The sequence below is a fragment of the Clavibacter sp. VKM Ac-2873 genome (genome assembly GCF_015351075.1).
Taxonomy (GTDB): domain Bacteria; phylum Actinomycetota; class Actinomycetes; order Actinomycetales; family Microbacteriaceae; genus Clavibacter.
The window spans coordinates 167,399-224,068 of sequence record NZ_JADKRS010000003.1; the positions used below are offsets into that span (position 1 = coordinate 167,399).

A 56,670-nucleotide genomic window follows, 5' to 3' on the forward strand; every position below is an offset into this window, starting at 1 on the left:
ATCCGCCTGGTCGCGCACCACGGCATGCTGCGCGCCGAGGTCCACTCCGACGGCTCGCAGCGCGTCCTCGCCGACCCCGGCCCCGTGACGGTGCCGGTCGACGACCTCCGCGGCCTCGGCCCGGCCTCGATCGGGCACCGGCTCGACGCCGTGCGCGCGGACCTCGCGCAGGGCACGGGCGGCGACGCGGGCTGGCCGCGCGTGCGCGCCGTCGTGACCCGCGCGGACGACGCCGTCCGGATGCACCTGGCGGTCGACCTGCTCGTGCTCGACCACGCGAGCCTGCAGCTCGTGCTCGACCAGCTGCGCGCGCTCGTCGCGGATCCCGCGGCCGAGCTGCCCGACGCGGCCGACGGACCCGGCTTCCGCGACTGCGTGCTGGCCCGCCGCGCCCTCACGGCGTCGGCCGCGTACGAGCGCGACCGCTCCTACTGGTGGCGGCGCCTCGACGACCTGCCGCCCGCGCCGGAGCTGCCGCTCGCGGAGCACGACCCGATGGCCGCCCCCGCGCGGTTCCGCCGCCTGTCCGCCGTGCTGGATCCCGCCGCCGCCGCGCGCCTCGACCGGGCATCGGCCGACGCCGGCGTGACCCCGACGAGCGCCCTCCTCGCCGCCTACGCCGAGACCGTGGGCCGGTGGAGCCGGAGCCCGCGCTTCATCCTCAACGTGCCGGTCTCGGATCGCGGCGGCCTGCCCGCGGGCGCCGACCACGTGGTCGGCGACTTCACGTCCGTGGAGCTGCTCGAGGTCGACCTCACCGCGGATGTGCCTGCCGTGGAGCGGATGCGGGCGCTCTCCGGCCGCCTGCTCGAGGACCTCGCGCACCCGCTCTGCGGCGGCACCGAGCTGCTCGCCGAGCTCACCCGGCGGCGCGGCGGCGACGCGCGCGACGTGGCGCTCGCCCCCGTGGTCTTCACGAGCGCGCTCGCCGGCGACGCCGCGGGCGCGCCGACGGGCGACGGCGGGCGGATCACCGCGGCCGTCACGCGCACCCCGCAGGTGTGGATCGACTGCCAGGCCCTCCGCGTGCCCGACGGCCTCCAGCTCAGCTGGGACGTCCGCGAGGGCGTGCTCGCCGACGGCGTGGCCGACGCCGCGTTCGACGCCTTCCTCCGCGCGGTGCGCGCCCTCGTCGACGACCCGGGCGCCTGGCACCGGCCGTGCGCGGTCGACCTGCCCGCCGACCAGCGCGAGCGGCGGATCCGGGTGGGCGACACCGGGGAACCGGTCGCGCCCGCGCTGGTCCACGAGCCGCTCCTCGCGGCAGCGCACGCGACGCCCGACGCGCCCGCCGTCATCGCCCCCGACCGCACGCTCACCCACGACGAGCTCGTGCGCCGCGCGGCCGCCGTCGCCGCGCGCCTCCGCTCCACGGGGCACCGCCGGGGCGACCGGGTCGCGATCGTCGCCGCGCGCGGCTGGGAGCAGGTCGTCGCCGTCGTCGGCGTGCTCCTCGCGGGCGGCGCCTACGTGCCCGTGGACGTGTCCCAGCCGCGGATCCGCCGCGACACCGTGCTGGCCGACGCCGGGATCCGGCAGGTGCTCACGCAGGAGGCCCTCGTCGGCGCGCCGGAGGACTGGCCGACGGGCATCGAGCGGATCGCGGTCGACGCGCTCGAGCCCGCCGCCGCCCGGCCGGCACCCGACGCCGGGCGCGACGGCGTGGATCCGGCCGACCCCGCCTACGTCATCTACACGTCCGGGTCCACGGGCACCCCCAAGGGCGCGATCCTCTCCCACCACGCCGCGCACAACACGCTCCTCGACATCCGCGAGCGCTTCGGCGTCGGCCCCGACGACCGCGTGCTCGCGCTCGCCGGCCTCGGCTTCGACCTGTCGGTCTTCGACGTGCTCGGCGTGCTCGGCGCGGGCGGCGCGATGGTGCTGCCCGACCCCCGCCGGCGCGACGACCCCTCGCACTGGGCCGCGCTCATCGCCCGCCACCGCGTCACCCTCTGGAACTCCGTGCCCGCGCAGGCGCGCATGCTGCAGGACTACCGCGACGCGGTCGCGGCCACGGGCGGCGCGGCGGACGGCGACGCCCCGAGCACGCTGCGGCTCGCGCTGCTCTCGGGCGACTGGATCCCCGTGACCCTGCCCGACGCCATGCGCGCCGGCCACCCGGAGCTCACCGTGGTGAGCCTCGGCGGCGCGACCGAGGCGGCCATCTGGTCGGTGCACCACGTCATCGGCGAGGTCGACCGGCTGCGGCCGAGCATCCCGTACGGCACGCCCCTGCGCGGCCAGCGGCTGGCGGTCGTCGACCACCTCGGGCGCGACCGGCCCGAGGGCGTGCCCGGCGAGATCCTCATCCGCGGCGCGGGCGTCGCGCTCGGGTACCTCGGCGACGCCGAGCGCACGCGCGCGCGCTTCGGGGTGGATCCCGCCACGGGCGACCGCGAGTACCGCACGGGCGACATCGGCCTGTACCTGCCCGACGGGAGCATCGAGCTCCTCGGGCGCGAGGACGCGCAGGTCAAGATCCGCGGCTACCGCATCGAGCTGGCGGAGATCCAGGCCGCGGTGCTCGCCCACCCCGGCGTCGCCGACTGCGCCGTGCAGGTGGCCGAGGGGACCGCGGGCCGGCACCTCGTCGGGATCGTGCAGCCCGAGCGGATCGCGCCCGTCGAGACGCCGGAGGACGGCGCCCCCGGCGACGCCGCGCGCGCCGCGCTCGCGGTCGCCGCGGCGGACGTGGACACGGACGCCCTCGGCGCGTTCCTCGCCGGATTCGACGAGCACGCGCTCCGCGTGATCGAGCGGACCCTCGCCGCCGCGGGGGCGCTCGTCGACGACGCCGTGCCCGTCACCGCCGACGAGGTCGCCGGCCGCCTCGGCGCGAGCGACGCCCACCGCGTCGTCGTGCGCCGGTGGCTCGGCGCGCTCGCGCGACGCGGGCGCATCGCGCGTGACGCCGACGGGCGCTTCCGGGGCGCGCTCTCCGCGGATCCGGAGCGGGTCGCCCGCGCCTGGGCCCGCGTGGAGCAGGCCGAGCGGGAGATCGGCTGGAGCGCCGAGCTGCTCCGCCACGTGCAGGCGACGAGCATCGCGCTCCCGGACCTCGTGAGCGGCGACCTCGACATCGCGGAGCTGCTGTACCCGGGCGCCCCGAGCGACGCGATCGGCGCGGCCTACCGCGACAACCTCGGCGTGCGCCTGCTCACCGCGGCGCTCACGGCGGCGGTCGTCGCGCTCGCCGACCGGCACGAGGCCCGCGGGCACGGCGCGGACGAGCCGCTGCGGATCCTCGAGGTGCGCGGCGGCGTGGGCGGCGCGGCCGACCAGCTGATCCCCGCGCTCGCGGGCCGCGCCGTCGAGTACGTGTTCACCGACCCCTCGATGTTCCACGTCGGCGAGGCGCGCGAGCGCCACCCCGACCGGCCCGGCGTGCGGTTCCAGGCCTTCGACCCCGCCGCCGACCCGCTCCCGCAGGGGCAGCGCCCGAACTCCTACGACGTCGTGATCTGCTCCAACGGCCTGCACGGCGTGCCCGACGTGCCCGCGGCGCTCCGGCGGCTGCAGGGGCTCCTCGCCCCGCACGGCCACCTCGCCGTGATCGAGAGCACGCGCGAGGACAACCCGCCGCTCATGATCGCCACCGACTTCATGGAGGTGCGCGCGGGCGGTCCCGCGGACGCGCGGCTCGCCCAGGACGCCCTGCTCTTCGAGGCCGCCGAGTGGCGCGCGATGCTCGACGACCTCGGCGGGCAGGGGATCCAGCAGGTGCCGGCCGACGCGGATCCGCTCTCCGGCCTCGGCCAGCACCTCCTGCTCGCGCGGGTGAAGACCGACCGCGCGCCGCTCCGGGCCGCGTCCCTCCGCCGCCACACCGCCGACCGCCTGCCGGAGTACATGGTGCCGCGCCGCTGGCAGGTGCTCGACGCGATGCCGGTGACCGCGAACGGCAAGGTCGACCGCGCCGCGCTCGCCCGGCTCGCGGAGGACCGGGCGCCCCAGGCCACGGCGGCCGCCGGATCCGACGCGCCCCGCGACGACGTCGAACGCCGCCTCCAGGAGCTGTGGGCGGAGCTGCTGGGCCGCCCCGGGATCGGCCGCGACGACGACTTCTTCGCGCTCGGCGGAGACTCGCTCCTCGTGGCGCGCCTCGTCGGGCGGATGCGCGAGCAGCTCCCCGAGGTCGTCGACCTCGAGTGGGACGTCGTGCTGCGCCACATGCTCCGCCGGCCCACGATCGCCGGGCTCGCCGGCTACGTGCGCCAGGCCGGGCAGGGCGCCGCGGGCGAGCGGGACGCGCCCGCGACGCCGGCCGTGAGCCTGCTCTCGGGATCCGGCCGGGGGCCCGCGACCGTGCTCGTCCACGCCGGGATCGGCACGATCATGCCGTACCGCGCGCTCATGACGGAGATCCGCCGACGGTCCCGCGGCACCGGCTCGCTGTACGGCGTGGAGGTCCCCGACCTCGACGCGTTCCTCGACGCCGACCCGCACGGGCTCATCGACCGGATCGCCGCGGAGTACGCCCGCGAGCTCCTCGCCACGGGGATCCGCACCTTCCACGTCGTCGGCTACTGCCTCGGCGGCCTGGTCGCCACCGAGGTGGCGCGCGCGCTCACCGAGGCGGGCGCGGACGTCGCGTCCTTCACCGCGATCAGCAGCCACAGCCCCGCGTTCCGGCTCGACGACGAGATGGTGTCCGAGTACTCCTTCGCGATGATGATCGGCATCGACCCCGTCGACCTCGGCTTCCCCGCCGACCCGTGGCGCATCGCCGCGGCGGGCGCGCGCATCCTCGAGGAGACCCCCGGGGTGATGCCCGTCGACGGCTACGCGTCGCTCGACGGCGAGTTCGCCGACATCGGGCAGGCATTCCTCGACCTGTCCCGCATCCCGCGCCGGGCCCGCATCGCCCGGATGTGCGAGGTCGTGCCGCCGGCGTCCGGCAGCTACACGCCGGCGCAGATGACCCGGTTCTTCCGCACCTTCCGGCAGAGCGTGTTCGCGATCACGCGCTACCGGCCGGATCCGTACGCGGGCGACATCACGTTCCTCCGGCACAGCGGCGCGTACCCGTTCCCGGGCAGCAGGGAGGCGGTCACCGACTACTGGGAGGAGCTCGCGCTCGGCGAGCTCGACATCGTCGACATCCCGGGCGACCACTACGACTGCCTGTCGGTGGAGCACGCGCCGCGCGTGCTGTCGATCCTCACCCGCGTCACGGGCGGGGCGGTGATCGCGTGATCGCGGTGCCATCGATCCTCCCGCGCGTCACGCGCCGGGCGGTGATCTCGTGATCGCGGTCCCATCGATCCTCCCGCGCGTCACGCGCCAGGCGGTGATCTCGTGATCGCGGTCATCGGCGCGTCCGGCGCCGTCGGGCGGCCCGCGGTGCTCGCCCTCCGCGCCCTGTCCGACGAGCCGCTGCGCCTCGGCGGGCGTCGCGAGGCGCCGCTCCGCGAGCTCGCCGAGGAGGCGGGCGGCGAGGTCGAGACCGTGACCGTCGACCTGATGGACGACGACGCCCTCGCCCGCTTCTGCCGCGGCGCCGACGTGGTGGTGCACTGCGCCGCCCCGGCGTTCGCGTTCGGCGACCGGATCGCGGCCGCCGCCCTCGAGGCGGGCGCCGACTACGTGGACGTCTGCGGCGAGGAGCCGGTGCGCGCGGGCCTCGTCGCGCGCGGGCTCGCCGACGCCGCCGGCCGCGACGGCCGCCGCGCGGTCGTGTCGACGGGCGTGGTCCCGGGCCTCTCGGGCCTCCTGCCGCGGCTCGCCGCCGAGGGCCTGCGCGGGCCGCTGCGCCTGCGCGGCTGGGTGGGCGGGGTGGAGGCGTGCTCGCCCGGGGTCGCGCTCGACGTGCCGCTGTCGCTCGCGGCCGGCGGCCCCGGATCCACCGCGTACGGCACGCCGCTCGCCGCCTGGTCCGGCGGCCGGCGCGTCGAGCGGGCGCTCCGCGCGGAGGAGGACGCGACCGCGCCGTTCTTCGCGGGCCGGGTGGCCCTGCAGCCGTACCTGTCGGCGGAGACCGAGCGGATCGCCCGCAGCGCGGGCTTCGCGGAGGCCGCGTGGTGGAACGTGCACCCGGGTCCGGCCGTGCGCGACGCCCTCAACCGCCTGCCCGCGCTGCTCGCGGGCGAGGACGGCGCGTCGGCGGCGGCCGACGCGCTCATCCGCGCGGGCGACCTCGACCTCGTCGGCACGCGGCCGTTCCACGTGCTGGCCGTCTCCGTGAGCGGCACCGGGGTCGACGGCGCGCCCGTCGAGCGCGCCGTCGTGCTGCACAGCGACGACAGCTACGTGCTCGCGGGACGGCTCGCGGCCATCACCGTTCAGGAGATCCGCGCGGGCGCCGTGGCACCCGGGGTCGGCTTCGCGCACGACGTGCTGGATCCCGGGCGCGTCCTCGACCTCGTGGCCGCGTCGGGCGCGAGCACCGTCACGCGCATCGACGACGCGGGCGACGCGGGCGAGATGGTGGAGGAGGACCTGTGACCGGCGACGCCGGAGGCCGCCCGCTGCGCGTCGTCGTCTGCGGCACCGGCTTCGGCCGCATCCACCTCCGGGCCGTCGGGGCCGTGCCCGGGCTCCGGCTCGCCGGGATCCTCGCGCGCGGCGGCGACGCATCCCGCGCCCTCGCGGCCGAGCACGGCGTGCCGCTCTGGACCGACGTCGCCGAGCTGCCCGCCGACGTCGACGTGGCGTCGGTGGCCGTCGGCTCCGCGGTGCAGGGCGGGCCCGGGACCGACCTCGTGCTGGCGCTGCTCGCCCGCGGGATCCACGTGCTGCAGGAGCACCCGGCGCACCCCGACGAGATCACCGCGGCCGCCCGCGCGGCGCGGAGGGCCGGCGTGCGCTACCGCCTCTCGACCCACTACCGGCACGTGCGGGCGACGCGCGGCTTCCTCGCGTCGGCGGAGCGGCTGCGGGCCAGGAGCCCGCTCGTGCACGTGGACGCCGCGGGTCCCGTGCACCTGCTGCAGCCGCTCGTCGACGTCCTCGGACTCGCGGTCGGCGGGCTCCGGCCGTGGGCGTTCGCGGATCCCGTGCCCCGCCCGCGCGAGCTGACCGCGCTGGAGGCCCGGCCGTCGCCGCTCACGGCGATCGAGGGCGTGGTCGGCGGCATCCCCCTCTCGCTGCGGATCCACGACGAGCTGCACCCCGCGGACCGCGACAACCACGCGCTGCTCTGGCCGCGCATCGCGCTCGCGTCGGAGGCCGGCGTGCTCACGCTCGCCGACGTGCACGGGCCCGTCACCTGGAGCCCGGCCCTGTTCACCCGGCGCGACGCGGCCGGCCGGCTCGACCTCGACGGGGATCCCGCCCGGCGCGCCCTGCCGCGCCTCTCCTCCTGGCCGGACGCGCCCGCCCCGACCGCGGGCGACCTCTTCGACGAGGTGTGGCCGGATGCGGTCGCGCACGCGCTCGGGCTGCTCGTGGCGGAGATCCGCGCGGGTGACGGCGACGCCCTCCGCGCCGCGCAGGCCGACATCACGATGGCGCGCGCGTGGGTGGACCTCACGCGACGCCTCGGCCCGCCGCGGAGCATCCGGCCGGGCGAGCCGCCGCGGGTGACGGCCGCGGCGATCCTGCCCGCTGCGGAACCGGCGCCCGCGCGCGGGGCGGGCGCGCTCGCGTCCCCCGACCCTGCGCCGGCCGATCCCTACGGACCCGCGGCCGAGCTCTTCGACCTCGCCGCCGCCGCGCACGCCGAGCTCACGGCCGCCGCCGTCTGCCGCCTCCTCGACGGCCGCGACCTGTCGCGGGCGCCCGTGCTCGACATCGGCGCGGGGACGGGCGTCGTGATCCGGGCCGTCGCGCGCGCCCATCCCGAGGCGCGCGTGGTGGCGGCCGAGCCGTCGGAGCCGCTGCGGGCGGTGCTCACCGCGCGGATCCTCGACGCCCCCGGCCTGCAGGAGCGCGTGACAGTGACCGCGGGATCCGCGCCGGACCTCGAGCTGCCCGACCGCCTCTCCGCCGTGCTCCTCTGCGGCGTGCTCGGCCATCTCGATCCGGGGCAGCGCGCCCGCCTCTGGGCGCGCATCGCCGAGCGGCTGCTGCCGGACGGGGTCGTCGTCGTCGAGACGATGGGCCTCGAGCCCGGGGCGCGCGTGCCCGAGTCGCGGCTCGCGCGCACGCAGGTGGGCGATGACGAGGTCGAGTGGTGGTTCCGCGCGGATCCCGCGCCCGACGGCCTCCTCGCCCTCCGCACGCGCTGGCGCATGCGCGAGCCCGACGGCCGCGAGCGCGAGGTGCACGACGCGTACTCGTGGGATCCGGTGGGACTGGAGGCGCTCGCCCGGGAGGCCGGCATGGACCTCGTGCGCGTGCCCGCCGCCGCGGGCGCGTCGCTGCCGCTCGGTGCGCTCGTGCCGCGGGAGGCGGATCCGCCCGCCGGCTGAGGCGCCCCTCCACACCACGGTGGACCCTTATCGCGCATCATTCTCAACAAGGGCTACGCTTCACCCCGACCACCACCGCTGCAAGGAGCCGCACCATGATCGAGACCCCGCGCGCCGAGGACGGCTGGCTGCGGCGCATCGCCGCGGCACCCGACGCCCGCATCCGCCTGGTCTGCCTGCCGCACGCCGGCGGCGCGGCCTCCGCCTACCGCGGCTGGGCCCCCTTCGTGCCGCGGGGCGTCGAGGTCGTCGCGGTGCAGTACCCGGGCCGTGGCGACCGCTACGGGGATCCGCTCTGCCCCGACCTCGACGCGCTCGCCGCCGACGTCGCGACAGCCGTCGACGCGATGCCCGGCCGCCTGCCCGTCGTGCTCTTCGGGCACAGCATGGGCGCCCTCGTCGCCTACGAGACCGCGCGCGTCCTCGCCGCGCGCGGCCGCCCCGCCGTCCGGCTCGTCGTGTCGGGACGCCGCGCGCCGACCGTGCGGTGGGGCGGCACCCTGCACCGGCAGGACGACGCCGCGCTCCTCGCCGACCTCGAGCGGCACGGCGGGACCGCGCCCGAGCTCCTCGCCGACGACGACATGCGGCGCACCGTGCTCGACTGCCTGCGCGACGACTACCGGCTCGTGGAGACGCACCGCACCGCACCGGGACCCGGGCCCGGCTGCCCGGTGAGCGTGTTCAGCGGCGACGCGGATCCCGAGCTGCACCCGGCGGAGGCCGAGGCGTGGCACCGGCTCGGCGACGCCGACGGCGACGCCGACGACGACGGCCGCACCGCGGGCGCGGGGACCGACGACGGCCTCCGCGTGTTCCGCGGCGGCCACTTCTACCTGGCCGAGCGGCCGGCAGAGGTGGTGGAGGCGATCGTGTCCCTGCTGGATCCCGCGCTCGCGTTCCCCGCCGCCGCGGAGGCGATGTTCCCGTGACGCTCGAGCTCCAGGACTACTCCCCGGGCGCGGAGTTCTACGACCTCGTGGCGCGGCGCCACACGGAGGCGCTCGCGGGCGTGCTCGCCGAGGCGCTGGCGGGCGCCCCGGCGGGCGCGGCCGCCGACGCCTCCGCCGACGCCGGGACCGGGACCGTCGTCGAGCTCGGCGCGGGCACCGGTCGCGTCACGCGCCTGCTCGCCGAGCTCGTCCCCGGATCGCCGATCCTCGCCGCGGAGCCCTCCCCTGTGATGCGCGCCGTGCTGCGCAGCCGCGTGCACGAGGATCCCGCGCTCCGCCGCCGGGTCACCGTCCGCCCCGAGACGGCCCAGGAGCTCCCGCTGCCCGACCGGATCCGCGCGGTCGTGCTCATCGGCGTCGCCGGCCACATCGGGAGCGACGACCGCGCCGACCTCTGGCGCCGCTGCCTCGCGCGCCTGGTCCCCGGCGGCGTGGTCGTCGTCGACCTCATGGGGACGAGCGCGCGCACCCTCCCGCCGACCCGCCTCCTGCGCGAGCGCATCGGCACCCAGACCTACGAGTGGTGGACCACGGCCGAGCCCGGCCGCGACGGCGCCACCCGATTCACCACCCGGTGGCTCGTGCTCGACGGCGAGCGGACGGTGCGCGAGGTCCGAGGAGGATACGAATGGCACAGCCTGGACCCGGCGACGCTCGCACGGGAGGCGGGCCGGTCGTGGACCGTGCTCCGCGGCGGGGCCGCGGACGCGGCGACCGAGGTCGCGGTGCTCCGCGCATGACGGACGCGGGAGACGCCGCCGCCGCGACCGAGCCGCCCGCGACGGTGGCGGGTTCCGTCCGGGCGGTCCGCGGCCGGCTGGCGGCGGCCGTCCTGGTGCAGGCGGTCGCCTCCGCGAGCGGGCTCGCGGCCGTCGTGGCGGTCGCCGAGATCGGCCGGTCCGCCGTCGCCGACCCCGGCGGTCCGCCGCCATGGGGCGCGGTGGTCCTCGCCGCCGTCGCCGGCATCGCGGGCCTGCTGCTCGCCGCGGTCGCCGACACGCTGACGCACCTCGCGGACGCCGACCTGCAGCTCGACCTGCGGCGCCGGATCGTAGCCCGGCTCGGCCGCGTCCCGCTCTCCTGGTTCGACGACCACGACGCCGGCCGGGTGCGCCAGGCCGTGCAGCAGGACGTGGCCGCGCTGCACGCCCTCGTCGCGCACACGCTGCTCGACGTCACGCGGCTCGTCGTCGTCACCGTCGCGTCGCTCGTCTACCTCCTCGCGCTCGACGTGCCGCTCGCGCTCGTGTGCCTCCTCCCGCTCGTCGCGGGCGTCGTCCTCTTCGCGCGGGCGATGGCGGGCGCGATGTCGTCCATGGCGGAGTACGGGCGCGCGTCGGCCGAGATCGCGGGCAGCGTGGTGGAGTTCGCCGACGGGATCCAGGTGGTGCGCTCCTTCGGCCGGCCGGGCCGCGCGCACGCCCGCTACCTGCACGCGGTCGACGCGTTCGCCGCGTTCTTCGGCGCCTGGGTCGCGCGCACGACCGCGGCCACGACCGCGTCCTGGCTGACCGCCTCGCCGATCGGCGTGCTCGCCCTCGTCGTCCCCGTCGGCGGCGCGATGGTCGCGGCCGGCGCGCTGCCCGCCGCGGACCTCGCGCCGTTCCTCCTGCTGGCCCCCGCGATGGCGGCGCCCGTGGGCGCCATCGGCCCGCGCGCGCAGGCCATCCGCGGCGCCGTCGACGCGGCGGCCTCCGTCGACGAGGTGCTGCGCGCGCCCGTCGAGCCCGCGGTCGCCGACCCGCGCGAGCCCGACGCCCGGAGCGGCGCGGGCCTCGTGCTCCGCGGCGTCTGCTTCTCCTACGACGGCGAGCGCGACGCGCTCCGGGACGTCGACCTCGACCTGGAGCCTGGATCCGTGACGGCCGTCGTCGGCCCCTCCGGCTCCGGCAAGTCCACGCTCGCGGCCCTCGTCTCCCGCCTGCGCCTGCCCACCCGCGGCACGCTCGAGCTCGGCGGCGTCGACGTGCGCGACGCGACCCCGGCGGCCTGGCACGCCCAGGTCGGCTGCGTGCTGCAGGACACGGTGCTGCTGCGCGACACCGCCCTCGAGAACCTGCGGCTGGGGCGCCCCGACGCGCCGCTCGACGAGGTGCGCGCCGCCGCCCGGATCGCGCAGGTCGACGACGTCGTCGCGGCGCTCCCGGACGGCTACGCGACCGTGCTGGATCCGCGCGGCGGCCTCTCCGGCGGCGAGGCCCAGCGCATCGCCCTCGCCCGCGCGCTCGTCGCCGACTGCCCGGTGCTGGTGCTCGACGAGCCGATGGCGCACGCCGACCCGAGCACGGCCCGGCGCATGCAGCGCGCCCTCACCCTCGCGACCCGCGACCGGACCGTGCTGGTCGTCGCGCACCGGCTGGAGACGGTGGAGCACGCCGACCGCATCGTCGTGATGGACCAGGGCGGCGTCGCGGAGCAGGGCACGCACGCGGAGCTCCTGGCCCGCGACGGCCTGTACGCGCGGCTCCTCCGCGCGAGCGCGCCCGCGACGACCAGCACGAGCACGACGAGCACGACGAGCACGAGCACGAGCGCCGACACCCCCGGGGAGGACCGCTGATGCGCGCGATCGACGACGTCCGGCGGACCCTGGGACCGGACGGGGAACGGGAGCTGCGCCCGGTCGTGGCGCGCATGGTCGCCGCGTCCGTCCTGCACGGCGCGGCGGTCGTGGCCCTCGTGCCGGTGCTGGAGCGCCTCTTCGGGCCGGATCCGGCGTCCGCGTGGCCGTGGATCGCCCTGTTCCTCGTCCTCGCCGCCGCCCACCTCGCCGTGCAGGCGCGGGCGCAGGCGGCCGCGTTCGGCGCGGGCGTCCGGGCGGCGAACGCGCTGCACCACCGCATCGGCGACCACGTGGTGCGGCTCCCGCTGGCCTGGTTCGACGCCACCCACCGGGCGGAGCTCACGGCCGCCGCGGGCGGCAGCGTGCTCGCGTCGATGGGGGTGCCCGCCTACCTGCTGCGGCCGCTCATCACCGCGACCGTGGTGCCCGCCGTCATCGCGGTCGCGCTCCTGGTCCTGGATCCCCCGCTCGGCCTGGCGCTCGTCGTGCTCGCCCCCGTCCTCGTGCTGGCGCTCCGGGTCGGCGGCCGTATCGCGGCGCGCGCCGACGCCGCCCGCGCGGCCGCGGACACGGGGATCGGCGAGCGCGTCGTGGAGTTCGCGCAGGCGCAGCACGTGCTGCGGGCGCACGGGCGCACCGGGCGCGACGCGGGCCTCGTCGACGCGATCCTCGTGCGGCACCGCGCCGCATCCCGCGCGCTCATCGGCCGCACCGTCGCGGGGCTGGTGGCGTTCGGCGGCGTCCTGCGCGGCGTGCTCGTCGTGGCCCTGGTCCTCGCGGTCGACCGCGTCGGCGGCGGCCCCGTCGACGCGGGGCGCACGGTCGCGACGCTCGTGCTCGTCTTCCACGCCGCCGATCTCGTGGGGCAGGGCGCGGAGCTCGCGGTCGGCGTGCGCGCGGCGCGGCGCGACCTCGGGGCCGTGGCCGGGATCCTCGACGCCGCCCCCATCCCCGAGCGGCCGCCCGGCACCACGCTCCGGCCCGTCGGCGCCGACGTGCAGCTCGACGTCGTGTCCTTCTCCTACCCGGGATCCCGCGCGGCGGCGGTCTCGGGCCTCGACGTCGCGCTGCCCGCCGGCCGCATGACCGCGCTCGTCGGCCCCTCCGGATCCGGCAAGACGACGGTCGCCCGGCTCCTCGCCCGCGACGCCGACGTGACCGGCGGGGCCGTGCGCATCGGCGGGGTCGACGTGCGCGACATGGCGCTGGCCGACGTGGCGGCCTCCGTGTCGACCGTGTTCCAGGACGTCCACCTGCTCGCGGGCACGCTCGGCGACAACGTGCGCCTCGCGGATCCGGACGCGGACGACGCCGCCGTGGCGGAGGCGCTCCGCCTCGCCGGCCTGCCGCTCGGCGACGGCCTCGACCTCGACACGCACGTGGGCGAGGGCGGCCGCCAGCTGTCGGGCGGACAGCGGCAGCGCGTGTCCATCGCCCGCGTGCTGCTCGCGGACACGCCCGTCGTGGTCCTCGACGAGGCCACGGCGGCGCTCGACGCGGAGAGCGCCGCGGCCGTGGCGGAGGCGATCCGGCTCCTCCGCGGACGCCGCACCCTGCTCGTGATCGCGCACCGGCTCGACACCGTGCGGAGCGCCGACGAGATCCTCGTGCTCGACGGCGGTCGTCTCGTGCAGCGCGGCACGCACGACGCGCTCGCCGCGGAGCCGGGCGTCTACGCCGGGTTCCTCGACGACCTCGTCGCGTCCGACGGCTGGCGGGTGCGGGCCCGGTACTCGTAGCGCGACGCGGGCGCGAACCCGAGCCCGTCGTAGAGCGCCCGGGCGCCGTCGTTCTCGGCCACGACCTGCAGCCAGAGCGCGGTGATCCCCCGGTCGCGGCCGGCGTCCACCGCCGCCCCCAAGGCCGCGCGCGACAGGCCGCGGCGTCGGGCCTCGGGGCGCGTCGCGACGGCGAAGAGCCCGCCCCAGCTCCCGACGAGCGCGAGGCGCGCGGTGGCGAGCACGCGGTCGCCGTCGCCGTCACGCACGGCCGCGTAGACGGACGGGCCGCGCTCGAGGATCCGGCGCGCGACGTCGAGCTCCGCGGGTCCGCCGCGCCCGTCGACGCTCCACCACGCGTCGAGCCAGGCCTCGTCGGGCGCGTCCGCGACCGTGATCCGGAGCGCGGGATCCGCGGGCGTCGCGTCCGCGAGGCGCCCCGCCACGGCGGCCGCGTCGGCCACCTGCACGAGCGTGCGCGCCTCGGCGGCGTAGCCGCGGGCCGCCAGCCGGGAGACCAGGTCGGCGGGCTCCGACGCGGGCGACACCTGCACGCAGGGGGCGATCCCGTGGGCGCGCGCGAACGCCTCGACCGCGTCCAGCGCGGCCTCCGGGTCGTCGACGGGGCCGACCGGGAGCGCCGAGTTCGCGCGCTTCGTCACGCCCCCGGCGGCGCGGAGGATCCAGCCCCCGTGCCGCTCGCGGTGCTCGGCCGGCCAGCCCCGGTCGGCGAGGTCGTCGAGCAGGGCCGCCGCGGCGCGCGGCTCCATCCCGAGCACCGCGGCGGCGGATGCGGCAGCGGATGCGGGAGCGCTCACGCCAGCGCCCCCGCGTCCGCCGCCCCGCGGGACACGTCGTCGTCCGCGTCCGCCGCCCGCAGCACCCGCAGCGCGTTGCCGCCCGCGAGCGCGCGGAGGTCGTCGTCCGACCAGCCGCGCTCGGCGAGCGCCGCGATGAGCGCCGGGTACCGCGACACGTCCTCGAGCCCGTCCGGCGTGCGGTCGATGCCGTCGTAGTCGCCGCCGAGGCCCACGTGCCGGGGCCCGGCGACCTCGCGGATCCGCTCCACGTGCCGCACGACGTCGGCGAGCGTCGCGCGCGGCCGCTCCCCCGGTCGACGGGCGGCGACGGCCTGCACGCCCTCGTGGTCGCGCGGATCCACGCCATCCGCCACGGCCAGCGCGAGCGTCTCCTCGTGCCAGGCCGCCACCGCGGGCGACACGAACTGCGGCACGAAGGTGGCCATGCAGACGCCGCCGTTCGCGGGCAGCGACGCGAGCACGTCGTCGGGCACGTTGCGCGGCACGTCGCACGCGGCGCGCGCCCCCGAGTGGCTGAACAGCACCGGCCGCCGGGCGATCCGCAGCGCGTGCCGCATCACGTCGGCCGACACGTGCGAGAGGTCGACGAGCATGCCGATCCGCTCCATCTCGGCGACGACGCGCTCGCCCGCCGGGCTCAGCCCGTGGTGCACGGGCGCGTCGGTGGCGGAGTCGGCCCACGCCACGTTCGCGTTGTGCGTGAGCGTCATGTAGCGCACGCCGAGCGCGCGCATGGTCCGGAGCGCGCCGAGGGATCCGCCGATCGAGTGGCCGCCCTCCATGCCGAGGAGCGACGCGACGCGGCCGGAGGCGACGACGCGGTCGACGTCGTCGGCCGTCACGGCGAGCGCGAGCCGGTCCGGATGCGCGGCGACGAGGCGGCGCACCACGTCGATCTGCTCGAGGGTGGAGCGCACGGGGTCGATGCCCGGGAGGTCCGGCACCCACACCGACCAGAACTGGGCCGCCATCCGGCCGCGGGCCAGGCGCGGCAGGTCGGTGTGCAGCCCCGGCACGGCATCCTCGACGGCGAGGCGCGCGATCACGTCGTCGCCGACGGAGGCGCTCGGCCCGCCCTCCCGCACCGCGCGCTCGCGGAGCGCCCAGGCGAGGTCGTCGTGGCCGTCGACGATCCCCTGCGCGTCGAGCAGGCGACCCACGCGGTCGGCGAGGGCGTCGGGTGCGGAAGGGGCGGGCGCGTCCGTCATCCGCGGATCAGCGCCCGGTGCCGTCGACCGCGAACGGCTCGATGCCGGCCAGCTCGTCGTCCGTGAGCGCCGGGGCGCCGGCCGCGGCCACGTTCTGCTCCAGCTGCTCCACGCTCGACGCGCCGATGAGCGCGCTCGTGATCCCCGGGTGCCGCAGCACCCACGTGAGCGCCAGCTGCGCGAGCGTCTGCCCGCGCCCCTCGGCGACCGCCTGCAGGCCGCGCGCCCGCTCGAGGTAGACGGACGAGACCGCGGACTCGTCGAGGAACCCGCTGGTGGCGGCGCGCGAGTCGGCGGGGATGGATCCCGACAGGTACCGGTCGGTGAGCAGCCCCTGCGCGAGCGGCGAGAACACGATGCAGCCGGATCCCGCCTCCTCCAGCACGGGCAGCAGCCCGCCCTCGACGTGCCGGTTGAACATCGAGTAGCTCGGCTGGTGGATGGTCAGCGGCACCTTGTGCTCCGCCAGCGCCGCCACCGCGCGCGCGGTCTGCTCGGGCGAGTGGTTGCTGATGCCCGCGTAGAGCGCCTTGCCCTGGTGCACCGCGGTCGCGAGCGCGCCCATGGTCTCCTCGATGGGCGTCTCCGGATCCGGGCGGTGCGAGTAGAAGACGTCGACGTACTCGAGGCCCATGCGCCCGAGGCTCTGGTCGAGGGACGCGAGCATCGACTTCCGGGATCCCCACTCGCCGTAGGGGCCGTCCCACATGAGGTAGCCGGCCTTGGAGGAGATGACGATCTCGTCGCGGTACGGGCGGAGGTCCTCGGCGAGGATCCGGCCGAACGCGGTCTCGGCGCTGCCGGGGGGCGGGCCGTAGTTGTTGGCGAGGTCGAAGTGCGTGATGCCGAGGTCGAACGCGCGGCGGACGATGGCGCGCTGGGTGTCGATCGGGCGGGCGGTGCCGAAGTTGTGCCAGAGGCCGAGCGACAGCTCGGGGAGCTTCAGGCCGCTGCGGCCGGAGCGGCGGTACGGCATGGACGAGTAGCGATCCGGATGAGCGGCGTAGGTCATCCGCCGAGCGTACCGAGGGCACGCGGCCCGCTCCGTCCGCGCGGCGGACCCTCCTCCCGCTGTCCGCCCGCGACAAGCCCCTAGGCGGTCGGCGAGGGAGGGCATTCACTGGGAGCGTGCACACCATCCACTACGCCGACGGGCGCTACCTGACGGGCGACGACATCGCCCGGGCCGTCGTCGAGTGCGCCCAGGCGCTCGCCCGGGAGGGCATGGCGGCGGCGACCGTGACGGTGCCCGTCTGGCTGCCGGAGGGCGGCGTGGGCGAGGTCCGGATCCTCATCGGCCCGGCCAGCCAGATCGTGGTGGAGCCGGCCGGCCCCGCGGAGGACGAGCTGCGCGACCCGGAGGCCGTCGAGCGGATCCGGGCGATCTCCGTCCGCGCCCGCCAGTCGCAGTCGGGCACGAGCGTGAGCGCCGACCGCCAGGACGGCGCGTCCGTCCCCGGGCTCGAGGACCTGGACTGACGGCACGCCCGCCACCCCGGCGCGCGCTCCCTCGCCGACCCGGGAGGATGGAGGCATCCCACCCGCATCGACGCGAGGAGCCCCCATGCCCGACACCGCCGTCCCCTCCGCCCTCCTCCACCTCCGGGCGTCCGGCGTCTCGCTGGTGCTCGACCTCACGGAGGGCCGCCTGCCGGCCGTCGTGCACTGGGGCGCCGACCTCGGCGACACGACCGCGGCCGACCTCGCGACCCTGGCGCTCGCGGCCGTCGAGCCGATCGCGGGCAGCGTCGCCGACGACCCCATCCGCCTCGCGATCCTCCCCGAGGCCCACACGTCGTGGACCGGGAAGCCCGGCCTCGAGGGCCACCGCGACGGCGCCGACTGGTCGCCGCTGTTCCGCGTGACCGCCGCCGCCGTCGACGGCGATCCCCTCCCCGCGGGCGTCGACGGCCACCCGGGATCCGCGTCCGTCGGCCCCGCGCTCGTGCGCGTCGACGCCGTCGACGAGGTCGCGGGCCTCGGCCTCGCGCTCGACGTCGAGCTGCTGGCGTCCGGCCTCGTGCGCACGCGCGCCGAGGTCACCAACCTCGGCGAGGGGATCTACTCCGTCGGCGGCGTCACGCTCGCGCTGCCGCTCCCGGCCGAGGCCCGCGAGATCCTCGACTTCGCCGGACGCTGGGGCCTCGAGCGCACTCCGCAGCGCCGCGAGCTCGTCGTCGGGATCCACGAGCGCGAGGGCCGCAAGGGCCGCACCGGCCCCGACGCGGCGACCCTCCTGTCGGTCGGCACGCCCGGCTTCGGCTTCCGGCACGGCGACGTCCGTGGCGTGCACGTCGCGTTCAGCGGCAACCACCGCCACTACGCGGAGCGCCTGTCCACCGGCCGCCAGGTGATCGGCGGCGGCGAGCTGCTGCTGCCCGGCGAGGTGCGGCTCGCGCAGGGCGAGGCGTACGCGAGCCCGTGGGTCTACGCCGCGTTCGGCCACGGCCTCGACGACCAGGCCGCCCGCTTCCACCGCCACCTGCGCGCCCGCGACACGCACCCGCGCCGCGACCGGCCCATGACGATCAACGTGTGGGAGGCCGTGTACTTCGACCACGACCTCGCGCGCCTCACGGACCTCGCCGATCGCGCCGCGGCCCTCGGCGTGGAGCGCTACGTGCTCGACGACGGCTGGTTCCGCCACCGCCGTGACGACCACGCCGGCCTCGGCGACTGGTACGTCGACGAGGGCGTGTGGCCCGACGGCCTCGGCCCGATCATCGACCACGTCACGGGCCTTGGCATGGAGTTCGGCATCTGGTTCGAGCCCGAGATGGTGAACGAGGACTCCGACCTCGCGCGCGCCCACCCGGAGTGGATCATGGCCACGGGCGGCCGCCTCCCCGTGCGCGCCCGCGACCAGCAGGTGCTCGACCTCGCGATCCCCGAGGCGTACGCGTACGTGCTCGAGCGGATGACCGCGATCCTGTCCGAGGACGACATCGCGTACATCAAGTGGGACCACAACCGCGACCTCGTCGACGCCGGCATCGCGCCGCGCGGCGAGGCGGGCGTGCACCTGCAGACGCTCGCGGCGTACCGCCTCATGGACGAGCTCAAGGCGCGCTTCCCCGGCCTCGAGATCGAGTCGTGCTCGTCCGGCGGATCCCGCGTCGACCTCGGCGTGCTCGAGCGCACCGACCGCGTGTGGGTCTCCGACTGCATCGACCCGCTCGACCGCCAGACGATGATGCGCTGGACCATGCAGCTCCTCCCGCCGGAGCTGATGGGCTCCCACATCGCCTCGGGCGTGAGCCACACCACCGGTCGGGCGCACCGCCTGGCGTTCCGCGCGGGCTCGGCGCTCTTCGGCCACCTCGGCATCGAGTGGGACCTCGCGCAGGCCACCGAGGAGGAGAACGCGGACCTCGCCGAGTGGATCGCCCTCTACAAGGAGGAGCGCGCGCTGATGCACACGGGCACGGTCGTCCGCGCGGACGAGAGCGACCCGACCCTGCTGGTCTACGGCGCGGTCGCCGCGGACGCCGGCTCCGCGCTGTTCTTCCTCGCGTCGATCGGCCGCTCCGAGGTCTCCCCGCGCGGCCGCTTCCTGCTGCCGGGCCTGGATCCCGCGCGCCGCTACCGCGTGGAGCCGGTGCGCGTCGGCACCCCCGAGCCCGGCTTCGCGGCGCCGGCCTGGTGGGACGGCGTCGAGCTGACCGGCCGCGCGCTCGCGACCTCGGGCCTGCACGCGCCGCTGATGCTGCCCGAGTCGATCGCGATCCTGCGGGTCACCGCGATCTGATCCGCATTCGGCCTGTGGAGGAACGGCCCGTGCTCGCGGAGCTCTCGCTACCTTCAGCGCCACCGGCGCTCCTGACGCGACGGTGACGAACCTCGAGGCCTCTTCCCGCACCAGGACCGCTGCATGATCCACGCACGCGATGACGCTGCCGATGACCTCGTGGTCGCCATGAAACGCCGCCACGCACCTCATCGCAGAAACGGATCCTCATGCGCATCACCACGAAAACCCTGTCCACCGCCGCGCTCCTCTGCTTGTTCGTCGGAGCAGGAAGTGCCGCCTACGCCGGCACCTCTTCCTCGCATTTCGACGCCATCGTCCCCCGATTCCAGCAGCCTTGGGATTCCGCCGCCCAGACGAAGGCCTCGACCGGAGGGCAGGGCTTCGTCTCCTTCGACACGATCGGTGGGGACTACCGCATGAACGCGCGCATCTGCGATGGCGGGAACGGCTCGTGCGGTGCGGAACTCAAAGAGGTCGCGCAGGGACAGGGAGCTCTCCCCGACTCCCCCTTCTCAGCAGGGTCCCGCGTGCACCTCCAGCTCCACGCCACCCCGTACAACTTCGTCCGAGTGGAGGCCATCGGCTCTTGGGCCAGCAACTGATCACCTGCGGAGCCCACCATCGCGGGCTACGCAGCTCCTCGCGACGCCACGAGAAGGAGGTGGGGTGAGATGCTGCGCCTCGCTCTCGACCGAGCCGTCGGTCCCACGCAGATCGTCAGCGCGTCGCTCCTGCCCGCTCTCGCAGTGATCTCCGTGTTCCACAGCATGGATCATTCCCGGGTCGTCGACCGCTACGGGGTGTTCGCGGCGGGCATGCTCTCGCCGTCGCTCATCCTGATGCCGCTGATCGTCACGCTGCTCACGTGCGTGAGATTCTCGTCGGAGCTGGCACATCGCTTCATCAGCCTGCAGCAGACGCGCTGCGACGCGCGGCTCCTTCTCGCCACTCGCTATGGGATGGCGGTGGTGATCGGCTTCTCCCTCGCTTTCCTCTTCTCCTTCGTCTCCTATGTGACGGCATTCCACATCTGGCCTCTCCTCGGCGACCCGGGGATCGATCCGGCGAGTTACATGCTCACTCCGGAGCAGGCCGTGGAGCACACCCAGCAACGGGAGGCGTTCGGCACCGTCCTGCGCTTCGGCGACCTCCTGTTCGGTCTCGTCTACTCGAGCTGGTTCGGCTTCTGCGGCGCGGTGTACGCGGCCATGGGCATCACCGCCTGCCTGCTCGTCCGGAATCGATTCCTGGCGCTCGCTGTCCCCATGCTGGTCGTCTTCGGCGAGACGTTCGTCGCGGAGATCCTGGGACACCCCGTTCTCGCCCTCTACTTCTCCGCGGTGCCGTTCGGCCTCTCCTTCTCCGGCGACGCGCAGGTCGTGCTCCCCCACCTCGTCCTCGCGGCCGCCGTCGCCGTGGTGGCGGTCATCGCCGTCCGGCGGGTCCCGTTCGGCGGCCGGCTCTCGTGAGCTTCCTCGACCGGATCACGAGCATCCCCGCACTGATCCTGGCCGCTCTCGCCGTCGCGTCCGGCGCGTACACGCGCTCATTCGAGCAGGCCTCCCCGACCGGCGTCCGTCTCACCCAGACGAAGCTCATGCTCGATGAGGTGACGGACACCCGGTTCCTCGCGAACGTCGTGCTCCTCGCCTGGCTCGTCGCGCTCGTCATCCGGGCGCCCGTCGACGCGATGCCCGACCGCCTCATCCGGCACGGCAGCTACCGCTACGCGATCCTCGCCGCATGCCGCGACGGCATGGCCTGGGCACTCGCGATCGTGCCGCTCCTCCTCGCGGCGATGTACGTCACCGCGCTCGGACTGCCCTTCGCCGACGACGGCACGCAGGGGATCGAGGGCTACAGCGCTGCGCAGCAACGGCCGGGGTGGCCGTGGCTGGCGCTCGTGCTCGGCACCATCGCGCTCGCAACCGCCCTCCTGCTCGTGACCCAGGTCATCGCGCTCGCCCTGCACATCGCCGTCCCGATCCCAGGACTCGACATCGTCTTCGCCGTCGCGGTCGGGATGCTCGCGCTCCTCTCCGCCGCAGGGGTGGTCGACGCCAGCTCGCCTCTGAACCTCAGCCACCTCACGACCGCTCAGACCGTCACGGCCGACCCCGGCACCGCGATCGGCAGCTGGGCGGCCGTCACGATCGCGTGCGCCACGCTCCTCCTCGCGGTCCGCGCGAAGGACCGCACGCACCGCTCGCGTCCCGCGCTCCTCGGGCAGCGCAAGGGATGAGGGCCTGGATCGCGCTCGTCGCCGTGGTGGGCGCGTGCCTCGCCGGGCTCTTGGCGATGCCCGCCGATCCGCTCCTGGTGGACGACGTGCCGACGACCGCCGTCGACCGTCTCGCGTCCGCCCTCTCCGGCGACGGCACGATCCTCCACCTCCTCGGCGGCCTCATCGTCTACGGCGGCTTCGCGTTCGTCCTGCAGCTGCGGGAGTCCCACGAGGCGCGCGGCATGCTGCTCCAACGGCTCCTGCGGTACGGCTCGGCCACGCGGTGGGCCGCGGCGCGCACCCGGCGCCACGCCGTCGCGGCCGTCCTGTACCTCGCGGTCGTCGCCGCGCTCGGCCTCGGGTCCGCCGTCCTCACCGGATCCGGGCCCGTGCTCCCCGACCCGGATCGCCTCGTCCTCCTCGCCTGGCAGTACCTCCTCGGGGGCCTGCTCCAGCTCGGGATCTACTCGGCCCTCGTCCTCATCGTCACCTGGCTCGCGCGCGGTCCGGCCGCCGGGCTCCTGACGGTCGGCGTCATCGTCACCGGCGGAGCGCTGCAGCTCGAGTCGCGGACGTGGCTGCCCGTCCAGCTCGCCGACCTCGCCGTGACCCGCGGCGGGTGGCCCGAGGTCGGCGACGGCACCGCCACGCTCGGCCTCGCGGTCGCGATCCTCGGGCTCGCCCTCACCGCGCTCGTCAGCTTCACCCGCCCCGCCTGATCCCCGACCGACAAGGAGAACCATGCCGATCATCACCCTCACCGGCGTCACGAAGGTCTTTCGCGGGAACACGCTGTTCCAGGGCGTGGACCTCGCCCTGGAACGCGGCCGCACCTACGGCCTCGTCGGGCCCAACGGCTGCGGCAAGTCCGTCCTGTTCAAGCTGATCTGCGGCTTCATGCGCCCCGACTCGGGCGTCATCGACATCGATCCCGACCTCCTCTCGCCCGGCCGCACCTTCCCGGACCGGTTCGGCGCGATCATCGACGGCCCGGCGTACCTCGCGCACCGCACGGGGCTGCAGAACCTGACGGAGCTCGCGGCGATCCGGAAGCGGATCACCGTGGACGAGGTGCGCGATGCCATGCGCGCGATGGGGCTCGACCCGGATTCCCGCACCCGCGTCCGCAGCTACTCCCTGGGCATGAAGCAGAAGCTGTCGCTCGTGCAGGCGCTCATGGAACGTCCGGAGGTGCTGCTGCTCGACGAGCCGTTCAACGCCCTCGACGCCGAGAGCGTCGAGCGCCTCACCGCGGAGCTGCGTCGGCAGCAGGGCCTCGGCACGACGATCCTGTTCACCAGCCACGAGCGCGAGCACATCGACGCGCTCAGCCACGAGGTGCTCGAGATCACCGGAGGACGGATCCGGAACACGACGCGCCCCTGACGCCGGAGCATCAGGAGCGCGCGGCGGGCCGCATCCGGATCAGGCGCCGGGCGCCGCATCCCCCGGCTCGTCGCTCCACGCGCGGCTGACCGTGAGGCCGTCGCCGTCGGGCGCGAGGTCGACCCGCACCGCGTCGCCGTCGCGGATGTCGCCCGCGAGCAGCTCCCGCGCGAGGCGGTCGTCGATCTCGCGCTGCATGAGGCGGCGCAGCGGCCGGGCGCCGTACAGCGGGTCGTGGCCGCGCTCGGCGAGCCAGCGGCGCGCATCCGGCGTGACGCCGAGCGAGAGCCGACGATCCGCGAGCCGCACGCCGAGGCGGTCGATGTAGAGCTCCACGATCTGCGCGAGATCGTCCATCGACAGCGTCTGGAACACCACGATGTCGTCGAGCCGGTTCACGAACTCCGGCTTGAAGGTCTGGCGCACGAGCTGCTGCACGGCCTGCTCGCGCTGGTCCAGCGGCAGCGTCTGGTCGCTGATGAACTGCGAGCCGAGGTTGCTGGTGAGCACGAGGATCACGTTGCGGAAGTCGACCGTGCGGCCCTGCCCGTCGGTGAGCCGGCCGTCGTCGAGCACCTGCAGCAGCACGTCGAACACCTCGGGGTGCGCCTTCTCGACCTCGTCCAGCAGCACCACGGAGTACGGGCGACGCCGCACGGCCTCGGTGAGCTGGCCGCCCTGCTCGTAGCCGACGTACCCGGGAGGCGCGCCCACCAGCCGCGAGACGGCGAACTTCTCGCCGTACTCGCTCATGTCGATGCGCACCATCGCCTTCTCGTCGTCGAACAGGAACTCGGCGAGCGCCTTCGCGAGCTCCGTCTTGCCGACGCCCGTGGGCCCGAGGAAGAGGAAGGACCCGGTCGGCCGGTCGGGATCCGAGATGCCGGCGCGCGTGCGGCGCACCGCGTCCGCGACGGCCCGCACGGCCGGCTTCTGCCCGATGAGGCGCTTGCCGAGCTCCTGCTCGAGGTGCAGCAGCTTCTCGGTCTCGCCCTGGAGCAGCCGGCCCACGGGGATCCCCGTCCAGGCCGCGACGACCGCCGCCACGTCCTCGGCGGTCACCTGCTCGTTCACCATGCGGTCCTCGTCCGACGGCACCGACTCCGCGGCCTCCGCCTGCGCGACCTCCCGCTCGATCACGGGGATCTCGCCGTACAGCAGCCGCGACGCCTTCTCGAGGTTCCCCTCGCGCTGTGCCCGCTCGGCGCGGATCCGCAGCTCGTTGAGCTCGTCCTTCAGCTTGCCGACGCGGTTGACGCTCGCGCGCTCCGCCTCCCAGCGCCGCTGCAGCTCGCCGAGGGTCTGCTCGCGCGCCTGGACGTCCTCGCGCAGCTTCGCCAGCCGTGCCTTCGACGCCTCGTCCTTCTCGCGCTTGAGCGCGAGCTCCTCGAGCCGCATGCGGTCGACCGCGCGTCGCAGCTCGTCGATCTCCACGGGCGACGAGTCGATCTCCATCCGCAGCCGCGACGCGGCCTCGTCGATGAGGTCGATGGCCTTGTCCGGCAGCTGGCGGGCCGGGATGTAGCGGTTGGAGAGGGAGGCGGCCGCGACGAGCGCCGCGTCCGTGATGGGCACCTGGTGGTGCGCCTCGTACCGGCCCTTGAGCCCGCGGAGGATCGCGACCGTGTCCTCGACGCTCGGCTCGCCGACGTAGACCTGCTGGAAGCGGCGCTCGAGCGCGGCGTCCTTCTCGATGTGCTGGCGGTACTCGTCGAGCGTGGTGGCGCCGATGAGGCGCAGCTCGCCGCGCGCGAGCATGGGCTTGAGCATGTTGGACGCCGCCACGGATCCCTCGCCGCCGCCCGCGCCCATGAGCGTGTGCAGCTCGTCGACGAAGGTGATGATCTCGCCGTCGGCGTCGTCGATCTCCTTGAGCACCGCCTTCAGCCGCTCCTCGAACTCGCCGCGGTACTTCGCGCCCGCGACGAGCGCCGCGAGGTCCAGCGACACCAGCTGCTTGCCCTTCAGCGAGTCGGCCACGTCGCCCGCGACGATGCGCTGGGCGAGGCCCTCGACCACGGCGGTCTTGCCGACGCCGGGCTCGCCGATGAGCACCGGGTTGTTCTTGGTGCGCCGCGTGAGCACCTGGCTGATGCGCCGGATCTCCGCGTCGCGTCCGATGACCGGGTCGAGCTTGCCGCTCTTCGCGATCTCGGTCAGGTTCACCCCGTACTGCTCGAGCGCGGTCTTCGCGTTCTCGTCGGTGGCGGGTGCGCCCTGCATGTTGGCCACTGCGTTCCCTTCGGTCGTACTTGAGTCGTGCGGGCTCAAGTTTACTGCCGGATCCGACTCAGCGCCACCGGCCGACGCCTCAGGGCGCGGCCCCCGCCCGGTAGGAGCTGAAGTCGCTGGTGTGCACGGCCGCCGGGTCCATCACGAGGCGCAGGTCGTAGGCCGCGCAGTCCGCGAACGTGCCGATGCTGAACGCCGTCGACGATCGGCGCAGCACGCCCTTCGACGGCCCGTCGCCGCCGATGCCCGCGCGGTGCACCATCCACCCCACGTCGCCGGCCTCGTCGACCAGGTACCGCATGACCGCCTCGTTGTCCCGGTGCTGCCCCTCGAAGCCGCGGGCGATGGTGGCGCGGATGAGCCGGAGGGGTGCGGTGAGCGGCCGGTCGGGCGCGGCGCTCAGGCCGCCCGCCTGGTAGAGGAACCGGTCGACGCCGTTGCGGCGCATGGCGGGGACGAGCCGGCGGACGAACTCGGTGTTCACGGGGCGCGTGCGCTGGGCGGTCGCGTCGCCCAGCATCGAGATGACGTGGTCGGCGCCGGCCACCAGCGCGTCGAGGTCGAGCTCCTCGGTGATGGATCCGCGGATCACCTCGAGGTCGGGATGCGTCGCGGTGAGCTTCGCGGGCGTCCGCGCGAGCGCGCGCACCCGGAACCCCTGCTCGAGGGCGAGCCGGATGAGGTGCCGGCCGGTCTGGCCGGTACCGCCGAGCACGAGGAGGGTGGTCTGTCGATCCACGGGGGGGGTCCTGTCGTCGGGTGCGTCCCGGAGGGCGCGATGTGCGGGACGCATCCGCGCCCCGCGCTCAAAGTAGGCGCTGCCTATAAAATAGTCAATGACTACTCGTCCGATAGGATCCCGGCATGACGACGCGGCCCTTCCACCACGGGAACCTCCGCGCCGTGCTGCTCGAGCAGGCGGAGGCGATGCTCCGCGCGGACGGGATCGAGGGCCTGTCCCTCCGCGAGCTCGCGCGGCAGGCGGGCGTGAGCCACGGCGCCCCGCGGAGCCACTTCATCGACCGGCAGGCCCTGCTCGACGCCCTCGCCGAGCGCGGCTTCACGCGGCTCACGGAGGACGTGCGCACCGCGCTCGGCGGCCGCGGATCCCTGCACGCCCGCTTCGTGCGCGTCGCCTCGGCGTACGTCGAGTTCGCCGTCGAGGACGCCGCGCTCATGGAGCTGATGTTCCAGGCGAAGACGAGCGCCGCCGCCGGGCCCGTGCGCGACGCGTCGACGCGCCTGTTCCAGGTGCTCGACGAGGCGATGGGCGATCCGGCGGATGCGGATGCGGATGCGGACCTCGACCCCGACGGCGACGCCCGCGAGCGGTTCAAGCTCCTCTTCGCCGCCACGATGCAGGGCATCGCCGCGCTCGTCGCCGCCCGGCGCATCACGCGCGCGCAGGGGGACGTGCTCGTGCGCGAGGCGATGGACGCGATGCTCGAGTCGCGGCTCGGCGCGCGGGCGGTGACCCGGCGCTGACGCGCTAGGCGAGCGCGGGGATCCCCTCCACCGCGATCGCGACGTCCTCCGTCACCAGGTCCGCGTTCGCCATCGCGCCCGCCATGGTGCCGGCGGCCATCGCCACCGGCACGTTCGCCGACGCGCTGGCCGCGTTGCCCGCGACGAGGAGGCCGGGGACGCTCGTCCGGCCCATCGGATCCACCGCGACGAACGGACCCCAGGGCGTGTCCTCAGTGGCGGCGCCGAGCGCGCGGGCCAGGCCGTCGCGGGGCGCGACGCCGGGCATCGCGAAGAGCGAGTCGAGCGGGAGGGTGCGGCCGTCGGCGAGCTCCACGCCCTCCAGTGCGCCGCGCTCCCCGAGCACGCGCACGACCGCGGCCTCCTCGACGCGGATGCCGCGGGCATCGATCCCGGTGCGGGTCGCGGCGTCGATCCCCAGGGGCGCACCGTCCGCCGTGCCGCCCGCGACGAGGAAGGTGACGTCGGCCGACCACTGCCGGAGCATCTGCACGTGGTGGAGGCTGCCGGGTCCGGTCGCGAGCACGCCGATGCGGCGGTCGCGCACCTCGTAGCCGTCGCAGTACGGGCAGACGACGACGCCCGCGCCCCAGTGCGCGGCGAGGCCGGGGATCCCGGGCAGGACGTCGGCGAGGCCCGTCGCCAGGATCACGCGGCGGGCCGTGACCTTTGCGCCTCCGTCGAGCGCCACGCGGAAGCGCGGGCCGGCCGGGCCGTCGAGCGCCGCGACCGCCTCCACCCGCCCGTCGACCACGACGCCCCCGTAGCCCTCGATCTCGCGTCGGCCCTCGGCGACGAGCTCCCGCGGCGGCTTCCCGTCGTGGCCGAGCACGCCGTGCATGTGCGCGGCGACCGCGTTGCGGGGCTGGCCGGCGTCCACGACGAGCACGCTCCGGCGGGCCCGCGCGAGCATGAGCGCCGCGCTCGACCCCGCGACCCCGCCGCCGATGACGACCGCGTCCCACTCGTGCTGACCTTCGATGCGCTGCGTGATGTCCATGGATCCACCCTCGACGCTCCCGGCGCTTCGCGCACGGCACCTTGCGGCATGCGCAAGACTCGGGCTCCGGGCGTCGGGGTTCAGCGCACGAGCGCCTCGATGCGCCGCACCACGTCGGCGGGCGACGGCAGCGCGCGCATCTCGTCGGCCACGGCGGCGGCGGCCGCACGCGCGGACGCATCGCCGAGCAGGTCCCGGATCCGCGCGGCGAGCTCCCCCGGCGTGGCCCGGGCGTCGAGCATCGCGCCGGCGCCGAGGTCGCGCACCCGCTCCCCGTTCGGCAGGTGGTCGGCGCCGAGCGGCAGCACGAGCAGCGGCACGCCATGGGAGAGCGCCTGCGTCAGGGTGCCGGATCCCCCGTGCGTCACGACGAGGTCGGCCGCGGCGAGCGCCCCGTCCTGCGGCACGTACCGCTCGACGCGGACGCGCGGGCTGCCCGTCGGGAACCCCGCCGGGTCGATCTCGGGCCCCGTGGTGACCAGGGCGCGCACCGGGAGCGACTCGAGCGCCGCGATGATCCGCGGCAGGAGGTCGCCGGACGCCCGGTTGAAGACGGTGCCGAGCGTCGCGTAGACGCGGTGCGGCTCGTCGCCCGCCGCGAGCCAGGCCGCGGCGGGGTGGTCGCTCCTCGGCTGCGGCGCGTCGGAGCGCATGCGCGTCGTCGCGCCCCGGGGGGTCCGCTCAGCCCGGAGCGCGGGCGGGAACGGCACCACGGTGAGGGCGCCGTGCACCCCGTGCAGATCGGGATCCGGCGCCAGGCCGGCCTCCGCCCGGAACGCCTGCATCGGCTCGCGGAGCCGCTCGAGCCACGCGTCGGACGCGGTCGCGAACACCTCGACCACGACGCACGGGAGCCCGGAGAGCTCCGCCGCGACCATCGCCCCGAAGTCCTGCCCGTCGCAGACCACGACGTCCGCCGCCCAATCGGCGGCGATCCCGACGACGGCGTCGCGTGCCTCGCGGGCGCTGTCGCCGAGGAAGTACGGCGCGACGTTCGCCAGCAAGCCGGATGAGGTGACGGGCGTGAGGATCCCGGTGCCCCCCTCCCGCCAGGACGCGTCGGCCGTCGACGGCATCGTCGACACCTCGCGCGGGTGCAGGTGGTCGAAGCCGGTCTGGTCGCGCACGACCGACCGCGCGCCGCAGACGGCGGTCTCGTGGCCGGCCGCCCGGGCCGCGTGCGCGAGGGGCAGCATCGGGCCGAGGTGGCCGCGGCCGCGGGCGAAGGAGAAGAGGATGCGCAGGGGCGCCTCGGTCGTGGGCATCAGGGCGTCAGCGCTCCTCGTGAGGTGGGCGGAGCGGGCGGACCCGCGGGAGCCGGCGGACGGCGGACGACGGCCGCGGAGCCGGAACGTCGACCCTCGCATGCGCCGCCCGACGTCGCCCGCGGCCCTCCCCAGGCGCCGCGCCCGCCGCCCGCCCGCCTGCCGGACCCGCCACCGGGCCGCCCCCTCGTCAGTGCCGGTGCTCGGTGTCCCACACGGGGAACGGATCCGCGTAGCCGTGCCACGCATCCGGTCCCGCCACGAGCTCGTCGGCCCCGAGGAGGCAGGCGCCGAGGATCCGGTCGAGCAGGGCGCCGTCGAGGTGCTCGCCCACGAACGCGATCTCCTGGCCGGCGGGCGAGTCGGCGTCCCAGCTGCGCATGGCGGTGGGGTCGAGGCTCAGCACGTCGCCCGCGGTCGCCCAGGATCCGACGGTCGCGGGCCGGGTCGCGAGGCGCACCAGCCCGCGGGAGCGCACGATCCGGCCGACCGGGCCGGGCACGAGGTCGTGCGCGACGGCCGTGTGCAGGCGGCCGGGGTGGAACGGGCGCGGGTCGCGGAAGACGTGCACGCCCATCCCGTCGGCGGACGTGGGGGCGGCCTCGCCCGCGAGCGCGACCTGCCAGCCCATGCCCGCGGCGAGCCGCCTGGCCCGCTGCCGACCGATGCGGAGGGGCGACGGCACGAGCGAGCGCCGGTCGGCCGTGGCGATGACGCGGGCGTCCGGGGCCAGGTGCGCGAGCAGGGCGACGGCGCGGCGGGCGTCGGGGGTGGGATGGTCGGGATCCAGGTCGTCGAGCACCACGACGCTCGCGCACTCGAGCCGCCCGGCCAGCCGCTCGGCCGCGTCGAACGGCGTCGCGTCGGCGTGGCCCGGGTCGAGCAGCAGCTCGCGGATCTCGGCGACGGAGGAGACCGCGACCACGTCGAGGATGCCGATGGGCGTGGATCCGGGATGCCGCGCCTCGACCACGTGCTCCAGCACGAGCGCGACCTCGAGCGGATCCGCGGCCGGCTCGAGCGCGACGACCGCGAGCCCGGTGCGGCCGTCGTCGGCGTCCGCGATGAGGCCGTCGGCGATGTCCGCGCCGAGGTCGCCGCTGTCGCCGCCCGGCGCCTCGACCACGGCGGGCGGGGCCGACGGAGGTGCGCCGACGGCGGCCGCCGCGACGCGCGCGGCGGCGTCGAGGTCGCTCGCGGAGACGAGGGTGACGGCCAGCCCGCCGCGGGTGACGGACGGACGGGCATCGCGGTGGGGATCCATCCGCCCAGCCTAGAAGAGAATCGTTCTCATCAACGCCGCGAGGGATGTCGCCGCGGCGACCTAGGCTTCCGGAGGGGATCGAGAGCCCGAGGAGACGGCATGACCGACGACGTGGATCCGCGCGACGACAGGCGCGACGCCACGAGCGAGACGGTGCGCTTCGGCCTCGACGGCATCGTGCACGAGATCGACCTCGATCCCGCCGGCGCCCGCGCCCTCCGCACCGCGCTCGCGCCGTACGTCGCCGCCGGGCGGCGCACGACCGCGACGATCACGCCGATCCAGGACGAGCCCGCGCGTCCCGCAGCCGGCCCCGCCGGCGCAGCACCGACCGGCGAGCGCGCCGCCGCCCGCGCCTGGCTCGAGGCGAACGGCCACAAGCTCGGCCCGGGCGGCCGCATCTCGGCCACGCTGATGACGCTCTACCGCGGCCGCGACGGGCGCTGATCCGCCGAGCGCGGCGCCGACCGCAGCCGCGCGCGACGATGCGTGAGCGCCGACCGTCTTCTGTGCAGGAGCCATGCCGCGTGATCGAGCGCCCCCTTGACCTCCGTTCGCGCGGCTCCTCGCGCGATCCCGCATCCACTCGATCCGACGGAGGAACATTGCACATCATCATGCGAACGACGGCGGCAGCCGCCATCGCCGGCGCCCTGTCCATCGGCCTCGCCACGCCCACGACCGCAGACGCTGCGACCGTCGGGATCCATGTCTCCATCGGTTCGCACGTGGACCGGGAGGCGCGGTTCGCGCTGCCGGCGCCGAAGCGCCTCACCGGCCCTGATGACGGCACCGCTCCCCTCACCGTCCACGTCACGCAGCGCTCGATCTGCGCCGGCACGACCAAGTGCGTCGCGTTCAGCGGCACCGGCGTCCCCGGCCAGACCGTCGTGGTCACGTACGAGGTGACCAAGGACCCGCTGTTCGGCGACCGCGGCGCGGCGGGCATCACCACCGTGTCGGAGAAGGTGGACGTCGACGGCACCGGCAACTGGTCGCTCAACACCGAGTTCCCGAACGCCGTCGTCACGAAGGACGCCGCGGGCACGCGCAGCGTGGCGTACCACGTGGTCGAGTCGGACGACGTCCTGACCCTCGTCGCCACGGCGCGGTTCGCGGGAGCCATCCCGATCCGCTGATCCACACCACGGCACCGAGACGCCCGAGGGGCTGGCGCGACCGCGTCGGCACCTCGGGCGCCTCGCTGCCGGCCCACCCCGACGCACGACGCCCGCCGGCCGAGGGTGCGGCGCGACGGGCGCGTGGACGAGCGGGAGCGGATCAGCCGAGCGACACGGCCGTCCACGACACGGGCGGCAGCGTGATCGTGAGGGTGCCGTCGGCGAGCGTCGCCGACGCGTTCGGCGTGAGGCCCACGCGCTCGCGGTCGTCGAACGTGTTCTTCGCGTAGACGTCCTCGTCGTGGATCCCCACGGCCTCGAGCACCTCGGAGACCGCGAGCCCGGCGACGTCGACCTCGAGGGTGAGCGCGTCCGCCAGGCTGCGGTTCACGAGGAAGACCGCGGCGCGGCCGGTGGCCTCGTCGAAGGTCACGACGGAGTCGACGAGCGGCGCGGTGCCGTGCACCTCGGTCTCGTACGTGCCCACGTCGATCCGCGGCTTCAGCACCTCGCCCTGCGCGAGCCGGCTCGTGACCGAGAACGGGAAGAACGTGGTCTGGCGCCAGGCGCCGCCGCCGGTCTCCGTCATGATCGGCGCGATCACGTTCACGAGCTGCGCGAGGCTGGCCGACGTGACGCGGTCGCTGTGCTTCAGCAGCGTGATCATGAGATTGCCGAGCACGACCGCGTCCGCCACCGAGTAGACGTCCTCGAGCAGGTGCGGCGCGTAGGGCCAGCCCTCGGTGATGACGCCCGACTCCTGGTGCTCGTCGAGGTACCAGACGTTCCACTCGTCGAACGAGATGTTGATGGTCTTGTCGCTCTTGCGGCGGTACTTGACCTGGTCGGCCGACGCGACGACCGTGCGGATGAAGTACTCCATGTCGAGCGACGAGGCGAGGAAGCTGCCGAGGTCGCCCTTGCGCTCCTGGTAGTAGGCGTGGGCCGAGATGAAGTCGACCGAGTCGTACGTCTTCTCCAGCACCGTCCGCTCCCACTCGCCGAAGGTCGGCATGCCGGATCCGCTGCTGCCGCACGCGACGAGCTCGAGGGTCGGGTCGACCATCTTCATGGCGCGGGCGGTGCGGCCGGCGAGCGTGCCGTAGTCCTCGGCGGTCATGTTGCCGACCTGCCAGTCGCCGTCCATCTCGTTGCCGAGGCACCACATCTTGACGTTGTGCGGCTCGGGCGATCCGTTGGCGATGCGCTGGTCGGAGAGGGCGGTGCCGCCGGGGTGGTTCGAGTACTCGAGGATGTCGAGCGCCTCGAGCACGCCGCGCGTGCCGAGGTTCACGGCCATCATCAGCTCGCTGCCGGTGAGCTCGCACCAGCGCGCGAACTCATCGAGGCCGACCTCGTTGGTCTCGAGCGAGTGCCAGGCGAGGTCGAGGCGCTTCGGGCGCTCGGCACGCGGGCCGACGCCGTCCTCCCAGCGGTAGCCGGAGACGAAGTTGCCGCCGGGGTAGCGGATCGTGCTCGTGCCGAGCTCCTTGACGAGGTCGACGACGTCGCCCCGGAAGCCGTCCGCGTTCGCGGTGGGGTGGCCGGGCTCGTAGATGCCGTCGTAGACGCAGCGGCCGAGGTGCTCGACGAACGAGCCGAAGGTGCGGCGGTTGACGGGGGCGACGACCGCGGTGCGGTCGATGGCGATCCGGGCGTCGGCCGACGGGAAGGCGTCGGTCGTCGAGGGGGCGTCGGTCATGGAGTGGTCCTTCACTTCATCGGGAGCGGGGCCGATCGACGCCGGCAGTGCCGGGTGGATCCGAGCCGTTACAACGTTGTAAGAACAACGTCCCCTCATTGTCCCGGGGGCGCGGGGGACGTGTCAACGCGGGCGGCGGCCGGGCTGCCGCTAGCGTCGTGGGGTGCCCGCATCCGACCACGTCCGGCGCCTGCGCTCACGCGTCGGGCACGACCTCCTGCTCCTGCCTGCGGTGACCGCGGTGGTCCAGGACGGCGACCGGTTCCTGCTGGCGCGGCAGCGCGACACGGACCGGTGGAGCCTCGTCGGCGGCGCGGTCGAGCCCGGTGAGGATCCCGCCGAGGCGCTCGCGCGCGAGGTGCGGGAGGAGCTCGGCGTCGAGCCCGAGATCGGAGCGATCGTCGGGGCGTACGGCGGCGCCGCGCTCGAGGCGACCTACCCGAACGGCGATCGCGTCGCGTACGTGACGGTCGCCTACCGGTGCGTGCTGCCCGCGGCCGAGCTGTCGCTCGACGACGACGAGCTCGTCGAGGTGCGATGGGCGCGTCGGGCGGAGGTGGACGCTCTCGACCGGCACGAATGGATCGACCGGGTGCTGGACGACGCCGCGAGAGCACCGCGGGCTGTCCCCACGCATGCCCTCTTCCTCGGCGGGCGCTCGGGCGTCGGCAAGACGACGGTGGCGGCGGAGGTGTCGCGGATCCTCACAGCGGCCGACGTCGCCCACGCGCTCATCGAGGGCGACGGGCTCGACCAGGCCCACCCGGAGCCGTGGCGGCAGGGGATCCCCCTGGCCGAGCGGAACCTGGCGGCGATGTGGCGCAACTACCGCGAGGCCGGCTGGACCCGCGTGATCTACACCAACACGGTCAGCGTGCTCGAGCTGCCCGGGCTCACGGCGACGCTCGGTGGCGAGGTCGAGGCGGTCGGCGTGCTGCTCACGGCCGACGACGCGACGGCGGCCGCCCGGCTGGCGGGACGCGAGATCGGGTCGGGGCTCGCGGAGGCGATCGGCCGGAGCGCGGCCGCGGCGCCGCGGTTGGCGGCGGGGGCACCGGCCGGGGTGCATCGGGTGGCGACCGACGGGCGGAGCGTCGCGGAGATCGCGGCGGAGGTGGTGGGGCTCAGCGGGTGGCTCGGAGGCTGACGACGCGCCGTGCCGGGCCGACTCGTCACCCTATCCGCGGCCAGTCGCTGGTCAGATGCGCCTCGATGGCGCGGTGCCGGAAGCCGTAGGACGTGCCCCGGTCGATGATGCCGCGCACGGTGTCCAGGCGCTGCGCCGTGGTGCCGACTTCCGTGGCCCTCGACCGCCCCATCTCCTTCGCGATGCGGGTGAGCGTGCGCTCCTCGGCGGGCAGCGCCGCCATCGCCTCCACGAAGGCCCGCTCCCGCGGGGGCAGCCTCTCGAGGATCCGCTCGACGTGCGCGGCCGCCTCGCGCTCCGCGCCTCGCCAGCCCGCGTGGACCTCGTCGCGGGTGATCGTCGTGCCGGAGCCGGCGTACCAGGCGCGCTCCCCCGCCAGTTGGAAGAGGAACGGTTCCCCGCGGCACAGGTCGACGATCGCGGCCGCGGCGTCCTGGTCCATGCGGACGCGGCGGGTGCGACCCGAGCCGTCCGCGACCTGCCAGCCCGGCACGACGAAGTCCTGCAACGCGGCGCGGATGTCCTCGTCGTCGATCGCGGTCAGGACGGTCGTGCGGAAGCGCCGGGCGAAGGTCGCGCCCTTGTGGGCGCCCGCCCGGTCCTCGAAGTCCGGCAGGCCCGTGAGGTACACCGCGATGGGCAGGGACCGGCGCACGTGGGCACCCCCGGGGATCGCGACCTCCTCCTCGTGCGTGATGGCGTCGCCGAGGGCGATCAGCAGCTGCGAGAGCGTCCGCTCGTCCGTGATGTTCTGCACCTCGTCGACATGGACGAGGGCGACCCGGTCGTGCCGCATCGCCGCGCGGCCGACCTCGACGAGCAGCGCCGTCAGCGCGGTGTACGGCTCGGGGCCGCTCTGCTCGGAGCCCCGCACGGTCAGCGACAGCCCGGCCGCCGCGACCGTCTCCACCCGGCCGATGGCCTCCCTGATGCGCTTCTCGCGCAGGGAGGGCAGGCCAGCGACGCGCGCGAGCTCCAGCACGGCCGCGGCGACCGGCTTCAGCGGATCGGCACCGAGGGGGATCCGGAGCTGCGGCGTGACCCAGTCCCCCTCACGGGCGGCGGTCTGCGCGATGCGCCGCACGAGGGAGGACTTGCCGAGCCCGGGTTCGCCGAGCACGGTGCGCCCGCGCTCGGGGAGGCCGCGCAGGAGCCGGGGGCGGACCACGTCCCGCCAGTCGCTGAGCTGCTCGGTGCGGCCCGCCCAGATCTCCGGGACGGTGTCCGAGCCGGGGCTGAACGGGTTGTCGGTCGCGTCGCGCATGTTGGTAACATTACCAGCGCTCACGCGACTTGATAATGTTACCAACCGAGAGCGGATCTGAGCGCGGATCAGGCCGGCCCCACGTGCCTCCCCGGGACCGGGCTCGAGTACACGACGTGGGTCGTGATCCCGCCGAGGGCGGCGAGGCGGCCCGTGATGCGCTCGAGGTCGCGCATCGAGCGGGCGTGGACCTTGATGATGAAGCAGTCGGCGCCCGTGACGTGGTGCGCCTCGACGATCTCCGGCACCTCCGCCACGAGTGCGTGGAACGGGCGGTAGTCGCCCGACGGGTACGCGAGGCGCACGAACGCGGTGACGGCCCAGCCGAGGGCCTCGGGATCCACCGTGATGGAGTAGCCGGTGATGATGCCCGCCTCGGTGAGGCGGCGCACGCGCTCGGCGGTCGCGCTGGCGGAGAGCGATACAGCCCGGCCGAACTGCGCGACGCTCATCCGGCCGTCGCCCTGGAGCTCGGCGATGATCGCGTGGTCGGTGGCGTCGAGGGTCAGCGGCGGATTCGTCGGCATGCGGCCGAACCTACCGGGCGATCCGCGGCGCGACGGCCCCGATGCCGGGCGACGGCCCTTCCTCGTGCCCGGTCCGTGGCGCTTCGATGGAGGCATGCAGACGAGCATCACCGCGACCGACTTCCTCGCCGCCAAGCTGACCTACGAGACCGATCCGGCCGACCTCGCCGCCGACCGCGCGAGCGGCGCGGCGCCCCTCGTGGTCGACGTGCGGTCCGACGCGTCGTGGGCGCAGGGGCGGATCCCGGGTGCCGTCCACATCCCCGGCGCCGGGCTCGCCGCGCGCGCCGCCGCCGCGCTGCCCGACCGCGACGCGCGCATCGTCGTCCACTGCTGGGGCCCCGGCTGCAACGGCAGCACGCGCGCGGCCCTCACGCTCGCGACGCTCGCCTACACGCGCGTGCAGGAGCTGATCGGCGGGTTCGAGCACTGGGCGCGCGAGGGGTTCGCGGTGGTCACGGATGCGGGGCGGACGCGGCGGGAGGCGGATCCGCTGACGGCGCCGGTCGGCTGAGGACGAGGGCGCGGTCGCTCAGCCGCTCAGCCGACGACGGGCACGGCCTCCGCGACCGCGGCCACCGCCAGCTCCGCCAGCCGGTGGTCACGCTCCTCCTCGTGGGCCGTGATGGTGACGACCGCGTCGCGGGATCCGTCGACCAGCACGTACTGGCCGTAGCGGCCGTCGAGGCGCCAGGTGTCGCCGGGGCCGTCCCAGGTCGCGAGGCCGTAGCGGGCGAAGGGCGCGGCGGGGTCGTCGGCGCCGGTCGGGACCCAGGATCTGTGCATCCGGTCGACCCACCCGGCGCTCACGAGCTGCCGGCCCTCCCACGCACCGCGGTCGCGCAGCAGCCGGCCGATGCGCGCGAGCTCGCCGGTGCGCAGCTCGAGGCCGCTGCCGCCCACGATGAAGCCGAGCGGGCAGCGGTGCCACTGCGGGTTCTCGATGCCGAGCGGCGCGAAGAGGCGCGGGAGGAGCCAGTCCCGCACGTCGCCGACGGCCGCGGCGAGCATCCGCATGGCGACGTACGGGCTCGCGTCGCTGTAGCGGAAGACGGCGCCGGGGCCGCGGGTCGGGAGCCCGAGCATCGCCTGCGCGAGGTCCGGGCCGGGCACGGGCTCGTCGCCGAACCACGCGAAGTCGATGCCGCTGGTCATGGTGAGCAGGTGCTCGACGGTGACCTCGTCCACGCCTGTGCCGAGGTCGAGGTCGGGCAGCAGCTCGGGGATCCGGGTGTCGAGCCGCAGGATCCCCGCGTCCACCGCCATGCCGACGGCGAGCGCGCACACTCCCTTGGACACCGAGTAGAGGTTCTCGCGGTCGTTGCTGCGCCAGCGGTGCGCGGCCTCATCGCCGCCGATCCGCACGACGGCGCCGTACGCGCCGAGCCGCTCGCGGTCGATGCCCTCGACGAGGCGGGCGAGGGCGTCGGCGGCGGTGCTCATGGATCCAGTGTGGCGCGGCGCGGGGGCCCGGGCAGGCCCCTTCCCCGGCTGGGGGAACCATGCGATCGTGGCAGCTCGGCACACGGCAGGGGACGGCATGAGGCTCGCGACGCGGATCACCATCGGGGTGCTGGCGGCGGAGCTCGTCGCCCTCGCGGTCCTGCTGCTCCTCGCCGCCCGGTGGGAGGACATGGGCTGGCCCGCGCTCGGCATGGGGCACCCGCTGATCGCGCTGGGCTTCCTGCTGCCGCCGCTCGTCGTGGTGACGGCGGTCGCGCTGGTGCTGCTGGTCGGTGCGCGGATCCTCGTCGCGGAGGCCGGGGCATGGCGCGCCCGCCGCGCGCCCGCCGCCGCGGACGGGATCAGCGCATCGCCGCATCCCGCTGCGCGTCGGTGAGGGCGCGGTCGGCGTAGACGAGGCGCATCACGGCCGGGTCGGGGTTGCCCGGATCCGGCCCGCGGTGCGCGAGCGTCAGACCCGCCTTCTCGGCCACGGCCGCCGAGGCGCGGTTGTGGGCGACGAGGTAGGCGACCACCGGCAGCTCGGGGCGGAGGATCCGCGCCCGCGCGATCGCCCGCGTCGCCATCTCGGTCGCGTACCCGCGACCGTGCACGGCCGGCGCGAAGCGGTAGCCGAGGTTCCAGAAGGCGTCGTGCGCGATGCCGCAGCCGCCGAATCCGACGACCGCGTCGGCGCCCCGCTCGCGCACGATCCACGTGCCGAGGCCGTCGCGCTCCCAGGCCTCGACGCGCGTGCGGAGGAAGCGGTCGGTGTGCGCCGGATCCGTCACGCGCAGCGACGGGTGGTGGGTCCAGACGGCCGGGTCGGAGAGGATCGCGTGCACCTCGGCGGCGTCGTCGGCCGACGGGCGGTGGAGGTCGAGCCGGGCGGTGCGGTCCTCGGTCTCGGTGAGGCGGGCGGACGGCACGCGTCGACGGTAGCGGAGACGGGGCGCTCGACGCCGTCGCCCGAGACGGTCGTTCCGAGACGCCATCGGACGGCACGCTCGTTCGCGATCGGACTCCCGACCGAAACGCCGGGGAAACAGTGGTTGGTTAGCGTCCGGACATGAGCACAGCATCGCGCCGACGAACAGCCGACACCAGCACGGGAGACGGGGTCGACACCGTCCCGCCGCTCGCCCGGCTCCTGCCCCTCGGGCTGCAGCACGTCCTCGCGATGTACGCGGGCGCGGTCGCCGTCCCGCTCATCGTCGGCGGTGCGCTCGGCTTCGACAGCGCCGACCTGGCGTTCCTGATCAGCGCCGACCTGTTCGTCGCCGGCCTCGCCACCATCGTGCAGTCCGTCGGCTTCTGGCGCTTCGGCGTCCGCCTGCCGCTCGTGCAGGGTGTCACCTTCGCCGCGGTCGGACCGATGATCGCGATCGGGACCGAGCACGGCATCACCGCCGTGTACGGGGCGACGATCGCCTGCGGGGTCTTCATGGTCGTCGTCGCGCCGTGGTTCTCGCAGCTCATCCGGCTGTTCCCGCCGATCGTCACCGGGACGGTCATCCTCATCATCGGGCTGTCGCTGATGAGCGTGGCAGCCGGGTGGATCACCGAGGGCGGGGAGGACGGCGCCGCCCGCCCCATCGACGTCGCGTTCGCCGCCGGCGTGCTCCTCGCCATCGTGCTCGTCGAGCGCTTCGCACCCCGGGGGCTCGCCCGGGTCTCGGTCCTCGCCGGCCTCCTCCTCGGCACCCTCGTGGCGCTGCTCGTGCCGGGGATGGTCGACGGGTCCGGCATCGGCCAGGCGCCGTGGTTCGCGGTCGTCACGCCGTTCCACTTCGGGCTGCCGACGTTCGACCTCGCGTCGATCGTGTCGATGCTCGTCGTCGGGCTCGTGATCATGACCGAGACCACGGGCGACATGGTCGCCGTCGGCGAGGTCGTCGGCCGACCGGTCTCGAACCGGACGCTCGCGGACGGCCTCCGGGCGGACGGCCTCGGCACCGTCGTCGGCGGGGTCTTCAACACGTTCCCGTACACGGCGTTCGCGCAGAACGTCGGACTCGTGGCGCTCTCGGGGGTGCGTTCCCGGTACGTCGCGACGGCTGCGGGCGGGATCCTCGTCGTGCTCGGCCTCGTACCCAAGGTCGCGGCGGTGGTCGAGGCGGTGCCGCACGCGGTCCTCGGCGGTGCCGGCGTCGCGCTGTTCGGGATGGTCGCGGCGAGCGGCATCCGCACCCTGTCGCGGGTCCGGTTCGACAACCGGAACGTGCTCGTCGTGGCCCTGCCGCTCGGGATCGCGCTGCTGCCGACCGTCGCGCCGTCGATCTACGCGGCGTTCCCGACGTGGTTCACGCTCGTGTTCGACTCCGGCATCTCGGCCGGCGCGGTCGCCGCGATCCTGCTCAACCTGCTGCTCGGCACCGGGACGGCCGCCGGGCCCGCGGACCTCCCCGGTGGCGTCGCGATGACGGACGCCGACCAGCCGTGATGGCGCCCCGACCGGCCGTGCTCGCATTCCGATGCGCCCGCGCCTGGGTCGACGGGGCGCTGCGCCCGGCGACCGTGACCGTCGTCGCGGGACGCATCGACGAGGTCCTGCCCGTCGACGCTCCCCTGGGCATCGATGCCGACGTGCAAGTCGTCGGCGATGGCCACGTCCTGCTGCCCGGGCTGGTCGACACGCACGTGCACGTCAACGAGCCGGGGCGCACGGAGTGGGAGGGCTTCGCGTCCGCCACCCGGGCCGCGGCGCTCGGCGGCGTCACGACGATCATCGACATGCCGCTCAACTCGATCCCGGCCACGACGACCGTCGATGCCCTGGCCGTCAAGCGCGCCAGCGCCGCGGGTCGGCTGGCCGTCGACGTGGGGTTCTGGGGCGGCGCCGTGCCGGACAGCCTCGGCTCGCTCGACGCGCTGCACGAGCAGGGCGTGTTCGGGTTCAAGTGCTTCACCGCGCCGTCGGGCGTGGACGAGTTCCCGCACCTCGGACCCGAGCAGCTCCGCGCCGCGCTCCAGGAGGTCGCCGACATCGGCGCGCTGCTCATCGTGCACGCCGAGGACCCCGCGCACCTCGTCGACCACGGGGCCCTCGGCGGCCGCTACGCGGACTTCCTCGCGACCCGCCCCGCCTCGGCCGAGGAGTCCGCGATCGCGCAGGTGATCGACGGCGCCCGCGCGACCGGTGCCCGGGCCCACGTGCTGCACCTCTCCGACGCCGGAGCGCTGCCCATGATCCGCGCGGCGAAGGACGACGGCGTGCGGATCACGGTCGAGACCTGCCCGCACTACCTGGCGTTCGAGGCATCGACCATCCCCGACGGCGCGACCGAGTTCAAGTGCTGCCCGCCGATCCGCGACGACGCCAACCGCGACGCCCTCTGGCAGGGGCTCCTCGACGGCACGATCGACATGGTCGTGTCGGACCACTCGCCGTCGACCGCCGACCTGAAGACCGACGACTGGGGCCTGGCGTGGGGCGGCATCGCGGGGCTGCAGGTCGGCTTCCGCGCCGTGTGGACCGAGGCGATGCGCCGCGGCATGTCCCTCGAGGACGTCCTGCCCTGGTTCACGACCGGCCCCGCGGCGCTCGCCGGCTTCGCCGACCGCGGTCGCATCGCGCCCGGGGCGCTCGCCCACCTCACCGTGTTCGACCCCTCCGCCACCGAGGTCATCGAGGTGGTGGGTCTGGCGCACCGCAACCCGGTCTCCGCCTTCGCCGGCCTGGAGGCGCGTGGCCGGTTCACCGGGACCTGGTTGCGCGGCGAGCCGGTCACCGCCACCTCGGTGGCCGGGGAGCTGGTCGCCCGTGGCTGACGCGCGACCCCGTGCGGCGGTCGACGCATGATCGTGCACGGGAGCTGGCTCGAGGGGCTCGAGCGGGCGTTCACCGCCTACGAGGACGCCCTGATGCGCGACGACACCGCCGCGCTCGACGCGCTGTTCGAACCCGGCGAGGGCACCCTGCGCGGCGATGACGCCGGGTTGCTCCGCGGGCACGACGCGATCCGCGCGTTCCGCTCCGGGCGCGGGGGCGTCGCGCGCCGGACGATCGCGTCCGTCGACGTCCGGCGGCTGACCCCGGACAGCGCCCTGGTGGTCGGGGAGTCGGTCTTCGTCGGCGGTGGCCGGGGACTCCAGACGCAGCTCTGGTGCCGCACCGGCGCGACCTGGCGGATCCGCGCGGCGCACGTGACCGGGAGGCCCACGGCGTTCGCCCGGACGGTGTGGCGCGTCGTCGGCGACCCGCTCGTGCACGGCGCACCGGACGGGCCGCTCACCGGGATCCGCGTCGCCGTCAAGGACCTGTACGCGGTCCGCGGGCACGTCGTCGGCGCGGGCAACCCGACCTGGGAGCGATCGGCGCCGGTGTCCACGGTCACCGCCCCGGCCGTGCAGGTGCTCCTCGACGCGGGGGCCGACGTCACCGGGATCGCCCGCACCGACGAGTTCGCCTATTCGCTCGCGGGTCGGAACGCGCACTTCGGGTCGCCGCCCAACGGAGCCGCCCCGACCCGGATCGGCGGCGGGTCGTCCTCGGGCTCGGCGTCGGCGGTCGCGCTCGGGCAGGCGGACCTCGGGCTCGGCACCGACACCGCGGGGAGCCTCCGCGTGCCGTCGAGCTACCAGGGCCTGTGGGGCCTCCGGACGACCCACGGCAGCGTCCCGCGCGACGGGCTCGTGCCCCTGGCGCCGTCGTTCGACACCGTGGGGTGGATCGCCCGGTCGGCGTCCGTGCTCGCGTCGGCGGCCGGTGCCTCCGTCCGCCCGGGCGCGGACGTGGGCCTGGACGCCGGCACGCTGCTCGTCTGCGACGCCCTGCTCGACGCCGTGGAACCCGCGACCGCCGAGGCGTTCCGGGGATGGCTGGCGGCGACCCGTCGGCCCGTCCGCCGGATCGACCTGCCGCCGCCGGACGACCTCGCCGAGACCCTCCGGATCGTCCAGGCCGCCGAGGCCTGGCGCGAGCACGGGCCCTGGGTCGACGCGCACCCCGGCGCCGTCGGGGACGACGTGGCCGCGCGGTTCGCGGCAGCGGCCACGATCACGGCGGAGGACGAGGCGCACGCGAGAGAGCGGCTCGGCCGCCTGCGCACCCGCGTCCGCGAGGCGATCGGCCCCGGCGTGCTGACCCTCCCGACCGTGCCGGGGCCCGCACCGCTCCGGACGGCCACCGGGGACGCGGTCCAGCGCACCCGGCTCGCGACGCTGCGGATGACGGCCGTCGCCGGCATCGGCGGGCTGCCGGCGGTCAGCGCGCCGTTCCTGCGGGTCGAGGACGCGCCCGTCGGCGTCTGCCTGCTCGGACCGGCCGGGTCCGACCGCGCGCTCGTCGCGCTCGCCGGGACGCTGTCGTAACCGGCGTTCCATTATTCTCGTGACCGGAACGGAGATCCCGATGCTGCCAGTGAACCCGCCCGCCCGACTCCTCATGGGCCCGGGGCCGATCGACGCCGACCCGCGCGTGCTGCGCGCGCTCTCGACGCCGCTCGTCGGCCAGTACGACCCGTGGATGACGTCGACGATGAACGACACCCAGACGCTGTACCGGCAGGTGTTCGGCACCGCCAACGTGGCCACGGCGCTCGTCGACGGCACCTCACGGGCCGGGATCGAAGCGGTCCTCGTGTCGCTGCTGGCGCCGGGGGACCGCGTCCTCGTGCCCGTGTTCGGGCGGTTCGGGCACCTGCTCGCCGAGATCGCCGGGCGGGCCGGGGCCGAGGTCCACACGATCGAGACGGCATGGGGGCAGGTGTTCCCGACCTCCGCGATCGAGGACGCGATCGTGGCGACGAGGCCGAAGGTGCTGGCGGTCGTCCAGGGGGACACCTCCACGACGATGAACCAGCCGCTCGACGAGCTCGGCGCGATCTGCGAGCGACACGGCGTGCTGCTCTACACCGACGCCACCGCATCCATCGGCGGCAATCCGCTCGAGGTGGACGCGTGGGGCATCGACGCCGTCAGCGTCGGGCTGCAGAAGTGCCTCGGCGGGCCGTCGGGCAGCGCTCCCGTGACGCTGTCGCCGCGCGCCACGGCCGTGCTCGACGGGCGGCGCAGCGTCGAGGCGGGCATCCGCGAGCCGGGCGACGAGGTCCTCGACGAGCCGATCCGTTCGAACTACCTGGACCTGGCGATGATCCTCGACTACTGGGGACCCCGCCGGCTGAACCACCACACCGAGGCCGCGTCGATGCTCTACGCCGCCCACGAGTGCGCCCGGATCCTGCTCGAGGAAGGCCGCGACGCCGTCGTCGCCCGGCACGAGCTCGCCGGCCGCGCGATGCTGACCGGCGTGCAGGAACTCGGGCTGCAGGTCTTCGGGGACGTGGCGCACAAGATGCACAACGTCGTCGCGGTGCGGATCCCGGACGTCGTCGACGGGGACGCCGTGCGCGGGGCCATGCTCGCGGACCACGGCATCGAGATCGGGACCTCGTTCGGGCCCCTGCGCGGGCGGGTCTGGCGCATCGGGACGATGGGCTACAACGCCCGCAAGGACGCCGTCGTGACGACGCTGTCCGCGCTCGAGCAGGTGCTGCGTCGGGGCGGGTTCCCCGTGCCGCAGGGCGGCGGCGTCGACGCGGCGCTCGACGTGTACGCGGCCCCGACCGCGGCGGCCCCGGCCTCCTCGGCGGTGGTGGCGTGACGTCCGCCGCCGTCCCGGACGCCGCGACGATCGTCGGGTGGTGCGGCGAGCTCGCCGCCGTGACCTCGACGCCCGGGAGCATCACCCGCGTGCACCTGTCGCCCGAGCACGAGAGCGTGAACGCGATGGTCGCGCGATGGATGCAGGACGCCGGGATGACCACGTGGCAGGACGCCGCCGGCAACCTGCACGGCAGCGTCCCCGGCACGACGGACGACGCCCCCGTCCTGCTCATCGGGTCGCACCTCGACACCGTCGTGGACGCCGGGCCCTACGACGGCATCGTCGGCGTGCTCCTGGGGGTCGCGGCGGTCGCCCGGCTGGCGGACCGGGGGCCGCTGCCCTTCGGCATCCAGGTCATCGCCTTCTCCGACGAGGAGGGCACCCGGTTCGGCAAGGCGCTCCTCGGGTCCTCGGCGGTCGCCGGGGTGTGGGACGACGCCTGGTGGGACCTCGCCGACGCCGACGGGATCTCGCTGCGGCAGGCGTCCACGGACTTCGGGCTCGACCCCGCCCGCGTCGGCGACGCCGCGATGGACCCGGCACGACTCGTCGGGTACCTCGAGGCGCACATCGAGCAGGGACCCTTCCTGGACGAGGCGGGCCAGGCGCTCGGCGTCGTCACGAGCATCGCCGGCGCCCGGCGGTTCACGGTCGAGGCGGTCGGCGAGGCCCGGCACGCCGGTGGCACCCCGTACGAGCGGCGGCACGACGCCCTGCTCGCCGCAGCCGAGGCGGCGCTGGCCGTCGAGCGGATCTGCCGCAGCTCGCACCACCTCGGCGCGGTCGGCACCGTCGGCACGATGACCGTGGCACCGGGCGCGGTGAACGTCGTGCCGGGGCTCGCGTGGTTCTCCGTCGACCTGCGTGCGGAGTCCGACGACGGACGCGACCGCGTCTGGGACGAGATCGTCACGGCGTTCGCCGGCATCGGGGAGCGCCGCGGGGTGAGCGTGACCCCGACCGAGGTGCATCGCGCTCCCGCCGTGCCCTGCTCGCCGCGCCTGATGGCCGCCGTCCGCGCCGGCATCGTCGCCACCGGACAGGCGCAGCCGATGGAGCTGTTCTCGCGCGCCGGCCACGACGCCATGTCGCTCGGGCGCATCACCGACGTCGCGATGCTGTTCCTCCGCAACCCGGACGGCATCAGCCACCACCCGGACGAGTTCGTCTCCGAGGGCGACATCGCGCTCGGGCTGGACGCGCTCGTGGAAGCGATCGCCCATCTGGGACGGAGCGCGTCATGACGGCGGCGCAGCCCGACGTGCGCGAACGCATCGACGCCGTCTGGGATCGGCTCTCGCCCGCCGAGCGCCGGGTCGCCGCGATGGTCCGCCACGACCCGGAGCTCCTGCTCGTCGGGACCTCCGCGCACCTCGCCGCCGAGTCCGGGACGTCGAAGGCCACCGTCTCGCGGCTCGTGCGCTCCCTCGGCTTCCAGGACGCTGCCGACGTGCGGCGGGAGCTCATGGCCGCCCGGGGCAGCGGGATGCCGTGGGTGGCGGAGGACGCCGCTCACGTCGACCAGCGCGCCGTCGAATCCCGGAACCTCCACGCGGCGTTCGCGTCCCTCGCGCGCGCGGATCGCGCGCGCCTCGCCCGCCGGATCGTGCGCGCCCGCCGGGTGATGCTGTTCGGGGAACGCGGAGCGCACCCGGTCGCGCTCCAGCTCCGGTCCCAGCTCCTCCAGGTGCGACCGGATGTGCGCATCGTCCCCGCGCCCGGGCAACGCCTGGGAGAGGAGGTCGCCGACCTCGACCGGCGTGACGTGGTCGTCATCGTCTCCGTGCGCCGACACGCTGCGGGGATCGACCGGCTGGTCCAGCTCTGCGTCGCGTCGGGAGCCGACGTCGTCGTGCTCGGCGACCCGACGGCAGCCGTGCTCGCCGCGCCCGCCGCCACGACGATCCTCTGCCCCGTGGACTCGCCGTCGGCGTTCGACTCGCTCGCGGCGATGTTCGCCGTGGTCGCCGCGATCGCGAACGACGTCTACGACGCCGCGGGTCGGACGGGTCGGGACCGCATCGCGGCCATCGCGACCACCTACGACGCACTGGACGAGCTCGCCCGACCGTAGGCGGCGCCGGCGCTCCCGTTCCGAGGCCGGTGCGCCGCGACCACCCTCAACACGCCGGCAACAAGGAGGAAACATCCGCCTCGTACGGTCGATGACAGGAACGATCGCCGCACACCGGAGGGAGCCAGCGATGTCGCGTACGTCCTCGTCCGTCGCTCGCACCGCCTGGAACCGCGGGGCGATCGCGCACGGAAGGCAACCCCCGGTCCGTCCCTGAGCGGGACGCTGCCTCCGACCGGCGCTCGACCGGTCGCCCGCTGCATCCGCAGCCCCTTCTCGCGCGATCGTCAGGACCGACATGACCTCCACCATGAGCCGTGCGCTCGTCCCCTCCCCCGACCACCGCCTCGGGATGACCCCGTGACCGCGGCCATGCCCACGACGCTTTCGACGCACGTCCTCGACACCAGCCGAGGTGAGCCCGTCCGGGGCCTCCGCGTGGATCTCGCTCGCGCGGACACCGGCGACCGCATCGGCTCGGCCTCGACCGACGACGACGGCCGCGTCGCCGCATTCGCCGAGGCGCTCTCCGCCGGCACCTACACGATGACGTTCGACACCGGCGCGTACTTCGCGTCGACGGCCACGGTGCACTTCTTCCCGCACATCACCGTGGCGTTCACGATCCCGGACGGGGCTGCATCGCACTACCACGTGCCCCTGCTGCTGAGCCCGTTCGCCTACTCCACCTATCGAGGGAGCTGACCGATGCCCCATCCTCCCGGTTTCGTCCTCGGAACCCATCAGTACGGCAAGGCCGAGGTCCGACTCGTGCGCGTCACCCGCGACACGTCCCAGCACGCCATCGAGGACCTCAGCGTGACGACGCAGATGCGCGGCGCGGCACTGGACGAGTCCTATTACAGCGGGGACAACTCGCTCGTCCACGCGACCGACTCCCAGAAGAACACCATCTACGCGTTCGCGAAGAGGTTCGGCGTGCGCAGCCCCGAACGATTCCTCCTCACCCTCGCCTCCCACTTCATGGACACCTTCCCGCAGTACGACGGCTGCACGCTCTCCGCGGAGCAGTACGGCTGGTCGCGGATCACCGCGGACGGCGCACCCCACCACCACTCGTTCGTCCGAACCGGCGGAGGGACCCGCACCAGCGTCGTGCAGAGGGACGCCGCGACCGTGCACGTGCTCGGCGGCGTGACGGATCTGACCGTCCTCAAGTCCGGCGGCAGCGAATTCCACGGGTTCCCGCGCACGGAGCACACGACGCTCGGCGAGACCGCGGACCGCGTCCTCGCGACGGATGTCACCGCGCGCTGGCGCTACGGGGAGGCCGCGGCGGACACGACGGACTTCGACGATGTGCACGACCGAGCTGTCGCGGCCCTGCTCGAGGCCTTCGCCACCGTGCATTCCCTCGCATTGCAGCAGACGCTCTTCGCGATGGGTCGAGCCGTCCTCGAAGCCTGCCCGGAACTCGCGGAGGTGAGGCTCGCGATGCCGAACAACCACCACTTCCCGGTCGATCTCGCGCCCTTCGGCCTCACGAACGACAACGAGGTCTTCTTCGCCGCGGACCGCCCCTACGGCCTGATCAACGGTTCGGTCGTGCGGGACGGCGAGCCCGCAGAACCCGGTGCATGGGTGTCCGTCCCCGGGTTCCTGTGAACGACGTGGTCGTCGACGGCGCACGATGGCACGAGTTCCTCGCCATGCCCCCTCGCGCCGCGCAGGAGCTCGCGCTGGGGTGGGCGGCGATCCCCTCCTGGGCGTCCGCCCTCGCCGCGGGGCGCCCCTACGGCTCCGTGGCGGAGCTGAGCGGGGCGGCGAGCGCCGCAGCCGATGCATGGACGTGGCCCGAGGTGATGGCGGCCCTGTCGGAGCACCCCCGCATCGGGCAGCGGGCGGCGGAGACGAGCCGCGCTGCGTCGTCATCGGCGTTCGAGCAGGCCGCGTCCGCGCGCTCGGATCCCGACACCACGTCGGCGATCCGGGCGGGCAACGTCGCGTACGAGGATCGGTTCGGGTGGGTGTTCCTCATCCGCGCGGCAGGACGCTCTGCCCCCGAGATCCTCCTCGAGCTGCAGCGCCGATCGCAGAACGGCGTCGCCGACGAGCAGGTCGAGGTGCGGGCGGCCCTCCGCGACATCGCCCTCCTCCGCATCGACCGCGCGTTCGGGCGCTGACGCCGCTGACCCCTCCGGGCGCGCGGACGAGCGTGCGCGGATCAGCCCCGCACGACCAGCGCCGCGAGCCGGTCGAGGTCCGCCGCGACGAGCGCCGCGTCCTCCGCGAACGCGACGTCGGTCACGCCCGGCCGCCGGAACAGCGTGAACACGACTTCGCTGCCGTCGTCGTTCGGGAGGACGCGCAGCGGGTTGCGGACCACGGTGCCGTCGGGGAGCGTCACGTCGTGGTCGAGGATCCCGAGCTCGCGCGGGCCCGTGAACGCGATCTCGATCGGGCCCATCGGCGAGTCCGACAGCCAGCGCCCGCCCTCGAGCCGGATCCCCGAGCTGACGCCCGCCGCCCACTCGGGCAGCCGGGCGGGATCCCCCGCGACGGCCACCACGGACGCCACGTCGGCGTCGACGGATCGGGTGATGTGCAGCGCGGGCCAGGTCACGGTCCGACGCTACCCGGGGGCGGCGCGATGGCGGGCGCCGGATGAGGCGCCCGCCCGCCTCAGTACTCGATCCGCCCGTGCCGGCTGTGGAACTCCCCCGTCGGCCCGTCGGGCCCCACGAGCGCCATCGCGACGGTCGCGTCGGTGCCCTCGGTCACGGTCTGGTGGCCGGTGTTGCCGTTGAACTCCGTCGCGGTGTAGCCGGGGTCGGTGGCGTTGATCCGGAAGCTCGGCAGGTTCTTGGCGTACTGCACGGTCGCGGTGATGAGGGCGGCCTTCGAGGTCGCGTAGGGGACGGTCATCACGTGGCGCTCGTCGGTGCCGTCGCCGGCGAGGGCGCGCGGCCAGCCGACGCCCGAGGCGACGTTGACGATCACGGGGGCCGCCGATGCGCGCAGCAGCGGCAGCGAGGCCTGCGTCACGCGCACCACGGCGACGACGTTCGTCTGCAGCACGGCCAGCATCGCCTCGGGCGTGAGGTCGTCGACGCCCTGCGCGCCGCCGAGGATCCCGGCGTTGTTGACGAGCACGTCGAGCGCCGGCAGCGAGGCGATGGCGCGCTCGACGCTCGCCTGGTCGTCGACGTCGAGCTGCACGGGGTGGGCGCCCACCGTGCGGGCGGCGTCGCCGTCGGCGGTGTCGCGCATGCCGGCGTGCACGGTGTGGCCGGCCTCGACGAGGCGGCGGGCGGTCTCGAGGCCGAGGCCCCGGTTGGATCCGGTGATGAGTGTCGTGGTCATGCCTAGAGCCTGCGCCCCTGCGCCCGCGCCGCCCAGGCACCGGTCGACGGGAGGACCGGCGGTACCAGGCTGATCCACCCGCCAGCGCGGAGGATGGGGGCATGACCGAATTCGCGAGCGTCCTCCGCTCCTGGCGCGAGCGCGTGCAGCCGGCCGACGTGGGCCTGCCCGCGGGATCCCACCGCCGCACCGCGGGCCTCCGCCGCGAGGAGCTGGCTGCGCTCGCGGGCGTGAGCGTCGACTACGTGGTGCGGCTCGAGCAGGGCCGCTCGGTGAACCCGTCGCCGCAGATGCTCGGGGCGCTCGCCCGCGCGCTCCGGCTCACCGAGGACGAGCGCGACCACCTGCACCGGGTCGCGGGCGTCGCCCCGCCCGGCCGCGGCGAGGTGCCGCGGCACATCACGCCGGGCGTGCACCGCATCGTCGACCGGCTGGGCGACGTCCCCATCGCGGTGTTCACGGCGACGCACGACATGCTCCTCTGGAACCCGCTGTGGGCGGCGCTGAACGGGGATCCGTCGACGCGCACCGGCTGGGACCGCAACCTCGTCTGGACCTACTTCACGCGAGGTCACGCGGGCACCGACTTCGATGCCGTGCACGAGGAGGAGTTCGCGCGCGACCTCACGGCGGACCTGCGCACGGCGGTCGGGCGCTACCCGGACGACCGCGCGCTCGGCCGGCTCGTCGCCCGGCTGCGCGCCGAGGTGCCGGAGTTCGCACGCCGCTGGAGCGAGGCGCGCGTCGCCGAGCACAGGTCGAGCCGCAAGACCGTCACGAGCACCGCGGTCGGCCCCATCACGATCGACTGCGACACCCTCTCGGTGCCGGGCAGCGACCTCCGCATCGTCGTCTACACGGCCGAGCCCGGCAGCACGGACGAGGCGCGGCTCGACCTGCTGCGGGTCACGGGGCTGCAGGCGCTCACGACGGCGCCCGTGGAGGTGGCGGGGCCCTGATCCGCGCGCCGGCCCGCCACGCGACGGAGCCCCGACCGCCGCGCGTCGAGGGCGCGGTGGCCGGGGCTCCGGTCGGACGGGGTGGGATCAGCTCGGCTCGAGCACCCGCTGCGGCACGGCGGACGCGTCCGCGGAGACCCCAGCGCGCTCGACCGACGTGCCCACGTACCGCTCGTCCGCGATGGTGACGTGGTGCACGGATCCGACGACCTGGATCTCGGCCTCCGTCTCCTTCACCGCGCTGGACGGCCCGACCCACAGCTCGACCGCGCCCGGCTCGACCACGCGGCGGTACCGCAGGTCGGTGAGGGCGAGGCGGGTGGTGGGCACCCGGAACGTGACGCGCGCCGACTCGCCGGCCGCGAGATCCAGCCGCAGGTAGCCGAGCAGCTGCGCGACGGGCCGGGTGACGCTGCCCTGCACGTCCCGCGCGTAGAGCTGCACGACGTCGGTGCCGTCGCGGTCGCCCGTGTTCCGCACCTCGACGGTCGCGGTGAAGGCCTCCCCCGCCGCGACCTCCGACGACACCACGGACAGTCCCGTGCGCGCGAACGTCGTGTACGACAGGCCGTGCCCGAACGGGAGGACGGGCGTGGGATCCGCGCTCGTCACCTCGCTCGGGCCCCCGAGGATCGGGTGCAGGTACGAGAACGGCTGCGCGCCCGCGGACCGCGGGAGCGACACGGGCAGACGACCCGACGGCGACACCCGGCCGGAGAGCACACCCGCGATCGCGGACCCGCCCTCCTCGCCCGGGAAGAACGCCTGGAGCACGGCGGCCGGAGCCGAGTCGCCCTCGAGAGCCCACCCGACCGCGTATGGCCGGCCGGTGAGCAGCACCACGACCACGGGGGTCCCGGTGGCGCGAACGGCCTCGACCAGCTCGCGCTGCACGCCGGGCAGCTCCAGGCTCTCGACGTCGTTGCCCTCGCCGACCGTGCCGCGGCCGAACAGGCCCGCCCGGTCGCCGACGACCACGACCGCGAGGTCGGATCCGCGCGCCGCCTCGACCGCGGCGTCGAACCCGGAGCGGTCGTCGCCCTCGACCTCGGCGCCCGCCACGAGCACCAGCTCGCTGTCGGGCAGCTCCGCGCGGAGCGCCTCGGCGACGGTCGGGATCGCGAACCCGAGCGGCGTGCCCGGGTGGTGCGCGAGCACGTGGTTCGCGAACGAGTAGCAGCCCATGAGCGCCTCGGCGCTGTCCGCGTTGGGGCCGATGAGCGCGATCCGGGAGGGCGCTGCCCGCCCGGGAGCCGTGCGGCCGTCGCCCGCGAGCGGCAGCGTGCCGTCGTTCGCGAGCAGCACGATCGACTCCTCCGCGAGCCGGCGCGCGACGTCCCGGTGGGCCGGGGTGTCGAGGTCGATCTCGGTGGGCGGATCCTCGAACGTCGCGTCGAGCAGCCCCAGCTCCTCCTTCTCGTCGAGCACGCGGAGCACGGCGCGGTCGACGAGCGACTCGTCGGCGAGCCCGGCGCGGATCCGCTCGGCCAGCGGCGCGAGGTACGCGTCGCCGGTGGGCAGCTCCACGTCGATGCCGGCGGCGAGCGCGAGCTCGGCCGCCTCGCCGCGGTCGCCCGCGACCGCGTGCATCACCTGGAGGAACGCGACGGAGAAGTAGTCGGAGACCACGACGCCGTCGAAGCCCCACCGGCCGCGGAGCACGTCGGTGAGGTACTCGGGGGTCGCGCCGACGGGCGCGCCGTCGATCTCCGCGTACGAGTTCATGACCGAGCGCACGCCGCCGTCGAGCACCGCCATCTCGAAGGGCGGCAGCAGCACGTCCTCCACGAAGCGCGGGCCCACATGCGCGGGCGCGTGGTTGCGGCCGGACTGCGAGACCGAGTAGCCGACGAAGTGCTTGAGCGTGGCGTGGATCCCGGCCGACTGCAGCCCGCGGACGTACGCCGTGCCGATGGTGCCGACCACGTACGGGTCCTCGGCGATGCACTCGTCGACGCGACCCCAGCGGGCGTCGCGGATCACGTCGAGCACGGGCGCGAGGCCCTGGTGCACGCCGAGCTCCTCCATCGACCCGCCGATGAGCGCGGCCATCTCCTCCACGAGGCCGGGATCGAAGGATGCGCCCCACGCGAGCGGCGTGGGGAAGGTCGCCGCCTGCCACGCGGCCAGCCCGGTGAGGCACTCCTCGTGCACGAGCGCCGGGATCCCGAGCCGCGTCTCCGTCCGCAGCCGCCTCTGCTCCGCCCACAGCCACGACGCGCGCTCGACGGGATCCACCGGCCGCGTGCCGTACACGCGGGTGAGGTGCCCGAGCCCGTGCGCGGTCGCCTCCTCGTAGCGGCCGGTCGTCGCCATCTCGCCCTGCATGGGCGCGACCACCTCGCCGCCCTGGTCGACCCAGTAGCCGACGATCTGCGCGAGCTTCTCCTCGAGGGTCATGCGCGCATGCAGCTGGCGCACGCGCTCCGAGACCTCGGGGAGCGCGACGACGCCGGGCGCCGACGTCTCCTCGCCCGTCACCCCTTCACCGCGCCGGTGAGCCCGCCGACGATGCGGCGCTCGAAGATCGAGAAGAAGATGAGCGCCGGGATCATCGACAGCGACGTGAACGCGAGCACCTTCGCCGTGTCGACGGAGTACTGCGAGGAGAACGACTGCACGCCGAGCGGCAGCGTGTAGTTCGACGCGTCGCTCAGGAGGAACAGCGGCAGCAGGTAGCTGTTCCAGCTGCCGATGAACGCGAGGATGCCCACCGTGATGACGCCCGGCATCGACAGCCGCACGACCATGCGGAAGAAGAACCCGATGCGGCTGCACCCGTCGATGAACGCGGCCTCCTGGATCTCGTCCGGGATGGCCCTGAGGAACGGCACCAGGATGATGATCGTCGTCGGGAGCGCGAACGCGATCTGCGGGAGGATGATCCCCGGCAGCGAGTTCGTGAGGCCGAGCGACCGGATCACGATGTAGAGCGGCGTGATCGCCACGGTGATGGGGAACATGAGCCCCGACGCGAACAGCGCGTAGAGCGCTCCCCGGCCGAAGAACGTGTACCTGGCCAGCACGTAGCTCGCCATGAGCCCGAGCACGACCGCGCCGACCGTGGTGCCCACGGCCGCGATCACCGAGTTGCCCACCTGCCGCCAGAACATCGAGCCGCCGAGCACGTCGAGGTAGTTCTGGATCTGGAACGGCGACGGGAAGCCCGCCGGATCGGTCGTGATCTGCGCGTTCGTGCGGAACCCGCCCAGGATGATGTACGCCACCGGCGTCAGCATCAGGGCGATCAGCACGACCGCGACGAGGTAGGGGATGGGGTTGTTCCCCTGGCCGGGCGTCTTCGCCCGCCGGGGCTTCGGCGTCTTCGCCGAGGAGGTGGGATCCAGGTCCGCGTTGCGCGGAGCCGCGGTGACAGCGGTCACTTCTTCTTCCTTCCCGCACCCGTGAGGGCGCCGGCGGTGTCGCGGTTGAGCACGAACCGCTGGTAGACGAGCGCGACGACCAGGGAGATGAGGAACAGCACCACGGCGACGGCGTTGCCGTACCCGTAATTGCCGGATCCGCGCCCGTTCGCCACGAGGTACGTGGCCATGGTCGAGGTGCCCGCGGTGGCGGAGATGTACTGGCCCCAGATGATGTAGACGAGGTCGAACAGCTGCAGCGAGCCGATGATCGACAGGAACGCCCAGATGCGCAGCGTCGGCGCGAGCAGGAGCAGCGTGATGCGCCGCTGGATCTGCCAGTACGAGGCGCCGTCGATGGCGGCCGCCTCGGAGAGCTCCTCGGGGATGCCCTGGAGGCCGGCGAGGAAGAGGATCACCGCGAAGCCGATGTACTTCCACGTGATGATCGTCATGAGCGACCAGATGGCGATGTCGGGGTTCGCGAGCCAGTCCTGCTGGAGGTCGGCGAGGCCGATGTTCGCGAGGAAGCCGTTCAGCGCGCCGGAGCCCTGGAGCATGAGGCTCCAGCCGGTGCCGACGACGACCTCGGAGATCACGTACGGCACGAAGATCAGCACGCGGATGATCGACTGGCCGCGCAGCTTCCGGTTGAGCAGGAGCGCCACGAGGATCGCGACCGGGCCCTGGAGCACGAGCGACAGGACCACGATGACGGCGTTGTGCATCAGCGCCTCGTGGAACGTCGGGTCCTGGAGGATCGTGATGTAGTTCCGGAAGCCCACGAACACCGTGGGCGGGCCGAAGCCCTGCCAGCTGAAGAAGCCGTAGTAGGCCGCCATCACCACGGGGTAGATGACGAAGCCGAGGAAGAAGAGGAGGGCCGGGCCCACGAGGATCAGGACCTCGAGGCGACCGGACCAGCCGAGGCCGCGGCGTCGCGCACGCACCGCCGAGGGCGGCGTCGTCGCGACGCCGCCCTCGGGGTGCGCAGGCTCAGCCGCGGGACGCTGCTCGTCGAGCGAGCTCTCGCGGAGTGCCATGTCGGTGCGCCTAGGCCTTCTTGGCCGCGTCGCCGACGGTCTGGATGAGCTTCTCCGGGCTGCCGCCGCCCGCCATGAGGTCGACCACGCCGACGTTCATCGCGTTGCCGACGTTCAGGCCGTAGACCGTGTCGAGCCACTGCGACACGTAGGGCGCGTCGTTGTAGGCCTTGATGATCTCCTGGAGGTACGGCTCGGTGACCGCGGTCTGCGCCTCGGTGTTCACGGGCGGGGCATTGAAGGCCGCGTAGTACTCCTTCTGCACGTCGGCGGTGCCGATGTAGTTGAGGAAGTCGACGCACACCTTGGGCGCGTCCTTCTTGCAGGAGTAGCCGTCGATGCCGCCCATCATGGAGCCGGGCTGCCCCTGGCCGCCGGAGATCTCCGGGAAGGGGAACCAGGACAGGTCAGCCAGCGGCTTCGTGTCCGGGGTCAGGCCCGCGATGACCCCCGGGTCCCAGGCGCCCATGAGCTCCATGGCCGCCTGGTGGTTGGCGATGAGGCCGGCGGAGCTGCCCGCGCCCTGCTGCGCCGCGGTGGTGAGGAAGCCGTCGTTGAAGGGGTTGGTGCCCACGAGGTCCTGGACGTCCTGACCCGCCTTGATCCAGCAGTCGTCGCTGAAGTCCTTGTCCTTCGCGGCCTGCTCGAGCGTCGCGGAGCTGCACTCGCGGAGCGCGAAGTTGAAGAACCAGTGCGCGGCGGGCCATGCGTCCTTCGCGCCGAGCGCGATGGGGGCGACGCCCGTGGCCTTGAGCTTCTCGACGTCCGCGTTCAGCTCGTCCATCGTCTTCGGCGTCTCCGTGATGCCGGCCGCCGTGAAGAGGTCCTGGCTGTAGAAGATGCCGCTGGGGAGCACGGCGACGGGCATGGCGTACGCCTTGCCGTCGATGGAGTTCGCGTCGAACGCGCTCTGGGCGATCCCGGCCTTCGCGTCGGCGGAGATGCCGTCGGTGATGTCCATGATCTGTCCCGCCGCGACCGTGGCCGCGAGCTTGCCGCCACCGCGCTGCAGGAAGATGTCGGGCGCGTCGCCCGAGTTGAGCGCGGTCTGGAGCTTGCCGTCGAGGTCCTCGTTCTGGATCGACGTGGGCGTGACCGTGACGCCGGGGTGGGACGCGTTGAAGTCGGCCGTCGTCTTGTCCCAGAACGCCTTGCCCGGGCCGGTGGTGGAGTTGTGCCACAGCGTCATCGAGACGGGACCGCCGTCGTCGCCGTTGCCGGAACCGCTGCCGCTGCAGCCGGCGAGGGCGAGCGCCCCCACGAGCAGGGCCGCGGATCCCGTGAGGATCTTCCGTGCCTTCATGTCGTTCTACCTGTCTCTTCTTTGAGCGCACCCTGGCGGGTGTCGGGGGTGGACGTGCACGAGCCGCGTGCCTGGCGCTGTGGGTGCGACTCGAACCGGTCCCGTGTCGCGTCATCGCGTCGTCGCGTCGTCGTGACGGAGGCCGGTCGGGCCAGTCTCGGTCGCGCTCCGGTCTTCGTCAAACGTTTTCGAAATCCTTTTCTCCCCGCGTAGGGTGCGGACCATGTCCCGCCGCCCCACCATCCACGACGTCGCCGCCGCCGCCGGCGTCTCGGTGTCCACCGTCTCCAAGGCCGTGAACGGGCGGTACGGGATCTCGGCCGAGACGTCGAGCCGCGTGATGGAGGTCGTGGAGCGCCTGGGCTACGAGTCGAGCCTCGTCGCGAGCAGCATGCGCTCCCACCGCACCGGCGTGATCGGCGTGCTCGTGGCGGGCTTCGACCCGTTCAGCGCGGAGATCCTCAAGGGCGTGGGCGCGGCCCTCCGGAGCTCGCGCTACGACCTGCTGGCCTACAGCGGCTCCCGGCAGGTGGACAACACGGGCTGGGAGCGGCGGTCGCTCAGCCGGCT

50 protein-coding genes (2 of these 50 only partly in view) are annotated in these 56,670 nt (G+C 74.7%); 31 read left to right on the forward strand and 19 right to left on the reverse strand.

Annotated features, from left to right (window positions below; all coding sequences use genetic code 11):
* The 7 genes from ITJ44_RS10685 to ITJ44_RS10715 form a co-directional block, all read left to right on the forward strand.
* Positions 1–5,199, forward strand: the 3' portion of a protein-coding gene (locus tag ITJ44_RS10685) for a non-ribosomal peptide synthetase (protein ID WP_194635337.1). It extends 366 nt beyond the left edge of the window; only the last 5,199 of its 5,565 coding nucleotides appear in the window; its start codon lies off the left edge, out of view; it ends in the stop codon at positions 5,197–5,199.
* A 102-nt stretch (positions 5,200–5,301) separates the two neighbouring features.
* Positions 5,302–6,447, forward strand: a complete 1,146-nt coding sequence (locus ITJ44_RS10690) for a saccharopine dehydrogenase NADP-binding domain-containing protein (RefSeq protein WP_194635339.1) — start codon at positions 5,302–5,304, stop codon at positions 6,445–6,447.
* Positions 6,444–8,354: a Gfo/Idh/MocA family oxidoreductase gene (locus ITJ44_RS10695; protein WP_194635341.1), complete on the forward strand. Its 1,911-nt coding sequence runs from the start codon at positions 6,444–6,446 to the stop codon at positions 8,352–8,354. Before ITJ44_RS10690 ends, ITJ44_RS10695 begins: the two co-directional genes overlap by 4 nt.
* A 95-nt stretch (positions 8,355–8,449) precedes the next feature.
* Positions 8,450–9,286, forward strand: coding sequence for a thioesterase II family protein (locus tag ITJ44_RS10700; protein WP_194635343.1), 837 nt, complete (start codon positions 8,450–8,452; stop codon positions 9,284–9,286).
* Positions 9,283–10,047 (forward strand): class I SAM-dependent methyltransferase, encoded by a 765-nt coding sequence (locus ITJ44_RS10705; protein ID WP_194635345.1) that lies wholly within the window; start codon positions 9,283–9,285, stop codon positions 10,045–10,047. The genes ITJ44_RS10700 and ITJ44_RS10705 overlap by 4 nt, the downstream gene beginning before the upstream one ends.
* A complete protein-coding gene (locus ITJ44_RS10710) occupies positions 10,044–11,867 on the forward strand; it encodes an ABC transporter ATP-binding protein (RefSeq protein WP_228494976.1) in 1,824 nt (607 codons plus the stop codon). Before ITJ44_RS10705 ends, ITJ44_RS10710 begins: the two co-directional genes overlap by 4 nt.
* Positions 11,867–13,609, forward strand: a complete 1,743-nt coding sequence (locus tag ITJ44_RS10715) for an ABC transporter ATP-binding protein (RefSeq protein ID WP_194635347.1) — start codon at positions 11,867–11,869, stop codon at positions 13,607–13,609. The genes ITJ44_RS10710 and ITJ44_RS10715 overlap by 1 nt, the downstream gene beginning before the upstream one ends.
* Here ITJ44_RS10715 and ITJ44_RS10720 read toward each other — a convergent pair.
* The 3 genes from ITJ44_RS10720 to ITJ44_RS10730 are packed head-to-tail and all read right to left on the reverse strand — an operon-like array spanning position 13,543 to position 16,629.
* Positions 13,543–14,406, reverse strand: coding sequence for a GNAT family N-acetyltransferase (locus ITJ44_RS10720; protein WP_194635349.1), 864 nt, complete (start codon positions 14,404–14,406; stop codon positions 13,543–13,545). The two genes, ITJ44_RS10715 and ITJ44_RS10720, sit on opposite strands and share 67 nt — an antisense overlap.
* On the reverse strand, positions 14,403–15,617 hold the full coding sequence (locus ITJ44_RS10725; protein WP_194635351.1) for a dipeptidase: 1,215 nt from the start codon (positions 15,615–15,617) through the stop codon (positions 14,403–14,405). The genes ITJ44_RS10720 and ITJ44_RS10725 overlap by 4 nt, the downstream gene beginning before the upstream one ends.
* A gap of 7 nt (positions 15,618–15,624) precedes the next feature.
* Entirely contained in the window at positions 15,625–16,629 is a 1,005-nt protein-coding gene (locus ITJ44_RS10730) for an aldo/keto reductase (RefSeq protein WP_194635353.1), read from the reverse strand.
* A gap of 116 nt (positions 16,630–16,745) precedes the next feature.
* Between ITJ44_RS10730 and ITJ44_RS10735 the strand changes: the two genes are divergently transcribed.
* The 7 genes from ITJ44_RS10735 (at position 16,746) to ITJ44_RS10765 (ending at position 22,978) form a co-directional block, all read left to right on the forward strand.
* The gene (locus tag ITJ44_RS10735; RefSeq protein ID WP_194635355.1) at positions 16,746–17,096 is read left to right on the forward strand and encodes a hypothetical protein; all 351 of its coding nucleotides are present in this window, start codon (positions 16,746–16,748) and stop codon (positions 17,094–17,096) included.
* An 85-nt stretch (positions 17,097–17,181) separates the two neighbouring features.
* A complete protein-coding gene (locus ITJ44_RS10740) occupies positions 17,182–19,365 on the forward strand; it encodes an alpha-galactosidase (protein ID WP_194635356.1) in 2,184 nt (727 codons plus the stop codon).
* A 209-nt stretch (positions 19,366–19,574) separates the two neighbouring features.
* On the forward strand, positions 19,575–19,970 hold the full coding sequence (locus ITJ44_RS10745) for a hypothetical protein (RefSeq protein WP_194635358.1): 396 nt from the start codon (positions 19,575–19,577) through the stop codon (positions 19,968–19,970).
* Between the two features lie 69 nt (positions 19,971–20,039).
* Positions 20,040–20,837, forward strand: a complete 798-nt coding sequence (locus ITJ44_RS10750) for a hypothetical protein (RefSeq protein ID WP_194635360.1) — start codon at positions 20,040–20,042, stop codon at positions 20,835–20,837.
* Complete coding sequence (locus tag ITJ44_RS10755) at positions 20,834–21,610, forward strand: hypothetical protein (RefSeq protein ID WP_194635362.1); 777 nt, start codon at positions 20,834–20,836, stop codon at positions 21,608–21,610. Before ITJ44_RS10750 ends, ITJ44_RS10755 begins: the two co-directional genes overlap by 4 nt.
* On the forward strand, positions 21,607–22,311 hold the full coding sequence (locus ITJ44_RS10760) for a hypothetical protein (protein WP_194635364.1): 705 nt from the start codon (positions 21,607–21,609) through the stop codon (positions 22,309–22,311). The genes ITJ44_RS10755 and ITJ44_RS10760 overlap by 4 nt, the downstream gene beginning before the upstream one ends.
* 22 nt (positions 22,312–22,333) lie before the next feature.
* Complete coding sequence (locus ITJ44_RS10765) at positions 22,334–22,978, forward strand: ATP-binding cassette domain-containing protein (RefSeq protein WP_194635365.1); 645 nt, start codon at positions 22,334–22,336, stop codon at positions 22,976–22,978.
* 39 nt (positions 22,979–23,017) lie between these two features.
* Here the strand turns inward: ITJ44_RS10765 and ITJ44_RS10770 are convergent, their stop codons facing one another.
* Both ITJ44_RS10770 and ITJ44_RS10775 read right to left on the reverse strand, forming a co-directional pair.
* Positions 23,018–25,210, reverse strand: a complete 2,193-nt coding sequence (locus ITJ44_RS10770) for an AAA family ATPase (RefSeq protein ID WP_194635368.1) — start codon at positions 25,208–25,210, stop codon at positions 23,018–23,020.
* Positions 25,211–25,289: 79 nt separating this feature from the next.
* Complete coding sequence (locus ITJ44_RS10775) at positions 25,290–25,949, reverse strand: NAD(P)-dependent oxidoreductase (RefSeq protein ID WP_370551677.1); 660 nt, start codon at positions 25,947–25,949, stop codon at positions 25,290–25,292.
* A 125-nt stretch (positions 25,950–26,074) separates the two neighbouring features.
* Between ITJ44_RS10775 and ITJ44_RS10780 the strand changes: the two genes are divergently transcribed.
* Positions 26,075–26,695, forward strand: coding sequence for a TetR/AcrR family transcriptional regulator (locus tag ITJ44_RS10780; protein WP_194635372.1), 621 nt, complete (start codon positions 26,075–26,077; stop codon positions 26,693–26,695).
* Between the two features lie 4 nt (positions 26,696–26,699).
* Here ITJ44_RS10780 and ITJ44_RS10785 read toward each other — a convergent pair whose 3' ends face one another.
* From ITJ44_RS10785 to ITJ44_RS10795, 3 genes are all read right to left on the reverse strand, one after another.
* Positions 26,700–27,695 carry an NAD(P)/FAD-dependent oxidoreductase gene (locus ITJ44_RS10785; protein ID WP_194635374.1) on the reverse strand — a complete coding sequence of 332 codons (996 nt, stop codon included), beginning with the start codon at positions 27,693–27,695 and terminating at the stop codon, positions 26,700–26,702.
* A gap of 80 nt (positions 27,696–27,775) precedes the next feature.
* The gene (locus ITJ44_RS10790; RefSeq protein WP_194635376.1) at positions 27,776–28,960 is read right to left on the reverse strand and encodes a glycosyltransferase; all 1,185 of its coding nucleotides are present in this window, start codon (positions 28,958–28,960) and stop codon (positions 27,776–27,778) included.
* A 190-nt stretch (positions 28,961–29,150) separates the two neighbouring features.
* Positions 29,151–30,224 (reverse strand): GTP-binding protein, encoded by a 1,074-nt coding sequence (locus ITJ44_RS10795; protein WP_194635378.1) that lies wholly within the window; start codon positions 30,222–30,224, stop codon positions 29,151–29,153.
* A gap of 99 nt (positions 30,225–30,323) precedes the next feature.
* On the opposite strand from ITJ44_RS10795, the gene ITJ44_RS10800 reads away from it, so the two are divergent.
* A complete protein-coding gene (locus tag ITJ44_RS10800; RefSeq protein ID WP_194635380.1) occupies positions 30,324–30,671 on the forward strand; it encodes a histone-like nucleoid-structuring protein Lsr2 in 348 nt (115 codons plus the stop codon).
* A 170-nt stretch (positions 30,672–30,841) separates the two neighbouring features.
* Positions 30,842–31,363: a hypothetical protein gene (locus ITJ44_RS10805; RefSeq protein ID WP_194635382.1), complete on the forward strand. Its 522-nt coding sequence runs from the start codon at positions 30,842–30,844 to the stop codon at positions 31,361–31,363.
* Between the two features lie 142 nt (positions 31,364–31,505).
* On the opposite strand, the gene ITJ44_RS10810 is transcribed toward ITJ44_RS10805, so the two are convergent.
* Complete coding sequence (locus ITJ44_RS10810) at positions 31,506–33,047, reverse strand: alpha-N-arabinofuranosidase (protein WP_194635384.1); 1,542 nt, start codon at positions 33,045–33,047, stop codon at positions 31,506–31,508.
* 163 nt (positions 33,048–33,210) lie between these two features.
* Here ITJ44_RS10810 and ITJ44_RS10815 point away from each other — a divergent pair, with 163 nt between their 5' ends.
* The gene (locus ITJ44_RS10815; RefSeq protein WP_194635386.1) at positions 33,211–34,194 is read left to right on the forward strand and encodes an NUDIX domain-containing protein; all 984 of its coding nucleotides are present in this window, start codon (positions 33,211–33,213) and stop codon (positions 34,192–34,194) included.
* Positions 34,195–34,219: 25 nt separating this feature from the next.
* Here ITJ44_RS10815 and ITJ44_RS10820 read toward each other — a convergent pair whose 3' ends face one another.
* Both ITJ44_RS10820 and ITJ44_RS10825 read right to left on the reverse strand, forming a co-directional pair.
* Positions 34,220–35,458 (reverse strand): ATP-binding protein, encoded by a 1,239-nt coding sequence (locus tag ITJ44_RS10820; RefSeq protein ID WP_194635388.1) that lies wholly within the window; start codon positions 35,456–35,458, stop codon positions 34,220–34,222.
* A 68-nt stretch (positions 35,459–35,526) separates the two neighbouring features.
* Positions 35,527–35,985, reverse strand: coding sequence for an Lrp/AsnC family transcriptional regulator (locus ITJ44_RS10825; protein ID WP_194635390.1), 459 nt, complete (start codon positions 35,983–35,985; stop codon positions 35,527–35,529).
* Positions 35,986–36,079: 94 nt separating this feature from the next.
* On the opposite strand from ITJ44_RS10825, the gene ITJ44_RS10830 reads away from it, so the two are divergent.
* Positions 36,080–36,499, forward strand: a complete 420-nt coding sequence (locus ITJ44_RS10830) for a rhodanese-like domain-containing protein (protein WP_194635391.1) — start codon at positions 36,080–36,082, stop codon at positions 36,497–36,499.
* A gap of 26 nt (positions 36,500–36,525) precedes the next feature.
* Here the strand turns inward: ITJ44_RS10830 and ITJ44_RS10835 are convergent, their stop codons facing one another.
* Positions 36,526–37,428, reverse strand: a complete 903-nt coding sequence (locus tag ITJ44_RS10835; protein ID WP_194635393.1) for a serine hydrolase — start codon at positions 37,426–37,428, stop codon at positions 36,526–36,528.
* A 67-nt stretch (positions 37,429–37,495) separates the two neighbouring features.
* On the opposite strand from ITJ44_RS10835, the gene ITJ44_RS10840 reads away from it, so the two are divergent.
* Positions 37,496–37,825: a hypothetical protein gene (locus tag ITJ44_RS10840; RefSeq protein ID WP_194635395.1), complete on the forward strand. Its 330-nt coding sequence runs from the start codon at positions 37,496–37,498 to the stop codon at positions 37,823–37,825.
* On the opposite strand, the gene ITJ44_RS10845 is transcribed toward ITJ44_RS10840, so the two are convergent.
* Positions 37,791–38,357: a GNAT family N-acetyltransferase gene (locus tag ITJ44_RS10845; protein ID WP_194635396.1), complete on the reverse strand. Its 567-nt coding sequence runs from the start codon at positions 38,355–38,357 to the stop codon at positions 37,791–37,793. The two genes, ITJ44_RS10840 and ITJ44_RS10845, sit on opposite strands and share 35 nt — an antisense overlap.
* 140 nt (positions 38,358–38,497) lie before the next feature.
* Here ITJ44_RS10845 and ITJ44_RS10850 point away from each other — a divergent pair, with 140 nt between their 5' ends.
* The 9 genes from ITJ44_RS10850 (at position 38,498) to uraD (ending at position 48,253) form a co-directional block, all read left to right on the forward strand.
* Positions 38,498–39,871, forward strand: a complete 1,374-nt coding sequence (locus tag ITJ44_RS10850) for a nucleobase:cation symporter-2 family protein (protein WP_194635398.1) — start codon at positions 38,498–38,500, stop codon at positions 39,869–39,871.
* Positions 39,871–41,199 carry an allantoinase AllB gene (gene allB / locus ITJ44_RS10855; RefSeq protein ID WP_194635400.1) on the forward strand — a complete coding sequence of 443 codons (1,329 nt, stop codon included), beginning with the start codon at positions 39,871–39,873 and terminating at the stop codon, positions 41,197–41,199. The genes ITJ44_RS10850 and allB overlap by 1 nt, the downstream gene beginning before the upstream one ends.
* A 27-nt stretch (positions 41,200–41,226) precedes the next feature.
* Positions 41,227–42,741, forward strand: coding sequence for an AtzH-like domain-containing protein (locus ITJ44_RS10860; protein ID WP_194635402.1), 1,515 nt, complete (start codon positions 41,227–41,229; stop codon positions 42,739–42,741).
* A gap of 40 nt (positions 42,742–42,781) precedes the next feature.
* Positions 42,782–44,032: an alanine--glyoxylate aminotransferase family protein gene (locus ITJ44_RS10865; RefSeq protein WP_194635739.1), complete on the forward strand. Its 1,251-nt coding sequence runs from the start codon at positions 42,782–42,784 to the stop codon at positions 44,030–44,032.
* Positions 44,029–45,279: an allantoate amidohydrolase gene (locus tag ITJ44_RS10870; protein WP_194635403.1), complete on the forward strand. Its 1,251-nt coding sequence runs from the start codon at positions 44,029–44,031 to the stop codon at positions 45,277–45,279. Before ITJ44_RS10865 ends, ITJ44_RS10870 begins: the two co-directional genes overlap by 4 nt.
* Entirely contained in the window at positions 45,276–46,109 is an 834-nt protein-coding gene (locus ITJ44_RS10875; RefSeq protein ID WP_194635405.1) for a MurR/RpiR family transcriptional regulator, read from the forward strand. Before ITJ44_RS10870 ends, ITJ44_RS10875 begins: the two co-directional genes overlap by 4 nt.
* A 372-nt stretch (positions 46,110–46,481) precedes the next feature.
* Positions 46,482–46,814, forward strand: a complete 333-nt coding sequence (uraH, locus tag ITJ44_RS10880; RefSeq protein WP_194635407.1) for a hydroxyisourate hydrolase — start codon at positions 46,482–46,484, stop codon at positions 46,812–46,814.
* A 3-nt stretch (positions 46,815–46,817) separates the two neighbouring features.
* The gene (gene pucL / locus ITJ44_RS10885) at positions 46,818–47,735 is read left to right on the forward strand and encodes a factor-independent urate hydroxylase (protein WP_194635409.1); all 918 of its coding nucleotides are present in this window, start codon (positions 46,818–46,820) and stop codon (positions 47,733–47,735) included.
* Positions 47,732–48,253: a 2-oxo-4-hydroxy-4-carboxy-5-ureidoimidazoline decarboxylase gene (gene uraD, locus ITJ44_RS10890; RefSeq protein ID WP_370551678.1), complete on the forward strand. Its 522-nt coding sequence runs from the start codon at positions 47,732–47,734 to the stop codon at positions 48,251–48,253. The genes pucL and uraD overlap by 4 nt, the downstream gene beginning before the upstream one ends.
* 41 nt (positions 48,254–48,294) lie before the next feature.
* Here the strand turns inward: uraD and ITJ44_RS10895 are convergent, their stop codons facing one another.
* The gene (locus ITJ44_RS10895) at positions 48,295–48,693 is read right to left on the reverse strand and encodes an SRPBCC family protein (RefSeq protein ID WP_194635411.1); all 399 of its coding nucleotides are present in this window, start codon (positions 48,691–48,693) and stop codon (positions 48,295–48,297) included.
* Positions 48,694–48,752: 59 nt separating this feature from the next.
* Positions 48,753–49,433: an SDR family NAD(P)-dependent oxidoreductase gene (locus ITJ44_RS10900; protein ID WP_194635414.1), complete on the reverse strand. Its 681-nt coding sequence runs from the start codon at positions 49,431–49,433 to the stop codon at positions 48,753–48,755.
* A 101-nt stretch (positions 49,434–49,534) separates the two neighbouring features.
* On the opposite strand from ITJ44_RS10900, the gene ITJ44_RS10905 reads away from it, so the two are divergent.
* Positions 49,535–50,392, forward strand: coding sequence for a helix-turn-helix transcriptional regulator (locus ITJ44_RS10905; protein ID WP_194635416.1), 858 nt, complete (start codon positions 49,535–49,537; stop codon positions 50,390–50,392).
* A gap of 87 nt (positions 50,393–50,479) precedes the next feature.
* Here the strand turns inward: ITJ44_RS10905 and ITJ44_RS10910 are convergent, their stop codons facing one another.
* Genes ITJ44_RS10910 through ITJ44_RS10925 form a run of 4 tightly spaced genes read right to left on the reverse strand, consistent with a single transcriptional unit; the run spans position 50,480 to position 56,100 of the window.
* Complete coding sequence (locus ITJ44_RS10910; protein WP_194635418.1) at positions 50,480–52,873, reverse strand: glycoside hydrolase family 3 N-terminal domain-containing protein; 2,394 nt, start codon at positions 52,871–52,873, stop codon at positions 50,480–50,482.
* A complete protein-coding gene (locus ITJ44_RS10915; RefSeq protein WP_194635420.1) occupies positions 52,870–53,775 on the reverse strand; it encodes a carbohydrate ABC transporter permease in 906 nt (301 codons plus the stop codon). Before ITJ44_RS10915 ends, ITJ44_RS10910 begins: the two co-directional genes overlap by 4 nt.
* A complete protein-coding gene (locus ITJ44_RS10920) occupies positions 53,772–54,797 on the reverse strand; it encodes a carbohydrate ABC transporter permease (protein WP_194635422.1) in 1,026 nt (341 codons plus the stop codon). Before ITJ44_RS10920 ends, ITJ44_RS10915 begins: the two co-directional genes overlap by 4 nt.
* A gap of 10 nt (positions 54,798–54,807) precedes the next feature.
* Positions 54,808–56,100: an extracellular solute-binding protein gene (locus ITJ44_RS10925; protein WP_194635424.1), complete on the reverse strand. Its 1,293-nt coding sequence runs from the start codon at positions 56,098–56,100 to the stop codon at positions 54,808–54,810.
* Positions 56,101–56,323: 223 nt separating this feature from the next.
* On the opposite strand from ITJ44_RS10925, the gene ITJ44_RS10930 reads away from it, so the two are divergent.
* Positions 56,324–56,670 carry the 5' portion of a LacI family DNA-binding transcriptional regulator gene (locus ITJ44_RS10930; protein ID WP_194635426.1) on the forward strand. It continues 661 nt past the right edge of the window, so only the first 347 of its 1,008 coding nucleotides appear in the window; its start codon is at positions 56,324–56,326; its stop codon lies off the right edge, out of view.

Coding starts and splice junctions, on each gene's coding strand:
- ITJ44_RS10700 (WP_194635343.1), top strand. CDS start 8,450: ATGATCGAGACCCCGCGCGCCGAGGACGGCTGGCTGCGGCGCATCGCC.
- ITJ44_RS10710 (WP_228494976.1), top strand. CDS start 10,044: ATGACGGACGCGGGAGACGCCGCCGCCGCGACCGAGCCGCCCGCGACG.
- ITJ44_RS10715 (WP_194635347.1), top strand. CDS start 11,867: ATGCGCGCGATCGACGACGTCCGGCGGACCCTGGGACCGGACGGGGAA.
- ITJ44_RS10725 (WP_194635351.1), bottom strand. CDS start 15,617: ATGACGGACGCGCCCGCCCCTTCCGCACCCGACGCCCTCGCCGACCGC.
- ITJ44_RS10730 (WP_194635353.1), bottom strand. CDS start 16,629: ATGACCTACGCCGCTCATCCGGATCGCTACTCGTCCATGCCGTACCGC.
- ITJ44_RS10740 (WP_194635356.1), top strand. CDS start 17,182: ATGCCCGACACCGCCGTCCCCTCCGCCCTCCTCCACCTCCGGGCGTCC.
- ITJ44_RS10745 (WP_194635358.1), top strand. CDS start 19,575: ATGCGCATCACCACGAAAACCCTGTCCACCGCCGCGCTCCTCTGCTTG.
- ITJ44_RS10750 (WP_194635360.1), top strand. CDS start 20,040: ATGCTGCGCCTCGCTCTCGACCGAGCCGTCGGTCCCACGCAGATCGTC.
- ITJ44_RS10760 (WP_194635364.1), top strand. CDS start 21,607: ATGAGGGCCTGGATCGCGCTCGTCGCCGTGGTGGGCGCGTGCCTCGCC.
- ITJ44_RS10765 (WP_194635365.1), top strand. CDS start 22,334: ATGCCGATCATCACCCTCACCGGCGTCACGAAGGTCTTTCGCGGGAAC.
- ITJ44_RS10780 (WP_194635372.1), top strand. CDS start 26,075: ATGACGACGCGGCCCTTCCACCACGGGAACCTCCGCGCCGTGCTGCTC.
- ITJ44_RS10785 (WP_194635374.1), bottom strand. CDS start 27,695: ATGGACATCACGCAGCGCATCGAAGGTCAGCACGAGTGGGACGCGGTC.
- ITJ44_RS10790 (WP_194635376.1), bottom strand. CDS start 28,960: ATGCCCACGACCGAGGCGCCCCTGCGCATCCTCTTCTCCTTCGCCCGC.
- ITJ44_RS10795 (WP_194635378.1), bottom strand. CDS start 30,224: ATGGATCCCCACCGCGATGCCCGTCCGTCCGTCACCCGCGGCGGGCTG.
- ITJ44_RS10800 (WP_194635380.1), top strand. CDS start 30,324: ATGACCGACGACGTGGATCCGCGCGACGACAGGCGCGACGCCACGAGC.
- ITJ44_RS10805 (WP_194635382.1), top strand. CDS start 30,842: ATGCGAACGACGGCGGCAGCCGCCATCGCCGGCGCCCTGTCCATCGGC.
- ITJ44_RS10810 (WP_194635384.1), bottom strand. CDS start 33,047: ATGACCGACGCCCCCTCGACGACCGACGCCTTCCCGTCGGCCGACGCC.
- ITJ44_RS10820 (WP_194635388.1), bottom strand. CDS start 35,458: ATGCGCGACGCGACCGACAACCCGTTCAGCCCCGGCTCGGACACCGTC.
- ITJ44_RS10825 (WP_194635390.1), bottom strand. CDS start 35,985: ATGCCGACGAATCCGCCGCTGACCCTCGACGCCACCGACCACGCGATC.
- ITJ44_RS10830 (WP_194635391.1), top strand. CDS start 36,080: ATGCAGACGAGCATCACCGCGACCGACTTCCTCGCCGCCAAGCTGACC.
- ITJ44_RS10835 (WP_194635393.1), bottom strand. CDS start 37,428: ATGAGCACCGCCGCCGACGCCCTCGCCCGCCTCGTCGAGGGCATCGAC.
- ITJ44_RS10850 (WP_194635398.1), top strand. CDS start 38,498: ATGAGCACAGCATCGCGCCGACGAACAGCCGACACCAGCACGGGAGAC.
- allB (WP_194635400.1), top strand. CDS start 39,871: ATGGCGCCCCGACCGGCCGTGCTCGCATTCCGATGCGCCCGCGCCTGG.
- ITJ44_RS10860 (WP_194635402.1), top strand. CDS start 41,227: ATGATCGTGCACGGGAGCTGGCTCGAGGGGCTCGAGCGGGCGTTCACC.
- ITJ44_RS10865 (WP_194635739.1), top strand. CDS start 42,782: ATGCTGCCAGTGAACCCGCCCGCCCGACTCCTCATGGGCCCGGGGCCG.
- ITJ44_RS10875 (WP_194635405.1), top strand. CDS start 45,276: ATGACGGCGGCGCAGCCCGACGTGCGCGAACGCATCGACGCCGTCTGG.
- uraH (WP_194635407.1), top strand. CDS start 46,482: ATGCCCACGACGCTTTCGACGCACGTCCTCGACACCAGCCGAGGTGAG.
- pucL (WP_194635409.1), top strand. CDS start 46,818: ATGCCCCATCCTCCCGGTTTCGTCCTCGGAACCCATCAGTACGGCAAG.
- ITJ44_RS10900 (WP_194635414.1), bottom strand. CDS start 49,433: ATGACCACGACACTCATCACCGGATCCAACCGGGGCCTCGGCCTCGAG.
- ITJ44_RS10905 (WP_194635416.1), top strand. CDS start 49,535: ATGACCGAATTCGCGAGCGTCCTCCGCTCCTGGCGCGAGCGCGTGCAG.
- ITJ44_RS10920 (WP_194635422.1), bottom strand. CDS start 54,797: ATGGCACTCCGCGAGAGCTCGCTCGACGAGCAGCGTCCCGCGGCTGAG.
- ITJ44_RS10925 (WP_194635424.1), bottom strand. CDS start 56,100: ATGAAGGCACGGAAGATCCTCACGGGATCCGCGGCCCTGCTCGTGGGG.